The organism is Rhizobium sp. WSM409, assembly GCF_057653825.1.
In genome coordinates this window covers 277,753-335,423 of the sequence record NZ_JBYGKP010000003.1, presented here as the reverse complement: position 1 = coordinate 335,423, position 57,671 = coordinate 277,753, and the positions used below count along the sequence as shown (strand labels likewise).

At 60.0% G+C, this 57,671-nt stretch carries 46 protein-coding genes and 1 pseudogene (1 of these 47 running past the window's edge); 19 read left to right on the top strand and 28 right to left on the bottom strand.

All coding sequences use genetic code 11. The features are described 5' to 3' along the window. Positions 1-416: 416 nt before the first annotated feature. From AC25BC_RS29255 to AC25BC_RS29230, 6 genes are all read right to left on the bottom strand, one after another. Entirely contained in the window at positions 417-1,118 is a 702-nt protein-coding gene (locus AC25BC_RS29255) for a type 1 glutamine amidotransferase domain-containing protein (protein WP_128438608.1), read from the bottom strand. A gap of 148 nt (positions 1,119-1,266) precedes the next feature. After that, the gene (locus AC25BC_RS29250) at positions 1,267-1,656 is read right to left on the bottom strand and encodes a tautomerase family protein (protein ID WP_128438607.1); all 390 of its coding nucleotides are present in this window, start codon (positions 1,654-1,656) and stop codon (positions 1,267-1,269) included. A 311-nt stretch (positions 1,657-1,967) separates the two neighbouring features. Then, positions 1,968-2,204, bottom strand: coding sequence for a tautomerase family protein (locus AC25BC_RS29245; RefSeq protein ID WP_128438606.1), 237 nt, complete (start codon positions 2,202-2,204; stop codon positions 1,968-1,970). A 36-nt stretch (positions 2,205-2,240) separates the two neighbouring features. Then, positions 2,241-2,873 (bottom strand): DsbA family protein, encoded by a 633-nt coding sequence (locus AC25BC_RS29240; protein ID WP_128438716.1) that lies wholly within the window; start codon positions 2,871-2,873, stop codon positions 2,241-2,243. A gap of 69 nt (positions 2,874-2,942) precedes the next feature. Further along, the gene (locus tag AC25BC_RS29235; protein ID WP_012763344.1) at positions 2,943-3,656 is read right to left on the bottom strand and encodes an SDR family NAD(P)-dependent oxidoreductase; all 714 of its coding nucleotides are present in this window, start codon (positions 3,654-3,656) and stop codon (positions 2,943-2,945) included. A gap of 174 nt (positions 3,657-3,830) precedes the next feature. Next, positions 3,831-4,373, bottom strand: coding sequence for a VOC family protein (locus AC25BC_RS29230; protein WP_017996534.1), 543 nt, complete (start codon positions 4,371-4,373; stop codon positions 3,831-3,833). 770 nt (positions 4,374-5,143) lie between these two features. On the opposite strand from AC25BC_RS29230, the gene AC25BC_RS29225 reads away from it, so the two are divergent. Further along, positions 5,144-7,435: an FdhF/YdeP family oxidoreductase gene (locus AC25BC_RS29225; RefSeq protein ID WP_128438605.1), complete on the top strand. Its 2,292-nt coding sequence runs from the start codon at positions 5,144-5,146 to the stop codon at positions 7,433-7,435. A gap of 710 nt (positions 7,436-8,145) precedes the next feature. Here AC25BC_RS29225 and AC25BC_RS29220 read toward each other — a convergent pair. Continuing rightward, a complete protein-coding gene (locus AC25BC_RS29220) occupies positions 8,146-10,986 on the bottom strand; it encodes an ATP-binding protein (RefSeq protein ID WP_017996537.1) in 2,841 nt (946 codons plus the stop codon). 249 nt (positions 10,987-11,235) lie between these two features. Between AC25BC_RS29220 and AC25BC_RS29215 the strand changes: the two genes are divergently transcribed. The 3 genes from AC25BC_RS29215 to AC25BC_RS29205 all read left to right on the top strand — a co-directional run bounded on the left by AC25BC_RS29215 (position 11,236) and on the right by AC25BC_RS29205 (position 14,292). Continuing rightward, entirely contained in the window at positions 11,236-11,904 is a 669-nt protein-coding gene (locus AC25BC_RS29215) for a response regulator transcription factor (RefSeq protein ID WP_017996539.1), read from the top strand. A gap of 148 nt (positions 11,905-12,052) precedes the next feature. Continuing rightward, positions 12,053-13,090, top strand: a complete 1,038-nt coding sequence (locus AC25BC_RS29210) for an alpha/beta fold hydrolase (RefSeq protein WP_012763351.1) — start codon at positions 12,053-12,055, stop codon at positions 13,088-13,090. Between the two features lie 164 nt (positions 13,091-13,254). Then, the gene (locus tag AC25BC_RS29205; protein WP_128438603.1) at positions 13,255-14,292 is read left to right on the top strand and encodes an LLM class flavin-dependent oxidoreductase; all 1,038 of its coding nucleotides are present in this window, start codon (positions 13,255-13,257) and stop codon (positions 14,290-14,292) included. A gap of 48 nt (positions 14,293-14,340) precedes the next feature. Here AC25BC_RS29205 and AC25BC_RS29200 read toward each other — a convergent pair whose 3' ends face one another. From AC25BC_RS29200 to AC25BC_RS29190, 3 genes are all read right to left on the bottom strand, one after another. Beyond that, positions 14,341-14,802, bottom strand: coding sequence for a YybH family protein (locus tag AC25BC_RS29200; protein ID WP_012763353.1), 462 nt, complete (start codon positions 14,800-14,802; stop codon positions 14,341-14,343). Between the two features lie 204 nt (positions 14,803-15,006). Further along, entirely contained in the window at positions 15,007-16,233 is a 1,227-nt protein-coding gene (locus tag AC25BC_RS29195) for a YbfB/YjiJ family MFS transporter (RefSeq protein ID WP_128438602.1), read from the bottom strand. A gap of 146 nt (positions 16,234-16,379) precedes the next feature. Then, positions 16,380-17,465, bottom strand: a complete 1,086-nt coding sequence (locus AC25BC_RS29190) for an NAD(P)H-dependent flavin oxidoreductase (protein ID WP_017996544.1) — start codon at positions 17,463-17,465, stop codon at positions 16,380-16,382. Positions 17,466-17,754: 289 nt separating this feature from the next. Between AC25BC_RS29190 and AC25BC_RS29185 the strand changes: the two genes are divergently transcribed. The 6 genes from AC25BC_RS29185 to AC25BC_RS29160 all read left to right on the top strand — a co-directional run bounded on the left by AC25BC_RS29185 (position 17,755) and on the right by AC25BC_RS29160 (position 23,008). Next, positions 17,755-18,480 (top strand): SDR family NAD(P)-dependent oxidoreductase, encoded by a 726-nt coding sequence (locus tag AC25BC_RS29185; RefSeq protein WP_012763356.1) that lies wholly within the window; start codon positions 17,755-17,757, stop codon positions 18,478-18,480. Further along, entirely contained in the window at positions 18,474-18,980 is a 507-nt protein-coding gene (locus AC25BC_RS29180; RefSeq protein ID WP_128438601.1) for a RidA family protein, read from the top strand. The genes AC25BC_RS29185 and AC25BC_RS29180 overlap by 7 nt, the downstream gene beginning before the upstream one ends. Continuing rightward, positions 18,977-19,966, top strand: coding sequence for an enoyl-CoA hydratase/isomerase family protein (locus AC25BC_RS29175; RefSeq protein ID WP_017996546.1), 990 nt, complete (start codon positions 18,977-18,979; stop codon positions 19,964-19,966). The genes AC25BC_RS29180 and AC25BC_RS29175 overlap by 4 nt, the downstream gene beginning before the upstream one ends. An 85-nt stretch (positions 19,967-20,051) precedes the next feature. Next, positions 20,052-20,600 (top strand): hypothetical protein, encoded by a 549-nt coding sequence (locus tag AC25BC_RS29170; protein WP_012763359.1) that lies wholly within the window; start codon positions 20,052-20,054, stop codon positions 20,598-20,600. Positions 20,601-20,616: 16 nt separating this feature from the next. Further along, on the top strand, positions 20,617-21,252 hold the full coding sequence (locus AC25BC_RS29165; protein ID WP_012763360.1) for a cysteine hydrolase family protein: 636 nt from the start codon (positions 20,617-20,619) through the stop codon (positions 21,250-21,252). Positions 21,253-21,460: 208 nt separating this feature from the next. Then, positions 21,461-23,008 (top strand): aldehyde dehydrogenase (NADP(+)), encoded by a 1,548-nt coding sequence (locus AC25BC_RS29160; RefSeq protein ID WP_012763361.1) that lies wholly within the window; start codon positions 21,461-21,463, stop codon positions 23,006-23,008. 54 nt (positions 23,009-23,062) lie between these two features. Here AC25BC_RS29160 and AC25BC_RS29155 read toward each other — a convergent pair whose 3' ends face one another. The 4 genes from AC25BC_RS29155 to AC25BC_RS29140 are packed head-to-tail and all read right to left on the bottom strand — an operon-like array spanning position 23,063 to position 26,906. After that, positions 23,063-23,656: an NADPH-dependent FMN reductase gene (locus AC25BC_RS29155; RefSeq protein ID WP_017996547.1), complete on the bottom strand. Its 594-nt coding sequence runs from the start codon at positions 23,654-23,656 to the stop codon at positions 23,063-23,065. Positions 23,657-23,707: 51 nt separating this feature from the next. Continuing rightward, positions 23,708-24,736 carry a D-cysteine desulfhydrase family protein gene (locus AC25BC_RS29150; protein WP_128407878.1) on the bottom strand — a complete coding sequence of 343 codons (1,029 nt, stop codon included), beginning with the start codon at positions 24,734-24,736 and terminating at the stop codon, positions 23,708-23,710. A gap of 35 nt (positions 24,737-24,771) precedes the next feature. Then, positions 24,772-25,581 carry an SDR family NAD(P)-dependent oxidoreductase gene (locus AC25BC_RS29145; RefSeq protein ID WP_128438600.1) on the bottom strand — a complete coding sequence of 270 codons (810 nt, stop codon included), beginning with the start codon at positions 25,579-25,581 and terminating at the stop codon, positions 24,772-24,774. A gap of 38 nt (positions 25,582-25,619) precedes the next feature. Beyond that, positions 25,620-26,906, bottom strand: a complete 1,287-nt coding sequence (locus AC25BC_RS29140) for an epoxide hydrolase family protein (protein WP_128438599.1) — start codon at positions 26,904-26,906, stop codon at positions 25,620-25,622. Positions 26,907-27,120: 214 nt separating this feature from the next. Here AC25BC_RS29140 and AC25BC_RS29135 point away from each other — a divergent pair, with 214 nt between their 5' ends. Further along, positions 27,121-27,789 (top strand): VOC family protein, encoded by a 669-nt coding sequence (locus AC25BC_RS29135; protein ID WP_017996549.1) that lies wholly within the window; start codon positions 27,121-27,123, stop codon positions 27,787-27,789. A gap of 236 nt (positions 27,790-28,025) precedes the next feature. On the opposite strand, the gene AC25BC_RS29130 is transcribed toward AC25BC_RS29135, so the two are convergent. Continuing rightward, complete coding sequence (locus tag AC25BC_RS29130) at positions 28,026-28,958, bottom strand: LysR family transcriptional regulator (protein WP_487778581.1); 933 nt, start codon at positions 28,956-28,958, stop codon at positions 28,026-28,028. A 248-nt stretch (positions 28,959-29,206) separates the two neighbouring features. Between AC25BC_RS29130 and AC25BC_RS29125 the strand changes: the two genes are divergently transcribed. From AC25BC_RS29125 to AC25BC_RS29105, 5 genes are all read left to right on the top strand, one after another. Beyond that, positions 29,207-29,878 carry a response regulator transcription factor gene (locus tag AC25BC_RS29125; protein ID WP_012763368.1) on the top strand — a complete coding sequence of 224 codons (672 nt, stop codon included), beginning with the start codon at positions 29,207-29,209 and terminating at the stop codon, positions 29,876-29,878. A 140-nt stretch (positions 29,879-30,018) separates the two neighbouring features. Further along, on the top strand, positions 30,019-32,679 hold the full coding sequence (locus AC25BC_RS29120) for a PAS domain-containing sensor histidine kinase (protein WP_128438598.1): 2,661 nt from the start codon (positions 30,019-30,021) through the stop codon (positions 32,677-32,679). Next, positions 32,676-33,050, top strand: coding sequence for a response regulator (locus AC25BC_RS29115; protein WP_012763370.1), 375 nt, complete (start codon positions 32,676-32,678; stop codon positions 33,048-33,050). Before AC25BC_RS29120 ends, AC25BC_RS29115 begins: the two co-directional genes overlap by 4 nt. A gap of 138 nt (positions 33,051-33,188) precedes the next feature. Then, positions 33,189-36,191 carry a PAS domain-containing protein gene (locus AC25BC_RS29110; RefSeq protein WP_128438597.1) on the top strand — a complete coding sequence of 1,001 codons (3,003 nt, stop codon included), beginning with the start codon at positions 33,189-33,191 and terminating at the stop codon, positions 36,189-36,191. Between the two features lie 185 nt (positions 36,192-36,376). Next, positions 36,377-37,672, top strand: a complete 1,296-nt coding sequence (locus AC25BC_RS29105; RefSeq protein ID WP_017996554.1) for an epoxide hydrolase family protein — start codon at positions 36,377-36,379, stop codon at positions 37,670-37,672. Positions 37,673-38,441: 769 nt separating this feature from the next. Here the strand turns inward: AC25BC_RS29105 and AC25BC_RS29100 are convergent. Then, a complete protein-coding gene (locus AC25BC_RS29100) occupies positions 38,442-40,739 on the bottom strand; it encodes a PBP1A family penicillin-binding protein (protein WP_128438596.1) in 2,298 nt (765 codons plus the stop codon). Between the two features lie 324 nt (positions 40,740-41,063). Between AC25BC_RS29100 and AC25BC_RS29095 the strand changes: the two genes are divergently transcribed. Beyond that, on the top strand, positions 41,064-43,058 hold the full coding sequence (locus AC25BC_RS29095) for an AI-2E family transporter (protein ID WP_206642368.1): 1,995 nt from the start codon (positions 41,064-41,066) through the stop codon (positions 43,056-43,058). A gap of 864 nt (positions 43,059-43,922) precedes the next feature. On the opposite strand, the gene AC25BC_RS29090 is transcribed toward AC25BC_RS29095, so the two are convergent. The 5 genes from AC25BC_RS29090 to AC25BC_RS29070 form a co-directional block, all read right to left on the bottom strand. Then, the gene (locus AC25BC_RS29090; RefSeq protein WP_128438594.1) at positions 43,923-44,687 is read right to left on the bottom strand and encodes a metallophosphoesterase; all 765 of its coding nucleotides are present in this window, start codon (positions 44,685-44,687) and stop codon (positions 43,923-43,925) included. After that, positions 44,687-45,022, bottom strand: a complete 336-nt coding sequence (locus AC25BC_RS29085; RefSeq protein WP_128438593.1) for a hypothetical protein — start codon at positions 45,020-45,022, stop codon at positions 44,687-44,689. The genes AC25BC_RS29090 and AC25BC_RS29085 overlap by 1 nt, the downstream gene beginning before the upstream one ends. After that, positions 45,023-45,598, bottom strand: a complete 576-nt coding sequence (locus tag AC25BC_RS29080; RefSeq protein ID WP_003554114.1) for an alpha-ketoglutarate-dependent dioxygenase AlkB — start codon at positions 45,596-45,598, stop codon at positions 45,023-45,025. 150 nt (positions 45,599-45,748) lie between these two features. Continuing rightward, on the bottom strand, positions 45,749-46,198 hold the full coding sequence (locus AC25BC_RS29075; RefSeq protein WP_128438592.1) for a DUF2383 domain-containing protein: 450 nt from the start codon (positions 46,196-46,198) through the stop codon (positions 45,749-45,751). Between the two features lie 643 nt (positions 46,199-46,841). Next, positions 46,842-47,003, bottom strand: coding sequence for a hypothetical protein (locus AC25BC_RS29070; RefSeq protein WP_164902990.1), 162 nt, complete (start codon positions 47,001-47,003; stop codon positions 46,842-46,844). A 250-nt stretch (positions 47,004-47,253) separates the two neighbouring features. On the opposite strand from AC25BC_RS29070, the gene AC25BC_RS29065 reads away from it, so the two are divergent. Beyond that, a complete protein-coding gene (locus AC25BC_RS29065) occupies positions 47,254-49,140 on the top strand; it encodes a potassium transporter Kup (protein ID WP_432431573.1) in 1,887 nt (628 codons plus the stop codon). A gap of 425 nt (positions 49,141-49,565) precedes the next feature. Here the strand turns inward: AC25BC_RS29065 and AC25BC_RS29060 are convergent. Next, a pseudogene (locus AC25BC_RS29060) lies at positions 49,566-49,767 on the bottom strand (LysR family transcriptional regulator); the annotation flags it as partial. Positions 49,768-49,835: 68 nt separating this feature from the next. Between AC25BC_RS29060 and AC25BC_RS29055 the strand changes: the two are divergent. Beyond that, positions 49,836-50,333, top strand: coding sequence for a DUF995 domain-containing protein (locus tag AC25BC_RS29055; RefSeq protein ID WP_003554121.1), 498 nt, complete (start codon positions 49,836-49,838; stop codon positions 50,331-50,333). Positions 50,334-50,443: 110 nt separating this feature from the next. Here AC25BC_RS29055 and AC25BC_RS29050 read toward each other — a convergent pair whose 3' ends face one another. The 6 genes from AC25BC_RS29050 to AC25BC_RS29025 form a co-directional block, all read right to left on the bottom strand. Beyond that, positions 50,444-50,665, bottom strand: a complete 222-nt coding sequence (locus AC25BC_RS29050) for a hypothetical protein (RefSeq protein ID WP_128438589.1) — start codon at positions 50,663-50,665, stop codon at positions 50,444-50,446. Positions 50,666-50,919: 254 nt separating this feature from the next. Next, the gene (gene melA, locus AC25BC_RS29045) at positions 50,920-52,290 is read right to left on the bottom strand and encodes an alpha-glucosidase/alpha-galactosidase (RefSeq protein ID WP_128407992.1); all 1,371 of its coding nucleotides are present in this window, start codon (positions 52,288-52,290) and stop codon (positions 50,920-50,922) included. 22 nt (positions 52,291-52,312) lie between these two features. After that, on the bottom strand, positions 52,313-53,980 hold the full coding sequence (locus tag AC25BC_RS29040) for an ABC transporter ATP-binding protein (RefSeq protein ID WP_012763385.1): 1,668 nt from the start codon (positions 53,978-53,980) through the stop codon (positions 52,313-52,315). Between the two features lie 10 nt (positions 53,981-53,990). Further along, on the bottom strand, positions 53,991-55,124 hold the full coding sequence (locus AC25BC_RS29035; protein ID WP_017996567.1) for an ABC transporter permease: 1,134 nt from the start codon (positions 55,122-55,124) through the stop codon (positions 53,991-53,993). A gap of 1 nt (position 55,125) precedes the next feature. Continuing rightward, positions 55,126-56,133 carry an ABC transporter permease gene (locus tag AC25BC_RS29030; RefSeq protein WP_003554132.1) on the bottom strand — a complete coding sequence of 336 codons (1,008 nt, stop codon included), beginning with the start codon at positions 56,131-56,133 and terminating at the stop codon, positions 55,126-55,128. 118 nt (positions 56,134-56,251) lie between these two features. Beyond that, positions 56,252-57,671 carry the 3' portion of an ABC transporter substrate-binding protein gene (locus tag AC25BC_RS29025; protein ID WP_003554134.1) on the bottom strand. 668 nt of this gene lie beyond the right edge of the window, so 1,420 of the gene's 2,088 nt are visible here — the last part of the coding sequence; its start codon lies beyond the right edge, outside the window — the gene reads right to left on this strand; the stop codon is at positions 56,252-56,254.

Below are 57,671 nucleotides of genomic sequence, written 5' to 3'. Positions count from 1 at the left end.
CCTCCAAACAATGAGCATACCAGGCGAAGGCGCGTCCGCGCCGGCGCCAGTTCGCGCACGGCTTGACCGGTTAAAAGGGTAGCCGCAAGAGGGTTAGCAGAGCGCCGCTCGCAACGAGGACCGACTGCCCCCGGCAAGCCGTTCCGCTTGGGGCGCACCCGTGGAGCGACCTCTCAGCGCCCCCAGCAGGGTGACGACAATTCACATGCTCGGCCAGGCATTCAAGAGCTCGTCCAAACTCGTGCGCTGGCGACCAACAGGCGCAACGCAACAGGCCGGCCGCGCATTTCTCAAAACCAAAGCCGGCCACCTTGTCAGAAACCTGAATTGGCCGTTCCACTTGATCCTCCACGAGCCCACAAAGAGGCCGCAGATACACCATCTGGCGACCTCTTTTTCGCTTACCGATGATCAGCCTAGGCGACGACGGCGCCGGCTTTCAAACTGGTGAGAAGCTTGATGAGGGCCTGCGCACCCGCGGTGGAAGATGCCGGGTTCTGCCCAGTGATCAACATGCCGTCGGTGATAGCGAAGCTCTCCCAGTTCGCCTTCTTCTCATAGAGACCGCCGAGACGTTTGAGCTCGTCCTCAACAAGGAAAGGAACGACCTTCGTCAGTTGCACTTCCTCCTCCTCGCCATTGGTAAAGCCTGTCACCCGCTTTCCCTTGACGATCGGAGCGCCTCTATAGGTGACGCGGTGAAGCACGGCCGGCGCGTGGCAGACTGCCGCCACCGGCTTGCTGGAGTTGTAAAAGGACTCGATTAGCTTGATGGACTCCTGGTTGTCCACGAGATCCCACATGGGACCGTGCCCACCGGGATAAAAGACGGCGTCGAAATCTTCGGAACGGGCTTCGCTCAGCTTCTTGGTGCTCGCAAAAACCTTCTGCGCGGCCTCGTCGGCCTTGAACCGCGTCATGGCGGGCGTCTGATTTTCCGGCAGATCGCTCTTCGGATCGATCGGAGGTTGACCGCCTTTGGGGGACACGAGTGTCAAGTCGACGCCTGCATCGCGGAAGACGTAATACGGTGCGGCGCCCTCCTCCAGCCAAAAACCAGTCTTGCGCCCTGTACTTCCGAGGGTGTCGTGCGAGGTGAATACCATGAGGATCTTCATGCTTAGGCTCCTTCCACTTTTCTGAATTTGCAGCCGATCGGCTGCACGACTGGAAGCATGTCTTGGATCAGCCGGATTTGCATGTGCACGTTAGTATCGCCGATACCTTGGTATTGGTGGGCCTACCAGACCGAGACGTGTGTGCCTATCACAGCTCGCCCGTCAGGAACTGCGCGCTGCCCATGCCGAACGACCAGTCCTCGTCCGAGTTGATATGCAGAGAGACCATCACGTCAGATGGCGCCACGTCGCAGCGAGCCTGGAGCGCACGCGTGAGGCTTGAATAGAAGGCCACCTTGGCACCTCGAGACCTCGGGCGGCTGGTTATTTCGAGCAGTAGGAACTTCTCGGTCCGGGTGATGTCGAGCCCAGTGTCAAGCGCGCGAATATTCGACGCCTCGTGCTCTTGAAGGATCTGGTATCTGTCTCTCCGCGGAACGCCGAAAGTCTCCACGACGACGTCGTGAATGGTATCAAGCAGCATGTCGACCTCCTGTGGCGAACGACCTTTCAGGATATGGATTTTGACGAGAGGCATTGGTGTCTCCAAAATTGCCGAAAACAGTGTCGCTGAGAACTGTCCTCCTGCTAGGGGGCCAAGGCTATTGCACGATGGTATTTCCGACGCCTCGACGGCACGGAGAAGCGATGGCGGATCCTTGCCGCAGCACCAGGCACGCCGGCTGGCTGGGATGAACCCACTTCGCTCACGGCATGCTCCGCATCCTGTTTGCCGAACTGAGAGCTTCGGCTCCTTGCGTTCAGTTAGATCCGGCCGGCAGCGAAAAACGCACACGCCGCCGGTGATCACCGGCGGCGTGCATATTCTTCCTCTGGAATACCGTGAGGTCAGGCTTTGCCTTCAGCCTTCTTCTTCCGGTATTGGACGGTTGGAAGGCCGCCCCAGCCCCAGTTGTCCAAGTCGACTTCCTCGATCACCACGTAAGTCGACTCCAGCGGCTTGTTGAGGACGTCGAGCATGACCTGGCTGACGCCAGCGATGATTGCGGCTTTCTCCTCGGGAGTTACCGACGCGCGATCTGGGGTCGTGCCCTCATGGGTTACTTGCACGGTGACTATGGGCATTTGCTATTCTCCTTGTTCGATGGCTTCGTCGATCTGCTAGGCGGCCATTGCAGCGAGGTGCTTCTCAAGTTCGTCGACATGCGCATACCCAGCGCCGACCTTGCTGAGAGTTCCAGCCTTGTTCAAGAACAAGGTCGGGAAGCTTGAAACACCCATTCCTCGCACCGTCGCGAAGTCCGTTGCGGCTTCTTCGATCGTGCTACGCTTATTCCATTCTGCCAGGAATTCCTCCGAGCTGACGGGATGACCGAGTTCAGCGAGCGCGCGAGAACCGGTCTCAGCCAATGTGGCTCCGTCCGTCGTGTCGAGCGCGTCGACGTAGAAGGCATGCTGGAATGCCCGGAAGACGCTCAGAAGATCGGCTTCCGGTCTAAGAATGCGGGCGGCCACCACCGCACGGCACACGGGTTCGGTGTCGTAGACGAAGCCCTGTCTGGCAAGAAAGCCTTCTCGGTTGAACGGTACGCCGCTGGCATCCTCGACCTTGCCCCAGTGGTGCAGTCTGAACTGTTTGCCCGCGTCATCGAGAACGTCGGTCGCGCCCGCGCGCAATCCACCGAGGAGGATCTTCAGGGATAGGTCCGGACGCCGCTCAAGCAGCAGCCCCATCTGTTTGCCGAATCCATAGCACCACGAGCACATCGGATCGGCGGCTAGTACAAGTTCCATTGTCTTTCCTTCACTCGCATGCAGAACGCGCGGCGTATCCACGCCACGCGCCCGCGTGATATTCGAGACCTACCAGCGGCCGGCGTTCTGGCCACCGTCGACATGGAGGATCTCTCCAGTGACGAAGCTTGCGTCTTCGAGGTAGATCACAGCGTCGACAATGTCGCTGATCTCGCCCATGTGGCCGACGGGATGCAGCGCGGAGAGGAATTCGTGGGTCTCTGGAGCATGCATCGGGGTCTTGATGATGCCAGGAGACACGGCATTCACCCGGACGCCCGTCTTGGCGAACTCGATCGCCAGTTCCTTCGTGACGGCGTTAAGACCGCCCTTCGTGAGCGAAGCAAGGGCCGTGGGGACGCTCGACACCGGCTGGTTTACGAGGCTGGTCGTGATGCTGACAATGTGGCCGGAGCCCTGCTTGAGCATCTCCCTCGCAGCCCGTTGCGTAATGTGGAAGAAGCCCGAAACGTTCACGCCGAAGTTCAGATCATAATCTTCCTGAGTGAAGTCGACGAACGGCTTGGCAGTGAAGACGCCGGCATTGTTCACCAACGTGTCGATCCGACCGAAACGGTCAATCGCCTCGCGGATGACGCGCTCTGCGGTCTCGGAGTTGGAGATGTCGCCCGCCACGGCATGCACGCCATCGTCGGACCCTTGTTTGATTGAACGCGAGGTAGCGACGACGTGGTAGTTCCGCGCGCGGTAGGCGCGGACCAGACCTTCACCAATGCCCTGCGATGCACCGGTGATGACGGCGACCTTCTGCTGATTGCTCATGATATACATCCTTTCAATTGCATCGGTCCTTGTCGGGCCGCCCGTCGCCCTCGGCGTCGGTGCTATTGATTTAGATGCTATCGACCATCGGGAGAATTGCCAGGCAGCGGCAGTCACTGAACCGTTTTTCGGCATAATTGTTAGCGCGCTCGTCGGCGGCCGTGGACCAGCTCGCTATCCCCACACCGCCTTAGTTAGCTCCTTCGTAAATGCGGTATCTCCCTTGCGTCCCGGCAGGCGGGTCGTGATCTCCTGAACAGTCCACTCGTTTCCATCCGGGTCATGAAAAATGAAATACGATGCGTAGCTTTTCCGCTCCGGATTTAGTCCAGCCGTGATGCCCACGCCGTTGGAATGATGAAAAATTCCGCCGACGTCATGAAATGGCTCGCTCGTTTCGACGCCTCGAGATAGGAGATCGCTACGTGCTGCCGGCAGATCCGAAACGACCAGGTGCAATCCCCGCGATGAACCAGAGGGGGCCGTAATTATATTCTGCCCGAACATCACGGAGCATCCAGATCCAGGCGGAGTGAACTGCACGATGCGGTAGTCGTCGCCTTGAAAATCAATATCGAAACGCCATCCGAGAGCTGCATAAAAAAGTTTGCTTCGGTCGACGTCGGAGACGGCGATCACCGCAAGCTCGAGTGTCATCGCAACTCCCGAGAGGGACTGCGGGGCTTCCTTGCTGGATGGTCTCAGTTCGCTATCCATATCAGTGCTCCTTTGAGATGGTCGCCGACGGATCCTAAAGGTGGCGACACGCGTCCCAAGCTTATGAACTCGCACCACGCCTGCCATTGCACTTAGGTATCGACGGCTTGGAAGCGGCCAGGACGCCGTAGGTTGGATGTACGACACCATCGTACCGTAGCCGCGTCGAGCCGAGGGATTCATCATAAGCCTCCCTGCGTAGCGCCAAAGGGCTGCGACGAAACCCAACGCGGCACCGCAAGAACAGGCGAGACAAATGTCAAACACGAAAATAATAGCCGAACCGTCCGAGCCTCCACTCAGCACCGCAGGAGAACTGCACGAACGAGGCAGACACCTCGGCCTCGCGATCGAGGCTCTTCGCACCAAGGTCAGAAACAGGGAAGCCACAGGCTGGTTTGCTTACCAGCACGAAATGGCACGTGACCCAGAGCAACGTCCCTCGTAAAGCTGTCCGAGCATTCACGACCGTCGCTTGAGGCAGCGAACGTCCAATACCAAAGTGCACTTATGCGGGCTGCGTGAACGAGTTAGCTTTACTCATCGCCCCACCCCTCCAGGGCGAGAAGCTCTCAGGAGCACAGCGCTCCAGCACTCCTCCCCTCTGTTGGAGCGCGCGGATCCTCCAAGGCTCCGCCAAGGCCGTCTCCACCCGCCCGGAGACGGCCTTTGTTTGAAGTCGAACTTCCCAAGCAGGCGTCGCGTGCGCTCACGCGGATCTGGCGACCAATATCTATCAGACAAATGCCACCAGCGATGAAGGAACTGTCATGAAGAACAAACGTCCGGATGGAATCGAACGTTACGACCACCCGGCTGGCGGCTGGGACGCGCTTAAGGCCGTCGTGAAGACGCTGGCCCACCAGCAGATCGTCGCGCAAGGCAGCAAAACTCTACTCAAGGCCAACCAGCCGGAGGGATTCGACTGCCCAGGCTGCGCATGGCCCGACCCCAAGCACACGTCGTCATTCGAATTCTGCGAAAACGGCGCCAAGGCGATTACGTGGGAATCCACCGCGAAGCGAACCGACGCCGAGTTCTTCAGGCAGCATAGCCGGTCCGAGCTTTGGACGTGGACGGATCATGAGCTCGAAGACGCCGGCCGCCTGACTCTGCCGTTGTGGTACGACCAAGGCACCGATCACTTCGAACAGATCGCGTGGGATGCGGCATTTGCGCTGATCGCAGCCGAGTTGAACAAGCTCGACGATCCGGACCAGGCCGAGTTCTACACCTCCGGCCGTGCCTCGAACGAAGCAGCGTTCCTCTATCAGCTATTCGTCCGCGCCTATGGCACCAACAATTTTCCCGACTGTTCAAACATGTGTCACGAAGCCACCAGCGTGGGGCTTCCGAAATCCATCGGCGTCGGCAAGGGAACCGTCACGCTCGAAGACTTCGATCATGCGGACGCGATCTTCAGCTTTGGGCACAATCCGGGCACGAACCATCCGCGCATGATGACGACATTGCATGAGGCGGCGCGCCGAGGCGTTCCAATCATCGTCTTCAACCCCTTGAAGGAGCGCGCGCTTGAGCGGTTCGCCGCGCCTCAAGATCCGGTAGAGATGGTCACCATGTCCTCAACGCCGATCGCTTCGGCCTACCACCAAGTCCGTGTCGGCGGGGATTTGGCCGTTTTGAAAGGTATGATGAAGGCGGTGCTCGAACGCGACGCGGCAAGTCTCGCTGCAGGCGGCATTGGCATACTTGATCGGCCCTTCATCAAAGAACATACCTCTGGCTTCGACATCCTACGTGCCGATATCGATGCGACCAGTTGGCAAGAGATAGTCGCGATCAGTGGCCTAACCCGGCAGGCCATCGAGAGCGCTGCCGACGTCTACGCGAACGCGAGGAACGTAATTGTCTGTTATGGCATGGGCATCACACAGCACGCCAAGGGCACGTACAACGTCCAGCACATCGCGAACCTCCTGATGCTGCGAGGAAACATTGGTCGAGAGGGTGCGGGAATCGCGCCCATCCGAGGCCACTCCAATGTTCAAGGAGATCGGACGGTAGGAATAACCGAAATTCCCAACAAGGCGCTACTCGATGGCATGGAACGCGCCTTTGGTTTTCGCCCTCCGAGCGACAAAGGTCACAACGGGATCGAGGCCGTTGAGGCCGCCATCGATGGCCGAGCGAAGGCCATGATCTGTCTTGGCGGCAACCTCGCGGTCGCGATGTCCGATTCCGGGGCCACATTTTCGGGAATGCGGAACCTCGATCTGGCCGTCCATATCGCAACGAAGCTCAACCGTTCCCATCTGCTGACCGCGAAGACCACTCTCGTTCTGCCGTGTCTAGGACGGACGGACCTCGATATCCAGGCATCCGGCCGCCAGGCGGTCACTGTCGAGGATTCGATGTCCATGGTTCACGCTTCGCGAGGGTTTCTTCACCCACCTGGCGAACTTGTCCGATCCGAGCCGGCAATCATCGGAGGGATTGCAAGAGCTACGCTTGGTGACCGATATGGCATAGACTGGGAGGGCATGGTAGCGGACTACGACCACATCCGCGACAAGATCGAGGAGGTGTTTCCCGACTTCTACGAATTCAATACTCGCGTGCGCAAACCGGGCGGCTTTAGACTTGACGTCGCTGCTTCATTTCGCCGGTGGAACACGCCTGAGCGAAAGGCGAAGTTCCTCCCGTCTCCCGGTCTCTCCGAGGATACGCCCGCCGAGAGCGAAGGCGCCTTGATGCTGACGACTATTCGAAGTCACGATCAATATAACACCACCATCTACGGATTGGACGATCGTTATCGCGGCGTATTCGGTCGGCGCGACGTGGTTTTTATGAATGCGGAAGATCTCGCGGGTCGAGGCCTTAAGGACGGCGATCGCATCGAGGTCCGAGGGCTCATTGGCGAGGTTGATGAAAACCATCTCGTTAGCGGTTTCACGGCGGTAGCCTACGACATTCCGAAGGGTTCCATCGCGGGCTACTATCCAGAGATGAACGTCGTCATCTCGCTCCGACACTTCGATCGCCAGTCCGGTACGCCGTCCTACAAGGGAGTGCCAGTCAGGGTGAAACTCGCAGATTGACAAACACCGAGACGGCTAGAGGCGTCAGTTTGTCATGTAGGTCTGCCTCAAGACCCGCGAACCACGCTGATCGCGAGTAGGTGCCTGAGCCTCTCTTGCTCGGTCACTCCGTTCTGGTACCACCAAAGAAGGCCCCTCGCCGCATCCTCGGCTTCGGCGCTTTGTCTATCGTACTGTCGGTTCTCGCAATGCTCCTTGAGCAGACCACGCATCATGGACACGTGCTCCGAGCTTAGCACTGCCCCGCACATGCTGTAATGCAGCTTCATCATATCGGCGCCCTTGATACTATAGGTTATACAGGATTCGACGGATTGCAGCCGGCCCACACTGGTGAGCACGTAGAGAGCGATTTTGCCCCGCCTAAACGGGATTCACCGGACTGGGCAGGTACCCAGACGCGGATCGGAGCCGCTGGCCGCTGTATCGACACCAGGGCGCCAACCAGAGCTGCCATTGCGAATAAGATTGCGACGCCTGGGAAGATACTGCCCGACGGCTTGCGGTACCTGTGAGACATAGTGTTCTCCTGACACCCGCCGACAAACGGCCTGGCTAGGAGCCCACTATGGCAACCAGCAGAGAGGGAAGCTGTTGCACATAGGTATTGCCAATACTTTCGTATTCCTAGGCTTCGTCAGCGAGCGGGCAACAACGTGGCCGTGCAGTTTCGAAGCCGCGTCGAAGCATCAGTCAAAGATCTACGAAGCTCATTGCTTCGCGCCGAGCAACCTCTTCGCCTGCAAAAGTCGAGGGGTAGACAGTCCTTCGCGGAACCGCTCGTAGACGGGACGAAGGATTTCTTGTGCCGCTCGAAGATCACCGCGGCTGGCCAGATATTCCGCGTAGCTCATGCCCGCTGTAAGTTCCCAATACAAACCGCCTTGAGCGGATGCTCTTAGGCCAGCCTCCCGAAAGAGGTCTACGGCTAAGCTCTCGTTCGCACCTTGTGCTGCGATGATCTCGCCTTTCTTTCGTAGAAGTTCGGGCATTATCCAGCGGTAGCTTTTTTCCACTGAAAATTTCTGTGCTCTGTCGATCTCCAAGAGCGCCTCGTCCAGACGTCCGGCCGCCTGCAACGCGGCTGCGAGTTCACACATGAAAAACGGATAGAACAGTAGATACGAGGATTCTTGCATGTCTCGAATGCCGGCTTGAAGAGCGTCGATCCCCTCCGCGGGCGAGCCTGAACGCGACGCCAGGCTGCCTCGGACGCATATGCCAACTGCGTAGAACGGTTTTAGACCATGCTGTAGTGCATGTGCAGTGAGTTCTTCGCCCCAGTGTCGTGCTCGCGCTTCGTTGTCCAGACTGAGTGACACGAAGGCGGACGCCCAGGCCAACGCGACGCAAAATACGAATGGTTGCTTGGTTGCACGGGCTTCATCGACTGAGTCTTCGGATGCTTGAGAAGCCACCTCCAATCGGCCCAACGAGATCAAGTTGACGGTGTCATGAGCCATTGAGGACGTCCGAATGTCCGCCCCGAGCCTGAGCATATCCGTACGACGATTGTTGGGCGGCGAATTCCTCGCCGCCCAATCAAGTCGGTCATGAGCTTCCACGTGGTGAGCCTGATAGGTCTGCGGGATGCCCGACAGCCAAGCTGCCGTGGCGCGTGACCTCGCATCGCCTCCGCCAGCGCCTTTCCCGTATTCTTGCGCGTAAACAAGCGCATCATCCAACTCCACCGATCGAGCGCTAAAAAGCCAGAGGGCGCAAGTAACGCGTTGCCGGTAGTCCTGGTCATCCAACGTTTCAGCGAGTGTTAGGGCGCGTGCGAGCACCGCTCTACCTTGCTCGCTCATACCCTGCGTATAAATCATCGCGAAGCCCAGGGCGCACTGTAGGACCAGTTCCGTACGTCCCCCCTCCTCTCCTTCGAGGCAGGAGAGCGCCTTTTTAGCCCATTCGCCTGACTCGGACACGAGCGAGGTCGCGGTCCAGAAATCGGAGGCAATTGCGGCGAGGCCTGCTCCGAGCTTTCCATCGCCCTCTGGAGAAAGCGCCCAAGTCAAAGCGGCTCGGAGATTATCGATCTCTCGGCGATACGGCCCCAGACCATCGATTGCCGACTGCAGCGAGTCTTCACTCGAAAATGGCTGAAATAACGAATGGAAGAAGGCCGTGGTCCGCCTCATCGTCATTCGATAGTCGGTGCCCCCTCCAAGCTTTTCCAGCGAATAGACCCGCACCGTCTCCAGAAGACGCCACCGCGGGGCTGCCTCCGTTCCGTCGAAGGTCACCAACGATTTCGTGACGAGGTTCGAGAGCCCGAGTGCGGTCTCTTCCTCGTCCTCCCCGCTGGCGGCCATCGCGGCCTCCAAGGTAAACCCTGCGGGATATACGGAGAGACTGTGCAGAAGGCGACGCTCTCCTTCGGGCAATAGTTCATAGCTCCAATCGAGCGCGGCCCGAAGCGTGCGGTGTCGAGGCAAGGCAGTACGGCGTCCGCCGGTCAGAAGAACGAAACGGTCATCCAATCGGCCGGCGATCTGTTGAAGCCCCAACGTGGCAGCACGGGCGGCGGCGAACTCTATGGCCAGGGGAATTCCATCCAGATGCCGGCAAATACCCGCGATAATCGAGACCCTGTCCCTGCTCGTCGTAAAGTCGGACTGCAACGCCCTCGTTCGGGCGACAAACAACTGAACCGCACTGTGCGTTAACGGATCACCAACCTTTTCGTTCGCGGGCACATCAAGCGGGGGAACACGATATGTAAACTCCCCCTCGATCCTGAGAAGTTCCCGACTCGTTGCGAGAACCGAAACGTTCGGGCAGGCGCGCAGCATCGCCTCGACCATCTCGGCAGCTGCATCGACAACATGTTCGCAATTGTCGATTAGAAGCAACATTTTCCGGTTACCAATTGCCCGCGCAACGAGCTCGGCAGAGACGTCGTCGCCTTGAAGGCGCAGATCGAGAGCCTGTGCAAGTGTAGTGGGAACAAGATTTGGATCCGAGAGGGAAACCAGCTCCACAAAAAATGCATCCCCATCGATCGTCGGCTGCAGGCGGCGGGCGACTTCGGACGCGAGCACGGTTTTCCCTATCCCACCGGGTCCCGTCAGGGTTACAATTCGATAGGCCGACATGAGCGTCACGATATGAGAAATTGCAGCCTGACGGCCGATCAGCTCGGACGCTGCCGAGGGGATGTTAGTAACAAAATCCTCTCGTTCGCTCGACCGCACGAGCGTGGCGGACGTCGGATCGGCAAACCGCTTTTCGGGTTCCGTCCACTCGCCGAGTAGTCGATATCCGCGACCGGACACGGTACGCAGCAAGTCTCGGTCCTTTCCAAGCGCGCGCCTTATTGCAGAGATATGAACCTGGAGGGTGTTGTCCTCGACGACCATTCCAGGCCAGACGCGCTTCATCAGCTCGTCTTTCGTAACGATCCTACCCGAAGAAACTGCAAGTGTTTCGAGGATTTCGAACGCGCGACTGCCGAGCGGTACCGGAGCGCCCATCGCACGCAGCTCTCGCTTTTCGAGATCAAGCTCCCATCCGGAGTGCTCGAAGAGGCCTATCTCAATCTGTCCCAAAGCGACCCGAATCTATCTGGTTCAACCGCATCGATAAAATCACAGAGGGGCAGATTGCGCCAAGGGCACTTCAACAACTGGTAAGGGAATACTTCAGCTTTTTTCAGGATCTCTCACACCACTTAAGTCGCGAACGCATGCGTGCCGGTTTAAAAATCGCGGAGCACCTTCATTACGAGCAGCGTGAAGCATTCATAACAATCTCCCAGCCGCAGCACGTCGCGTGCACGATCGATGAGGACGAATGGCATGTTCCCCACAAAAAAACCGACTGATCTCTCGACAATGGCGACAACACTCTACAGCGATGCTTTGGTCGCCGTATTGGATAACGGGACCGAATTCGATCCCAATTTGCATCTACATATTTCGGGCATGGGCCGGCGACTACAACGGTTCACCTCAGCGCACGACTTGCTCAGCGGTGCCCAATCTGGACGCTTCAACTGCATCCTTGTTGACGCAAGCATGGCCGATCTGCCGGTTTCAGATCTAGCGCGATTGATTTGTTCTTACGCCGTGCACTGCCCAATCATCGTCGTCACCCCTAGCGGCAGTCCGGCCACGTCTGTTGCCACAACCAGATTCCGGGTGACCTTCCTCCCCAAGCAGGATGATCCCGCCGTAATTGCGGAGGAGGTAAACGCATCTATTCGTGCGTTCAACGAGGCGAACCGTTTGGAAGCCTATTTTCTCACGCTGACACCGCGAGAACGGCAAGTCATGAAGTTCGTGGTGGAAGGCTTGCTGAACAAGCAGGTGGCCTTCAAGTTGAACATTAGCGAGATCACCGTCAAAGCTCATCGTGGCCGGCTAATGAGAAAGATGAACGCGAGAACACTTCCTGACCTTTTGTATATGGCCGCAAGGCTCGGCCCCGCGTCAGGCTCCGTCGCGAACGAACTTTCGGCGTTCTGAGGCGCCGCAGCGCCTCCATGTTTAAGCACGAGCCGTAGCTGACCCGACACCATTGGACAGTAGCGCGTTTCTGCCACCTGTCTGAAATGGACTCGCAAGGGCCTGTCGTGCGGCAGGCATTCAACAAGCGATCTTTGGAGACACAGCCATGAGCAACTCAAACAACGCGACCTGGACACGCCGCTCCTTTGGCGGAGTGGCACTCGGGCTGACGGCCGCAGGAATCCTCGCAGGGCGCGTCGAAGGTGCCGAGCAGATCAAAGGGCCGGTACGGCACAAGGGTATGGGCCTGGTTGCCGACAAGCGTATCGACGCCGGAGACCTGAATGTCGGATACGCCGAGCTCGGTCCTGAAGACGGCTCGCCCGTTATGCTGTTCCACGGCTGGCCCTACGACATCAACGCCTTCGCCGAGGTGGCGCCTTTGCTCGCGGAGCGTGGTCATCGTGTGATCGTGCCGCATCTGCGCGGATACGGCAGCACTAGATTCCTGTCCGATGACACTATGCGGAACGGCCAACAGTCGGCGCTTGCTGTCGACGCCCTCAAGCTGATGGACGCCTTGAAGATTGAAAAGGCGACGGTCGCCGGGTTCGACTGGGGTGCGCGGACCGCCGACATCGTCGCAGCGCTCTGGCCAGAACGATGCAGGGGTTTAGTATCCGTCAGCGGCTATCTCATAGGGAACCAAGCTGCTGGAAAGGCGCCCCTGCCCCCAGCCGCGGAGGTTCAGTGGTGGTATCAGTTCTACTTCGCCACGGACCGCGGTCGCGACGGCTATGAAAAATATACGAACGACTTCGCCAAGCTGATCTGGCGTCTCGCCTCGCCGCAGTGGAAGTTCGACGACACGACCTTCGATCGGAGTGCAGAAGCATTTACCAATCCCGATCACGTCTCGATCGTCGTTCATAACTACCGCTGGCGGCTGGGCCTGACGGAAGGTGAAAAACGGTTCGACGAATTCGAGACCAGGCTTGCGGCCGGTCCCGAGATCCATGTGCCGACGATCACGATGGAGGGCGACGCCAACGGAGCGCCTCATCCGGATCCCAACGCCTACGCCGCAAAGTTCAAGGCGAAATACGAACACCGTCTCGCGGCGGGCGGGATCGGCCACAATTTGCCGCAGGAGGCGCCCGAGGCGTTCGCCAAGGCGGTAAGAGATGTCGATTCCTGGGCGTGAGCAACCGGGGTCCCGACGCGCTCAATTATCGAAAAAATCGATGATCTCCATCCGAAAAACCACACTGGCGAGGCATCGCCTAGTCGTGAGATGGGAAGCGCTTCCGCCGGGAAGGCGTCAGAACGCCGTGGCTCCGGGTGCGAGCTCCTTGAAAGGATTCAACTTTGGAAATCGGTATCGATAGTTTTGCGATGCTCCTGCCCGACTCTGACACGGGTCGCCTGCAGTCGGCCGTCGATCGAATGGAGAGCGTACTTTCCGAGGTGGAGCTGGCGGACCAGGTCGGTCTGGACGTCTTCGGAATGGGCGAACACCACAGGGAAAACGCGCTTGATTCCGCGCCCGCCGTGATACTTGCCGCAGCGGCGGCGCGCACCAAGTCGATAAGGCTGACGAGCGCCGTCGCCGTCCTTAGCGCCTCCGATCCCGTCCGGCTTTTCCAGGAGTTCGCAACGCTGGACCTGATATCCCGCGGACGAGCGGAGATCGTGGTCGGTCGTGGCTCTTCCGTGGAGGCCTATCCCCTGTTTGGCTTCGACCTGAGGGACTACGATGCGCTGTTTGCGGAAAAGCTGGACCTACTGCTCAAGATCAGGGAGCAGCCCAACATCAAGTGGCAGGGCCGGTTTCGTCCTGCGATGAATGGCGAGGGTGTCTTCCCTCGTCCGCATCAGCCCAAATTGCCAATCTGGCTTGGCGCTGGCGGCACGCCCGAATCCTTCGTCCGCGCAGGGACTCTCGGCCTCCCGCTGATGGTGGCCATCATCGGAGGGAGCTTCGAGCGCTTTCTGCCCCTGGTCGAGCTCTATCGTCGAGCATGGCTCGTCGCCGGGCATCCCGCTGAAAACCAGCGGATAGGCGTCCACGCTCTTGGCTTTGTCGGAGAGACCGACGTGGCCGCAAAGAAAGCGTTTTTCCCCGGCTGGTTCCAAATGTTCACGGACGCCGGAAGAGAGCGCGGCTGGCCGCCGCCGACGCAGGCTCAGTTCGAGCATATGTGCGGGCCGGGTGGCGCGTTCCTCGTCGGCAGCCCCCAGACGGTGGCTGCCAAGATATCCCATGTTAACAGAACGTTGGGAGGAATTGCTCGCATCACCTTTCAGATGAGCACCGCCGCGCTCGACGCGGAAGCGATGCGTCGTTCGATCGAGCTGCTGGGAACCGACGTCGCGCCTTTGGTGCGTGGACAGCTTCGCGACTAGCGGGTACGCGTCGCGCGGAGCGCCGACGTTTGCCGGCGCACCATCTCTTCAACCGAAGATCAGTTTCCGATAGGCAGCCAGCATCTGCGGATCTTCGACGGACCCATGATGGTGAAGCTGTCGCCAACCGCCGTCCTTGCGTACAAACCACCGGGTCGTCCGGAAGGCGACATCAAGCGTCTCTGTCGCCGTCTGACATACTCCGCGTTCGCGGCCGACGAACAGGTGCCACTCGTCGCCGCCCTGGCTCGTAAAGTCGTGGAAGGTCACCTGAACCTTCGTTTTTCCCTTGAAGAGCTTTGAATACCCGTCGGCGATCTGGTCCCAACCGCGGCGGATGCCGCCGATCGGATTGTCCATGCTGGGATCCGAGCCGCCGAGCCAGACCTGTTCCAGCCCTTTGAGATCGCCAGCGTTAAAGGCTCGATAGAATTGTATCAAAGCATCCAAGGCGGTTCCATCGTCCTGCGCCGTCTCGCCGCCGTTAACTTCTGTGAGATGCCGGTCCATTGATTTTCTCCGTACTTCCTCAAAGGTGGCTGACGCACTCTTGGAAAGCATGTAGCTCTCCTCGTACTGGCCAACTTGGTTTACCCGTCTCTACGTCAGGGCAGCATGCGCAATCGATACCAACCCTTCTATTGTACGATGGTGTCGAGCATAAATTTGGAGATACGCGACGATCGCATCGGAGAAGATAGAAGCGCGTGATTTTCAAGTGGGACGGACCGAGCGCCCTGCGGTCCTCGCATTCCGCTCGCTTGGAAACAGCAGGATCATCGCAACATAGATCGCGGCGCCGACTACGAGCGCGATGCTGGCGACGGCAAGCGCGAGATCGAACCAGGCGTCTACGTTCACCACATGCCTCATGATCACTCCTACGGCAGGCGGCCCCATGATCTGTCCGATCGCGAACACCGCCGTCAGCAGTCCCATGTAACGCGCGTGGTGGCTCGATCTGATCCGCCTAACTTCGTTCATGGCGAAGAAGCTGATCGCAGTGAACGGCAGGCCTACGAGAACGCTGATGAGTGCAAGGCCGAAAGCGTCCTGCCAGATAACCGACAGCCCCACCCCGACCGCCTGCACGAGGTATGCGGCAATCAGATGGAGCCGCACGTCGGCGCTATGCGGAACGCGCGCCGCCAGCAGCGATCCGACGACTGCCGCGACCCCGAAAAGCGGCCAGAAGACGGTGAGCAAGGGTGAACCAGGAATGCTGTTCTTCGCGATCACCGGAAGATAGGTCGCCGTGACGATGTAGCCGAAGCCGGCCAGCCCGTATGCGATCGCAAATAGAGGCATTTCCGATTTCGGCACCTTGCCGGAGGCGCGCGTCGGCGCCCCCACCGAATAGGCGTCGGATGGCTTCGCGCTCTCGCCGAAGGTCTTCCAGATGATCCCGCTGATCGTGGCGGAGATCGCGGCGAATATCAGCCAGGCGGTGTGGCCGGACAGCCCGAGAATGGTCATCCCGCTGGCGGCCAGCCCGGACACGGCGATGCCTGCGCCGGGTCCCGTGAATATGGCGCTTCCTATCGAGCTGCCGGTTCCCGAAAGCTGGGCGAGACACCAACCGGAGGTGAAGACGAATCCGATCGCCGAAGCGACGCCCGCCAAGAACCGAAGAGCGACCCAGGCCTCGGCATAGGGCACTGACATCAGAGCCGTAAGCAGAACCGTGGCCACCAGTGTCAGGCGTATGACGAAGGTATGGTCCCACCTCTTGGGTACTGCCATCGCTGCCAATGCACCGACCAGGTAGCCGACGTAGTTGGCAGTCGCGAGTCCTCCGGCTCGCGAAAGATCAACGACGCCGTCGTGTAGCATCATCGGCAGAATTGGAGTGAATGCGAACCGACCGACGCCCATGGCGATGGCGAGGGACGCCGATCCCGCGAGCACGACCACATATGGGCTGGGGCTGTGTTTAGACATGACGCTGTCCTTTGTTCGATTGGAGATATGTCGCCACGAATTCGCGCGACGGCTGCTCCCCTTCAGGTAGATTGGTCGAGGTCTGCGTGAACCGTCAGTCTGCGGCAGGCTGTCTGCCGGGATCCGGAAGGATCTGCGGGATGCCGTCAGGTAGGACTGCGGCGTGCGATAACGTCCAACGCGGATTGGTAGAGCTCTCGCGTCAATTCCTCGGCACCAACTTTCAAAGCAAGACGGGAGGCCTGCCCCGACCAGAGGTTCGTAAAATCGTTCCTCGACTCCGCCTCGGCTTTTGCTCTGATGGGAACGAGAGCTCCTCCGGCAGTTGGAAATGCGGGCACGGCATCTGAGATTGGACCTAAATCGCGCATCAGACGGTTTACGATGCCTCTCGCTGGACGGCCGGTAAAAACGTTCGTTATCGCGGTGCTGTCGTCTCGGGCCGAAGCCAGCGCCTCTGCCTGAACTGCGGGAATCCTCGCCTCAGGGCAGAACAGGTAGGCTGTCCCGACCTGGACGGCGGAAGCTCCGAGCATCAGGGCGGCGGCGACACCTCTCCCGTCGGCGATCCCGCCGGCGGCGATGACCGGCACCCGCACCGCGTCGACCACCTGGGGCAGGAGCGCCATGATTCCAACCTGTGTCGTCATGTCCTGGCTCAAAAAATTCCCGCGATGTCCGCCGGCCTCGAAACCCATGGCGATGACCGCGTCGACGCCGTTTTTTTCGAGCCAGACGGCCTCGGCCACGGTCGTGGCGGATGATATGATCTTCGCGCCTGTCGCCTTCACACGCTGCACCAGTGACTTTTCGGGCAGCCCGAAATGAAAGCTCACGACCTCCGGTTTCAACTCCTCGACCACCTCGCAAAACGAAGAGTCGAATGGTGCACGGCCCGCCGCGGCGATCGGCGCGGCGGGGTCAAGTCCTGCGTCTACGAAGTAGGGCGCGAGCAGGGCTCTCCATCGCATCTGCGCTGCCACATCTTCGGCGGGGGAAACATGTGAGAAGAAGTTCACGTTCACAGGCGCGTGGGTAGCGCCGCGGATCTCATGGAGGGCCTGACGCAGCCCCTCGACGTTTAACTGAGCGCTTGGGAGAGATCCCAGACCGCCGGCCTTGGCCGCGGCGACGACCATTTCGACCGTCGTGGCTCCGGCCATCGGCGCCTGGATGATGGGAAGCTCGATTCCAAACAGGTCGAGAATTCGGCGATCCGGCCAGCGGGTCATGTGGACTCCTTGTCATGCGTGACGTTGCAACGCTGATACCTCCGGCCACTGACCCGCGTCTATTGGACCTTGGTGTCCTGAAGAGCGACCCAATCCGAAGGTATCGGGAACACCTTGGTACAATATCGGGGCCCGATTTTCGGCGCGATTGTCGTGGCAGAGCGGACGACGGCGCGACCGCCGGGAAGCTCCCGGCCGATGGCTGGATCAACGCATCACACGAGGAACAAAGCGACCGACCGCCACCTGGCGGACGAAGGGTACCCGCGTCGCCACAACGGAGGCAGGCATGAGCGTGCATAAGACTGTTATCATCACGGGCGCGTCGCAAGGGATCGGAGCCGGACTCGTCAAGACGTTCCTGGACAAGGGCTGGAACGTCGTCGGAACCTCTCGGAACATCAGCGAGAGCACGCTTTTCGACCGTGCGGGGCGATTGGAACTGATCAGCGGCGACGTCGCGGATCCGAAAACCGCCGAGCGGGCGGCGGCGGCAGCGATTGAGCAGTTCGGCTCGATCGACGCACTCGTGAACAATGCCGGAGTGTTCTTCACCAAACCGTTCCTCGAATACACCATCGACGATTTCCGGCGCCTGTGCGCGACGAACGTCGAGGGATTCCTCCATTTCACGCAGCGCGCGATCGGACAAATGCTGCGCCAGAAGTCCGGCGGGAGCGTCGTGACGATCACGTCGTCGCTGACGGACCATCCGATTGCCGGCGTGACCGCGTCGCTTCCAATGGTCACCAAGGGCGGCCTCAACGCCGTCACCAAGAGCCTGGCGCTGGAGTTCGCCAAGGACAACATCCGCGTCAACGCCCTGTCTCCGGGGGTGGTCGACACTCCTCTCCATGCGAAAAACCCGCGGTCCTTCCTCGAATCCTTGTCGCCGATGGGGACTATCACGGCGGTTCAGGAGATCGTCGACGGCGTCGTCTATCTGACGGAATCCTCCAACATCACCGGGGAGGTGCTGCACGTCGACAACGGCGCACATCTGGGCAAATGGTAGTCGCGAGCGCTGAGGCGCGCATCAAGGAACTGGCGATATGCCTCCCGAAGGCGCCCACGCCATTCGGCGCGTATGTCGAAGCGTTCCAAAGCGGCTCGCTGCTTTTCCTAAGCGGCATGCTACCGGTCGCCGGACATTTGCCACTCTATACGGGCCTCGTCGGCCGCGAGCTGTCCGTCGCCGAAGGCTACGACGCGGCGCGGGCGGCCTGCCTTAGTGGTCTAGCCGCCGCGCAGTCGCAGCTAGGAACGCTGGACAGGATCCGATCGGTCGCCAAGCTGGGAGTTTACATCGCCTGCCCCGCCGATTTCCATGAACACCCCAAAGTCGCCGATGGAGCGTCAGAGCTGTTGCTCGATGTGTTCGGTCCCGCCCGGCTCCCTCCCCGTGTCGTCCTCGGCGTTTCCAGCATACCGCTTGGAATGCCCGTCGAGGTCGAACTGGTCTTCGAGATCGGGCCAGCATTCGTCTCACAAACTCAAGAACGGAGCCAACCATGAAGGTCAGACAACCAACCAGGACAAGCGCCATCGCGATGTCGTCGAAAGCCCTTACCGCCGCGGCGCTACTGCTGCTTCCAGCGCTCGCCCTTTCCGGTCAGACGAAGGTCGCCGAGAAAGTGGATCGTGCTGCAGAGGTCAAGGCCGACCCAGGTCGGGAACATGCACAGATCAAGGTGGATAAGCGGACGCCCGCCTACTGGCGCGTCACCTTCGACAACCCGCCCTTCAACATCTTCGGACCGGAGACGATCCCTCAGATGGAGAAAGTGGTGGCCGAAATCGAGAGCGATCCTAATCTTCGAGTCGTCGTCTTCGACAGCGCTGTGCCGGGGTTCTTCCTCACCCACTACAACTTTACGCCGCCTCTCGCCGAATCCACCAGCCTCCCTTCTGGCCCGACCGGTTTGCACCCCCTGCCCGACATGCTGGTCCGTATCAGCAAGTCGCCAGTCGTCTCGATCGCGCTGATCCGCGGCCGCGCGACGGGGGTCGGAAGCGAGCTTGCTCTCGCCAGCGACATGCGCTTCGCGAGCCGTCAGAAAGCAATTCTCTCTCAGTGGGAGGTCGGCGCGGCACTCGTCCCCGGCGGCGGCCCGATGGCGCGGCTACCGCGGCTGATGGGGCGCGGTCGAGCGCTGGAGGTCCTGCTTGGCTCCGACGACATCAATGGCGATCTCGCTGAGAAGTACGGATACGTTAATCGCGCCTTCGACGACGACAAGCTCGATCCGTTCGTCGACGCTCTCGCTACCCGGATCTCTGGCTTTGATCGCCAGGCGATCGCCGACACCAAACGCCTGGTCGACTTCGCGAGCCTTCCGAGCGACCCCGAGATCGCCGCAGGCTGGGACGCCTTCATTACGTCGGTCCAGCGTCCGGCGGCGCAGAAGAACATCGGACGCCTGATGGACATGGGCCTGCAGAAGGACCCGGACATCGAGGCCAGGCTCGGACACTACACGCAAACTCTGGCCGACGAGTAGGCCGAGGCGGTGCCCGCGCAAGGACTCGGCAGGTCGCGCGGGCATCAACGTCCTTCAACGCACTCAACCACAAAGGAGAAGTCTCATGCACAGCCTTGAAAACCAGATCGTCGATTCCAGCTTTTCGGCCATCATCAACGCCCCGATCGAGACGATCGATATTCCGACATGGTGTTTTAACCTGCCGGAAGAGGAATACCAGGGATGCTCGCCTGCCCACATCGCAGCGGGCTTCACGACAGCGGACGACGGCACGCGGATGTCGATAAATGTCGAGACAATCGGCGGCAGTCTGATGGTCCAGCATTACCACGAAACACTCGGCGAAAAGGATCATCTCATCCTCGACTCCGATTCCGACGTCTTTACGCCGAACGGCCGGGTCACCATCCACGTCACCTGGGAACTGAGTGTGAAGAAGCTCGATGCGAACCGCTGCGAATTCACCAACCGCGTCCAATCCTACGCGACCGACGAGATGATGGCCTTCCTTGATCGCCAGGGCATCCCGTTCGAACTCTTCCGCACGCAGCGACAGCCGATGTCGATTGCTCACAACAAGGGCGAGACGCCGCTGTTCGCGGCGAGCATTGAGCGCGCGGCCCTGAAGAATTCGGCCACGAAAGCGGCTTGAGCCGAAGGAAAACATCATGACAGAACTTTCCTTTGATCGGAATAACACTGGCCTGCTGGTGGTTGACCCCTACAACGACTTCATCTCGGAGGGCGGCAAGATCTGGCCCCGGATCAAGGAGGTCGCCGAGGCGAACAACTGCGTGCCGCACATGCTCGAAGTGCTAACCGCCGCCCGCGAAGCCAAGCTCCGGGTCTTTTTCGCGATGCATCATCGCTATCGGGCCGGAGACTACGAGAATTGGAAGTATGTGGCGCCGATCCAGCGTGCGGCCTGGCACCGCAAGAGCTTCGAGTTCGGCACGTGGGGCGGTGAGTTTAGAGCCGAGTTCGTGCCCGTGGCCGGCGAGGTCGTCGCATCCGAGCATTGGTGCTCGAGCGGCTTTGCCAACACCGATCTCGATCTCGAGCTGAAGCGGCATGGCATCCAGCGTGTCATCGTGATCGGATTGGTGGCCCACACCTGCATCGAAGCAACCGTCCGGTACGCCGCCGAACTTGGCTACGACGTGACCGTCGTTAAGGATGCGGTCGCCGACTATTCGCCGGAAATGATGCATGCGGCACTGGAGGTCAATCTGCCCAGCTATGCCAGCGCCATCATCGACACCAAGGAAACCGTGGCGGCGATCGCCCTCACCCAGGAGGCGTAGGCAGCCATTTTACGGGCTACTTGCATTCGGGGGGCATCAAGCTTGCCGGATGCAGCTCCATTTGAAAAGTAATACTATTTGCATGTCGAGGGTTGGCAGGCCTCGCGTCGACGCCTATTTGAGGTCAAAGCCAACTGCCAACGGTTAGCGTCGAGCCTCCCACATGAGTGGAGGACAGTATCGGCTCTTCGTTTCGAAAGGATCCACGATGACACTCTCCGGCGACCTCCTCATCGGCGGCGCGAGCATGCGCGGCGCGGCCGCGACATTCTCCGCGATCAACCCAGCCAGCGGCAGCTCCATGGAGCCGAGCTTTGCGGGCGCGACCAGGGAGCAGGTCGAGCAAGCCGCGTCTTTGGCTTGGGACGCCTTCCCGGTCTACAAGGAAACATCGCTCGAGGATCGGGCCCGCTTCCTGGAAGCGATCGCGGAAGGAATTCTGGCCATCGGGGACGAACTCGTCCTGCGAGCAATCGACGAGACGGGACTGCCGCGCGGCCGCATCGAAGGAGAGCGCGCCCGAACGGTCGGACAGCTTCGGCTCTTCGCCAAGGAAGTCCGCGACGGCGTTTTCCAGGAACTGCGTTTCGATCCCGCCGACGCCGACCGCAAGCCGGTGGCGAAGCCTGATCTTCGGCTCCGCAACATCGCTCTCGGACCGGTCGTAGTGTTCGGGGCGTCGAACTTCCCCCTAGCCTTTTCCGTCGCTGGCGGCGACACTGCCTCCGCCCTCGCGGCCGGCTGTCCGGTGATCGTCAAGGCGCACTCCGCCCATCCCGGAACCTCTGCACTGGTTGGCAAGGCCGTCGTCGACGCCGTCGCTGCATGCGGGCTCCCGTCGGGGACTTTCGCGCTGTTGTTCGACGCAGGCTTCGAGGTCGGCCAGACCCTGGTCGCCGACCACCGGGTACGCGCAGTTGGCTTCACCGGCTCGCGCCGCGGCGGCACCGCGTTGATGAAGATCGCGTCGGAGCGGAAGCAGCCGATACCCGTCTACGCCGAAATGAGCAGCATCAACCCCGTAATCCTCTATCCAAACGCACTGCTGGGCCGGGGCGCGGAAATCGGGAGATCGTTCGCGGCTTCGCTGACCCTCGGCGCCGGTCAATTCTGCACGAATCCTGGTTTGATCATCGCCATCGAGGGAGCGGGCCTCGACGCTTTCATCGAGAGCGCAGCGGCGGCGTTGGCCGAAGCGCCGGCTCAGACCATGCTGACAGGCGGCATCTGCGAGGCGTATCGAAAGGGCGTGGCAAGGCTGTCGTCTTCACCGCCCGTCTCGCAGGTCTCTGCGGGGAAAAACGGAACGGCTCATCAAGCGTCTGCCGCGCTTTTCGAGACGACGGCGGCTGACTTTCTCGCCAATCCAGAGCTCCAGGAAGAGGTGTTCGGCGCGGCGGGGCTGATCGTTCGTTGCCACGACGACGACGACCTCCGTAAAGTGGTCGAATCCTTGGAAGGACAGTTGACGATCGCGCTACACGTGGATGCCAAGGACGTCGATGCGGCCTCGCAGATGATCCCGCAGTTGGAACTTCTCGCCGGCCGGCTCCTCGTCAACGGCTTCGGGACGGGCGTCGAAGTCTCCCCGGCGATGGTCCATGGCGGACCTTATCCGGCGACGTCGGACGGAAGATCGACGTCGGTCGGCACATTGGCGATCTATCGTTTCCTGCGCCCAGTCTCCTACCAGGACTTTCCGGTCGGCCTGCTTCCAGCCCCACTCAAGGATGTTAAGGCCGCCCCTCGCGCGTAGAAGATAAAAACTGGAGGGGGGCGGCTCACGCCCCCGCTCCTTGTCTTGCAGAGGTTAGACCTCTGAAGCCTTCGCAGCCATCGTGGCCTTCGCCCACCAGACCAGCTCGTCCAGCGCAGTCTTCGCCGATGGCAGGAGGTTTGCTTCGATCTCTTCGATCGGCTTGTTGCCGCCCATCGAGAAAACGGTGAAGAAGTCGCTGCCGCCGATATGAACGGCCGCATGCGTGGAAACCATCTGCAGCTCGACGCCGATTCCGCGAAGATGCTCAAGTGCGCGCGACCCGCCCGCGGTGCCGTAGGCGATCGCAGTGAACGGCTTGCGCGCCCATTCCACATAGGACTGGTCGAGGGCGTTCTTCAGCACGCCGGTGATCGAGCGATTGTATTCCGCGACAACGAAGATGTACCCGTCGTAGCGGGCGACGGTGTGCTGCCAACGAACGGCTTCGGCACTCTGGCTGGGTGCGTAGGCGTTCGACGCCACCTCGTCGAAGAACGGCAGGGGATGGTCACGCAGATCGACGATTTCGACGTCGATGTCGTCGCGGGCCTGAGCCTGCTTCAGTATCCACTGTGCGGGCTTGTCGGCGAAACGGGTCGGTCGGGTGGAGCCGATGATGATGGCGATCTTAGGTTTCGTAGGCATGGCATTCCTAATTTTATGTCGGGTTGATGATAATGACCCTCTGGGAGAGGATCAGTCGCTACTCAGGGCGTCTGCATAGGCATAAAGCCCAGGAGAACCTCCTGTCATGACGAACAGGACGTTCGATCCTGGCGCGATGACTTCGTTTTCGATATCGGACAGCAGGCCGGCAAAGGCTTTCCCTCCGTAGACGGGATCCAGAAGCAGGCCTTCAGAGCGGCCGACGAGCCTGATCGCTTCAATCATTTCGCACGTCGGCACGCCGTAGCCGCCACCGAGCTTCGCGCCGTCTATCGCCAGCTCCTCAGCTCGAATTCGGTCCTTCTTCCCGAGGAGGTCGAAGACCGCATTGACCTTCTCCACCGTCGCGGCGACGCATGTCTCCGCTGGCGAGAGCACGGTGTATGCTCTGATCCTGGAAGGATTTTTTCCGACCAGGGCATCTCCCACGGCCAGACCGGCGTGCATGCCGCCACTACCGTTCGGGATGACGACGTGGTCGAACGCGATGCCGATCTCAGTCGATTGCGCTGCGATTTCGAATGCGCAGTCGACGTAGCCCAGAGCTCCGACCGGCGTCGAACCGCCAAGCGTGCCCACGAAAGCCTTCCCTCCGGCCGCGGCGATCTCCGACGCGCGGGCCGTGGCGAACGCGCTCGCATCGTCGCCGGTGCCGAGGAGGTGGACGCGGGCGCCAAAGACCCGGTCCAACAAGACGTTGCCGTTGGCCTGGTAGATCTCGGTCCCGCGGGGCACCATTTGAGTCAGAACGACCTCGCATGCCAGTCCGGTTCTGGCGCAGGCGGCCGCGGCCAGACGGGCGAAATTTGACTGCACGCCGCCGGTTACGACGAGGGTATCGCAGCCTTTCGACCGGGCGTGGCCGATGAGGAATTCAAGCTTGCGGAGCTTGTTGCCCCCGCCCCCGAGTTCCATCAGATCGTCTCTCTTCGCCCAGATCGAGACGCCTCGTCGGCTCTCGCCGAGCACTTGCTCCAGACGATCCAGCCGCTGGATCGGCGTCGGTCCGTTCACCAGGCGTACGCGCGGAAACCGGTTCAAAAGATCCCAGTCGGACATCTCTGCCTCGCTTCTTGAGTGTTGTCGTACCGGTGTCAGGACGCTAGCGCCGGCGTCCGGTAGCGCGGGGCAGGAACGTTGCGAGAAAGGTTCGGCATCAGCTTCTGACGAGCCGCCTCGTATGCGTTCCAGTCGTCGATGTTGGGTACCGAAGGAAGGGTCATCAGTTCGCCCATGTCGAGACCGGCGAGTGCAGCATCGACCGCATCTTCGGCCTTCATGACGATCTGGTCGGGCAGGCGGTCGAGCGAGCCGCCCGATGCCTCCCAGAAAGGCGTCTCCACCGCGCCGGGAAGTACGGCCTGAATCCGGATGTTCTTTTCCGCCAGCTCCTTCTGCAGAGAGAACGTCAAAGCGATGACGAACGCCTTCGTTGCGCCGTAGACCCCGTTGAGGATTTCGGGGGCCACGCCCAACGCGGAGGCCATGTTGACGATCGTGCCGTGCTCACGTGCGACGAAGGACGGCGCGACGGCATAGACGAGACGAGTCAGAGCCGTCACGTTGATCGCAATCATTTTTTCCATCGCCTCGACGTCGGACATGAGCAACGGTTCGACCGCGCCGACCCCGGCATTGTTGACGAGTATGGTGATCGACGGGTCGCTCCGAAGGATTCCTTCAACCTTCAGCAGGTCGTCCCGTTGGCCAAGGTCGGCCCGGACGGTCTTTACGTTCCGACCGGTCGAACTTGCGATATCCTTGCTGATCCGGGCGAGCGCATCCTGGCTGCGCGCCACCAGTATCAGGTCGTAGCCGCGGCGGGCTAGCCTGTCGGCGTAGAGCGCGCCGATACCCGACGATCCACCGGTGATCAGCGCAGTGCCTCTTGGAAAGTTTGTCATTGTGGTTCTCCTTGATTGAGGTGAATTCGGAATGCTTGTCAGCGAAGCGTTCTGAACGCCGCACGCAGCTCCGATGCGAAAAGCTCCGGTTGCTCCCAGGCGGCGAAGTGCCCGCCCTTGTCGACTTTGCTGTAGTAGATGAGGTTGTGGTACGCCTTCTCGGCCCAGCTTTTCGGCGCCTGGTAGATCTCGCCGGGAAAGACGGTGATCGCGGCCGGAATCTTGATGTCGACGGCGTTGAAGTTGTTGGCGTTGTTCTCCCAGTAGAGCCGCGCGCCAGACGTGGCCGTCCCGGTGAACCAGTAGAGAGAGATGTCGTCGAGCATCTCGTCCTTGCTCAGCGACTTCTCCGGATCGCCGCCGCTATAGGTCCAGTCGGCGAACTTGTCGTAGTACCAGGCGGCGAGACCGACCGGTGAATCGGTCAACGCATAGCCCAGCGTCTGCGGCCGCGTGACCATCATCAAAGCGTAGCCCGCGCCCTTCGTGTACAGCGCGTTCATCTGCTCGTAGGCGGCCTTCTCGTCTTCGGAAAGCCCGGCCGGCGCGGGTTCGCCATCGGCGAGCGCCTTTGCAATGTCGGGCGGAACGGTCGCCGGCATGTTCGTGTGAATGCCGAGCAGTCCGTCCGGTGCCTGCGCCGCCATCTTGTCGGATACGACAGCGCCCCAGTCCCCGCCCTGCGACACATAACGGTCGTAGCCGAGCCGCTTCATCAGCACGTGCCACGCCCGCCCGATGCGGTCCGGGCCCCATCCGGTTTCGCTTGGGACTTCCGAGAAGCCGTAGCCGGGCATCGACGGTATGACGACGTGGAAGGCGTCCTCCGCGGCGCCGCCGTGCGCGGTCGGATCGGTGAGCGGCCCGATCGTCTTGACGAGTTCGAGCACCGATCCAGGCCAGCCGTGCGTCATGATCAGCGGCAGGGCGTCCGCGTGCTTGGACTTGACGTGAATGAAGTGAATGTCGAGGCCGTCGATCCTGGTCATGAACTGCGTATGCGCGTTTAGCTTCTTCTCGCCGCGCCGCCAGTCGTATTCCTTGCCCCAGTACTCCACGAGCGGCTTTAGCTTTTGAAGCTGCGCGCCTTGCGAACGGTCGGAAACCGTCTCCTTGCCAGGCCAACGTGTCGCACGGACACGGCGGCGCAGCTCATCGACCTCCTCCTGCGGGATTGCGCACTTGAAGGGGCGGATAGCATCGCCCTCCGTCGCCGCCCTGACGGGCTTGGGGAGAATGCTGAGTGCGGCGGTCGCGGCTGTGACTGCAAGCAGTTGGCGCCGCGTCGTCGATAGTGCGGTTCTCGTTTCTACTCTTGCTGACATGACGTCCTCCGTTGAAACTGAATGGTTGGAATGCGTCTTAGGGATCGTCCGGCAGGGCTGGCGAGGATATTGTTCGAAGGTATCGGCGATACCAATGGATCGGTTACCGACGTTGCTCGACGCATCGACACCTTGGGACAATGGACATCGGGGACAGCGACGGCGCATCGTGCCGATCGCGGTGAAAGTGACCGCGATTAACAGGGAGATCGAGATGGCTATCCAAGAACCCACCCCAACCAAATCCGCGCGCGCGGATCACATCGACATGAAGCTCGAAGTCGTCGTCATTCCCGTGTCCGACGTCGATCGCGCCAAGTCCTTCTACACCGGCCTTGGCTGGAGGCTCGACGCCGACGTCTCTGGCAAGGACGGTTTTCGCGTCGTGCAGGTGACCCCTCCAGGATCGCCTTGCTCCATGATTTTCGGATCGAATGTGGCGGCCGCCTCACCCGGTTCCGCTCAAGGCCTCCACTTGGTCGTTACCGACATCGAGATGGCGCACGCGGCTCTTGCCTCCCGCGGCGCCGAGATGAGCGGCGTCTTTCACGACGCCGGCGGCGTCTTCCATCACAAGGGTGCCGACCAGCGGCTGCCAGGACCACATCCCTCCCGGTCGAGCTACGGTTCTTTCGCCTCCTTCTCCGACCCGGACGGAAACGGCTGGCTCCTACAGGAAGTCACGGCGAGACTTCCTGGTCGCATCGACACCAAAGGTGCAGCGTTCACATCCGCGGGCGACCTCGCAGAGGCGCTGCGCAGGGCCGCGGCCGCCCATGGCGAGCATGAGAAGCGCGACGGCGGCAAGCACGACGAGGCGTGGCCAGAATGGTACGCCGACTATCTGGTCAAAGAGCAGTCTGGCCAAACCCTGCCGACGTGACCTCCTGAACGAAAGCCTGCGCCCCAGGCAACCATCTCCGCCCCGACCATTGCGCAAGAACGCCGGTCCTCTCGTGCCGGCGTTCCCGCTGGCTACCGGCGACACTCGTCCGTCGGCCTCGGTTGACGAGCACCGAGCCGGTACCGAGCTCATCACCGTGACTGGGAGGTTAGCTGGGAAGCGCGTCGCGGAGAACCGTCGCTTGCCTGCAGACAGCCAACCGCGTTTCGGCACAATTATTCGAGGCTTCCGGATTCGGCGGCGATGCGTCCAAGTTCCGAACGTAGACGCGGCACTGCAAAGTCGATGAAGGTTCGAACTTTCGGAACGGCTGCGCGTCCTTGAGGGGCCAGGATGTGAACTGGCAGCGCAGGTGGCTCCGCCTGATGAAGAACGACCCTGAGGCGACCGTCGCGGACATATTCTGCGACGTGATACGAATAGAGCCGGGTCACGCCCATTCCTTCGGCGGCCGATGCCGCAGCCGCTCGGACGCTGTTGACCAGATAGCGTGGGGTGAAGTGAACGGTTCTTGGGACGGAAGTGCCTTTGGCCGGCGCGAAGCTCCAGGATTCGAGGCCGAAGTTCGAGAAGGCGATCAAGTCGTGGCGGGAGAGATCGGACGGCTCAGTGATTGCGGCTCGACTGTCGAGATATTGCGGCGCGGCGACCACGACGCGGCGAACATCTCCGCCAATGCGCGTGGACATGTGGGTCGAGTTGGCGAGATTTCCGATCCTCAGGGCGACGTCCACTCCCTCGTCGACCAGGTTCACGAAGCGATCGAGCATCAAAAGCCGAACGGAGACGTTGGCGTTCTCAAGAAGGAAGCTGTCGAGGATCGGCCGGAGCACCTCTTCGCCCAGGATGGGCGGCGCCGAAATTGTCAGCGTTCCTCGCGGAGAGGATCGCTCTGAGCCGGCGATCATGTCCGCCTCCTCGAGATCGACAAGCACCCTGCGACATGCTTCGACATATCTCTGGCCCGCTTCGCTGAGCTTTAGACTCCTTGTCGTTCGGTGAAGGAGTTCCACGCCAACATGTTGCTCAAGCAGACCCAATGCCCGACTGATCGCAGTCGGGGACCGCTTCAGCCTACGAGCGGCGCCCGCCAGGCTTCCTTCTTCAACCGCAGTGACGAAGACCTTCATTGCATCGATACGATCCATTATCTGCTCCTGACCGCTTTAGGCGCCGGCGAGCCGCGCGAAGTTGCCGGTGACGGGCCATCTACCCAACAAGCAGGTGACGCGCGACCCTTCAGGCCCGATACCATCGTACAATGGACTTCCCCGCTGGACCGATCATTCTGTCCAGGCTTGCTAAGCGAGTTGATGATTTTATCGCCAAGCGCACATTTTGTGATACCATTTTTCGGGAAGTTGGCGACGACCTGGACAGCTCTTTGGGAGAGCACATGTACCGGATGACCTCCACGGTGACGACTTCGAACCTAGGCGATCAGGATCGACCGACAGTCTTCGTCGTTGATGACGACATCTCAGTGCGAGAATCGCTGGAGCTGCTGATTGGCTCCGCCGGGTGGCGACCCCTGCTTTTTGACTCCGCGCATAGTTTTCTCGAAGCACCGGTTCTGGCCTCTCCCTGCTGCCTGGTTCTTGACGTGAATATGCCAGGACTGAACGGCCTCGATCTCCAGAGCATGATTACGATAAGCCGGAGCAGGATGCCGATCATATTCGTGTCCGGTTTCGGCGACGTCCCGACGACCGTGAAAGCTCTCAAAGGAGGCGCGTTGGATTTCCTTACCAAACCGATCGAGACGGTTGCGTTCCTGGAGGCCGTGAGCTCGGCGTTGGAACAGAGCGCGGCCATGTTGCGTGACGAGAGCAACCTGCTTGCGCTGCAAGGGTGTTACGAGGCGCTTACCAAGCGCGAACGAGAGGTCATGGTGCGCGTGGTCAAAGGACTTCTCAACAAGCAAGTGGCATACGAGTTGGATATCAGCGAGATCACCGTCAAGGCGCATCGCGGCCAAGTCATGCGGAAGATGTGCGCCCGAACTCTTCCCGACCTCGTGAACATGGCCGCGCGCCTTCGGCTGGAGGAGCCACCCGAAATTCACTGAAGCGTAAAGCCTCGATCGGCGCGCGGCACAACTTGCTAGAACCCGGCGACAACGGCACAACCGATACCATAGGATAATATACGGCAGGTTGATTAAAACGCACGATATCCTGAGGGTGCAATCCCGCGAAAAGGATAGATATGAGCGTGGAACTCGTTCGGGTTCTGGAAGCGTTGCCAGGAATGGCTTTTACCGCCCTACCGGACGGCAGCATCGATTTCATGAACGCCAATTTGGTTGATTTCCTCGGGCTTGGCGAAGCGGTGACGGTTTGGCCATTAGCCGGCTCTCCCGCAGACCTGCGGAACACGAGACAGCAGTGGGACGCGCTGCTGTCCGGACGCGAGCCTTTCGAAATCACATTGCCTATAGGTCACCCCACCGCCGCGTTGCAGGAATTGCATGTTCGCTGCAAGCCATTGATCGAAAACGACCGGGTGGAGAGGTGGTACGGCTTGGCGACCGAGGGGGCGCACATTGCATCGCGACCAGAGATACGAGAGGGCGCCGCCGCGAAGGCATTGGATAATCAGACTATCTTGGAAAGTATTCCGGCCGGCATAGGAGTTCTCGATTCGAACGGAAACGTCGAGGCGATCAACGGCCACCTCCTGCAATACTATGGTCGGTCGCTTGATGAACTACGCTCCTGGGGTCGAAGTGATGTCGTCCATCCCGATGACATGCAGGGGTTAACCAAAGCCATTCAACAGGCGGTCGACAAAGGCACGGCCTACGAGGCCGAGGTACGGCTCCGGCGCGCCGACGGCGAATATCGATGGTTCCAAATCGTCGGTTATCCCCTCGCGGATGAAAACGGCGGCATCGCCCGCTGGTACGCGCTCCATATAGATGTCGATGATCGGCGGAAGGCCGAGGACGCGCTACGATCCAACGAACTGGAGCTTCGGAACATCGTCAACGCGATGCCACTCACCGTGTGGACGAGCCGCCCCGATGGCTACTGCGACTTCGTCAACGATAGATGGCTGGAGTATGCAGGATTGAATGCCGAACAAGCAGAAGGTTCCGGTTGGGAATCCGTCGTTCACCCGGAGGATGCGAGCCATCTCGCAAAGTCCTGGAACGCTTCTCTTGCTTCGGGTCGTCCTGCTGATTTCGAAGCAAGAATGCGTGGAGCCGATGGCGGATACAGGTGGTTTCTCTTTCGCGCGACGCCGCTCCTGGGTGAAGACGGCAAGATCATCAAGTGGTACGGCACCCACATCGACATCGAAGACCGGAAGCGCGCGGAACGAGCGCTGGCCGAACGAGAGCGTGAGTCTCGTTTGATCGTCGACGGCATCGCAGGAATGATAGCAATCTTCTCGCCAGACGCCCAGTTGATCGACGGCAATCAGCAGATCCTCGACTATTTCGAGCGTCCGCTGTCGGAATTGAATGACTGGTCGAGCAACGGTATCACGCACCCCGACGATCTGCAGACCTGCATCGATAGCTTCATGGGCTCCATCGCCACGGGAGAACCATACGATTACGAAACCCGCTTTCTCCGGCACGACGGCACGTGGAGATGGTTCCAGCTTCGGGGGCTCCCCCTTCGCGACGCCGAAGGCGAGATCGTCCGGTGGTATGGACTATTGACGGATATTGACGACCGAAAGCGAGCCGAGGAGAAGCTGCGCAGAAGCGAGGCGTTTCTAGCGGACGCCCAACGCCTCAGCAAGACAGGGAGCTTCTTGCTTAATCTTGGCACAAGCGAAGTCACCTGGTCAGCGGAAACCTATCGTATCTTCGAAGTCGATCCGACGACGCCGGTGACGCTCGACATCGTCCTGTCCCGTCTGGATCCCGATAGTCTAGCTACCGTGGAGCAGGTTATCGATCAAGCCAACAGAGGGGCCGGCGACTTCGACTACGACATAACCCTGATAACGCCGAGCCACTCGCCAAAATACGTACGGGTGCTTGCGCATAGTGAGCGGAACAGGGATGGGGATCAGGAATTGATCGGCGCCGTGCAGGACGTTACCGAGAGCCGGAAGGCGGAAGATGCGCTCAATCGGGCGCGATCAGAACTGTCCTACGTAACTCGCGTTACGAGCCTCGGCGTGTTGACCGCGTCAATTGCTCACGAGGTGAATCAACCGCTAGCTGGCCTGGTGACCAATGCGGAGACTTGTCTGCGAGTTCTGGCTTCGAATCCTCCAAATCTCGATATCGCGAAGGACACGGCACGGCGAACGATCCGCGACGCCAACCGCGCTGCCGACGTGATCGCCCGTCTTTGGGAATTGTTTAGCCGCAAACCGCCGAACCTCGAGGCAGTCGACGTTAATGAGATTGCCGAGGAAGTCATCGCACTGATATCGAGCGATCTGCAGCATGCGAAAACGTCATTGACGGCCGACTTCGCAAACGATTTGCCGCGCGTGACCGGCGCTCGGGTGCAGCTTCAGCAAGTTATCATGAACCTCCTTCGAAATTCGATCGAGGCGATGCCGGCCGCGGGAGATCGGCCGCGACGAATTCGTTTGAAGACAGAGGGAGGCCTTCGAGAAATCCGGCTCTACATCGAGGATACCGGCGTAGGCTTTGACCCCCAGGGGGTGGACCGAATTTACGACGCTTTTTACACGACGAAGCCAGACGGCATGGGAATCGGCCTCTCTGTCAGTCGTTCGATTATTGAGAATCATCATGGCCGGCTGTGGGCCGAACCAAACGCTGACCATGGTGCTACCGTAGGATTTTCGGTCCCGACGTCTGCGAGCGGCGATGGGGAAAGTATCGGTCCGTCAGCGGTCCAGACGGCAAGTGACATGCAGAGGAATTTATGACTAGCCGCAAAAGACATGTCTCGGTCGTCGACGACGACGAATCCGTCCGAGAAGCCCTCCCAGATCTTCTCCGCTCGTTCGGTTTGTCCGTGGAAGCTTTTTCGTCCGCTGAGGCGTTTTTGAATTCTAAGTCGTTACAAACCAGCGACGGCATGATTCTTGACGTGGCAATGCCTGGCATGACCGGGCCGGAGCTTCAGCAGGAACTCGACCGGAGAGGCCGACGGATTTCAATCATTTTCATAACGGCGATCAAGGATGAGGACGTGCGGTCGAGGTTGATACGTGAGGGGGCTTGCGACTGTCTGTTCAAGCCCTTCAGCGCCGACGACCTTCAGGATGCGTTGCGGCTCGCATCATTGATAGACTGATATAGAGGGGCTGGCGCGGACGTAGGATGCCCCGCAATCCGGCATACGCGTAGGTACTAAAGTGTCTAGTGCCGCGCAGTAGCCGTCAAAGGATCGATATTGTAGGCTCTCGCCCGGAAAGTGGGCTTTGAGTGGGCGATGGGGATAAACGTCTTTCAATTCTTCGATGCGCTGCCCGGCATGGCATGGACCATGCTGGAGGATGGCCAAGTCGATTTCGTCAACCGAAGCTGGGTAGAGTTCACGGGGCTGCGACCGGCGTCCGGAGAGTCTTGGCGCTGGGAGGATGCGGTGCACCCGGCCGACGTTGGCGCGGTCACCGCCCATCTGCAGAGCGTTAGGCACGCAGAGACACAGGGAACGATCGAAGCGCGGCTTCGGAACGCTGCAGGCGAATTTCACCATTTCCTTATCCAGTGGGCACCTTTGGAAGACGCTCCTGGCGGCGTCGTGAAGTGGTGCGGGGTCGCGACCGATATTGAACCCGTCGTTCAAAAACGGGAAAGGTCACAGGCCGCACTCGATTTCCAGCTCGTCGTCGATAGCATCCCGATACCCGTGGCCGTGACAACACCGACTGGGGAAGTCGAAGGCCTCAACCAACTGACCCTCTCCTATTTTGGGCTAAGCCTCTCGGATCTAAAGGACTGGAAGGCTTCGGAGGTCGTGCACCCGGATGACCTGAAGGAAACCATCGAAGCCCAGATCGCCGCTCACATGGCGGGCACGTCTTATAACGTTGAGAGCCGCCATCTTCGCGCCGACGGAATTTATCGGTGGCACAATGTACTTGGTCTACCGCTGCGGGACCAGTCGGGTGCGATTCAGCGGTGGCTGCATCTTTTGATAGACATCGATGACCGAAAACGTGCCGAGGTAGCTCTTGCAAACAGTGAACGAGAGTCTCGCTTGATTGTCGGCACTATCGCAGGAATGGTCGCGCTCTTTACGCCCGAAGGTCAGTTGAACGGCGCAAATCAACAGCTTCTCGACTACTTCCAACTGCCCCTGGAGGAGGTTGTGAACTGGGCGACCAACGGTATTACGCACCCCGACGACCTGCAGCACTGTGTCGAGACATTTACGGCGTCGCTCAAAACGGGAGAGCCGTATGACTTCGAGACGCGCTTCCGTCGCCATGATGGCGAATTTCGCTGGTTCCAGGTCCGCGGCCACCCGGTCAAAGACGATAATGGCGGGATCGTCCGCTGGTATGGTCTGCTGACTGATATCGATGATGGGCGCAGGGCGGTGGAGGCGTTGCGCGAGCGCGAGATCGAGCTGCAATTGATCGTAAACTCGATCCCAGGCCTCATCATTGTGCTCCGGCCCGACGGGGCTGTGGAGAGCGTAAACGATCAGTCCTTGCGATATTTCGGCTATGATTTCAACGAGCATCAAAAGTGGAAGACCAACGATATCATTCATCCTGACGATCGTGACCGGGGCGTGGCTAGATTCGCCGAGGCAGTCGCCGCTGGTCAATCGTACGAGGTAGTGGAAAGGCTCCGTCGGCACGACGGCGTCTATCGTTGGTTCCAGGTGCGGGGAACTCCCGTGCGCGACTACGAGGGCCTCGTTGTGCGATGGTACTTCCTGCTGAATGATATCGACGACCGGAAGCACGCCGAAGTGGCGCTTGCTAACAGCGAGAGGGAATTCCGCCATATCGTCAACATGGTTCCGGGCATGATCATACTTTCGCAGCCTGATGGAACGCTCGACGGGAGCAACCAACAGCTACTGGACTACTTCGGAATCTCTCTCGACGAGGTGCAAGACTGGTCAACGAACGGCATAACTCACCCCGATGACGTGCAAGTCAATATCGATACCTTCCTGGGCGCACTCAAGAGCGGCAATCCTTACGACTACCAAAGCCGTTATCGAAGACACGACGGCGTGTTCCGATGGTTCCAGGTGCGAGGACAGCCACTTCGTGACGCAGAGGGCAAGATCGTCCGATGGTATGGACTACTGACTGACATCGACGATCGCAAGCAGGCCGAGGATGAACTGCGTAGAAGTCAGGCCCTTCTCGTTGCAGGCCAGCGCTTGATCAGGACGGGTACGTTCTCCTGGCATGTCGAAACCGACGAGCTGATCTTGTCCGACGAATGGCTTCGAATCCTCGAATTCGAAAAAGACGAAGTCGTGACGTTTGACCGGATAACGGAGCGGATACACCCGGACGACGTTGCGCTCTTTGCCGGGAAGATCGGCGCCGTACGCGAAGGCGACGAGGACTCGGAATACGAGGTCCGCGTTCTCGCCCGCAACGGCGACATAAAGTACGTTCGCGTCATCGGCGAGGTTATAATTCACCGGAATGGAAATCGGGAATGCCTTGGAGCGATCCAGGACGTGACACAAAGGCGCTTGACGGAGGAAGCGCGCGATCGGTTGCGCACAGAGCTTGCGCGAGTGACCAGCATCCTCAGCCTCGGCCAGATGTCGGCGGCGATCGCGCACGAGGTGAACCAGCCACTGTCAGGCATCATCACGAACGCGAACACCTGTCTGCGGATGCTTGCAGCCACACCGCCCGACATAGAAACGGCCCTTCAGACGGCGCGGCGCACGATCAGGGACGGCAATCGTGCCACCGAGGTAATCGCCAGACTGCGGGCGTTATTCAGTAAGCGCAACATCGAATTCGAAGACGTCGATATAAACGAGGCGGTGAGTGAGGTAGTCGCCTTGTCTGCAGGTGATCAGAGACGCAACGGCGTCGCTATTCGAACGCACTTCGCCACCTCCCTTCCCCCCGTCAACGGCGACCGAGTCCAACTTCAACAAGTGATCAACAACTTGCTTCGCAACGCCATTGACGCGGTATCTGGCGTGAAGGATCGGCTGAGATTAGTCGAGATCCGAACCCAGCTCGGCGGTGATGGGCAGATAAGCGTCGCGGTTAGCGACAATGGAATTGGTCTCGACCCAGACGGAGGGACGCGGATCTTCGAAGCCTTCTACACGACGAAGAACAATGGGATGGGGATCGGTCTTTCAGTCTGTCGTTCCATCATCGAGAGTCATGGTGGTCGCCTTTGGGCTGAGCCTAACCAGGGGCCGGGCGTCACCATGCACTTCTCCGTACCGTCGGCCGAAGAGGCAAGCATCACGGCAGCCTCGCACTGAAAACCTGGCCCGTTGCTCAGCTCAGGCACTAGCTGTGATCCTGTCCATCGCCGCACGGCAGTCGAGCGGTCGGAGGAACCACCCGATACCAAGGTGTCGGCCATACCTTGGTCCAATTGTTGCAGAACTCCTTCACTGCGAATTTCCTCCTCGTCAAATAACAGCTCACGAGCAAGGAGGACGCCATGTCCCGAGTAGAGCCAAAAGTCACCCGTCGAACACTGCTTACGATCGCCGCGTCCGCCAGCGCCATCGGAGTCTTTCCCAAAGCGTTCGCAGCGACCGGTACCGAATCCGGGCTGCGACCCTTCAAGTTCACCGCGTCCAAGGATCAGCTCGCCGATCTCAATCGACGCGTTGCCGCCACCCGCTGGCCGGACGAGGAAAACGTCACAGACGACGGCCAGGGCGTCAGGCTCGACACGATTAAGAAGCTCGCCAACCATTGGAAGACCCACGACTGGCGAAAGGTCGAGGATCGGATCAATTCCCTCCCGCAGTTCCTCACGGAGATCGACGGCCTCGACATCCACTTCATCCATGTCAGATCGAAGCACGACAATGCGCTGCCGATCATCATCACCCATGGCTGGCCCGGATCAGTTATCGAACAGATGAAAATCATAAAACCCCTCACCGATCCGACCGCCTTCGGTGGCACCGAAGCTGACGCCTTTCATGTGGTCATTCCTTCCCTGCCGGGCTATGGATTCTCCGCCAAACCTAGGGATGCCAAGTGGACGCCGCCCCGAATTGCCAAAGCATGGGCTGTACTGATGCAGCGCCTCGGTTATGCCAAGTATGTGGCCCAAGGTGGCGATTGGGGGAATGCCGTCACAGAACTGATGGCGGTGCAGGAGCCCGCGGGGCTCCTCGGTATCCATACCAACATGGCGGCTACCGTCCCTGCCGAAATAACCAAGGCGCTTGCCGCCGGCACTCCACCTTCCACTCTCACAGCAGACGAGAAGCGGGCCTACGACCAGCTCGACGATTTCAACAAGAATGGGCTTGGCTACGCGATTGAGATGAACAACCGCCCACAGACCCTCTACGGAATCGTAGACTCGCCGATTGGGCTCGCGGCTTGGATGCTGGATCATGATATCCGGAGCTACCGAATGATCGCAAGGTCTTTCGATGGCGAACATGAAGGCCTTACGCCGGACGACGTCCTCGACAATATCACCCTTTATTGGCTTACCAACACTGCGATTTCGTCAGCGCGCCTCTATTGGGCCAACGCGCATTTCCCGTCTGGCGGTTTCTTTGATCCGCGTGGCATCAAAATTCCGGTCGCCGTGAGTGCTTTTCCGGACGAGATCTACCAGGCGCCGCAAAGCTGGGCCGAAAAAGCATATCCAAAGCTGATCCACTACAATCGACTGCCTAAGGGTGGGCACTTCGCAGCCTGGGAACAGCCGGAGCTGTTTACCTCGGAGCTGCGGGCAGCTTTCAAGCCTTTGCGCGACCAAATCTAGGTCGAGCGGTCAAATAGTCGAACCCACACCTCGCGCCATCTTAATCTGCGGCGCCCAATCATCGGGCGCCGTGCGGAAAATATCCGCCGGTGTGTTCTGGAAAGTCATTATGTTTCAGCTTCCTGCACTTCTGCTCCGGGGCATGACCATCGTCGTCAGTCCATTGAAGACACTAATGAGCGACCAGGTTTTCGGTCTTCTCCGAAAGAAAATGCCAGCGACCTTCGTCAAACAGCGCCCTCGCCCCGCAGGAAAAGGATATCCAATGCCGCGGGCTAGCACGTGCATTGCTCGATGCCGTATTCAGTTCGAAGCCACCGGTCCGGCGGTTCCGCTACTGCTGTGACGAGTTTACAAGTGTGAACCATCGGTTCAAAAGCTTGTCGGAGCACGTCAACACGGTGTTCGCGAAGCGTCGTTGACGTCCCCTTCCTCCCCCGATCCACCGTGACGTTTTTCGCCGAACTGGAGAATATCCGCAGCGGCAGCGCGGAAATGCGGTGGCTCGGACCTCTCCATCGTGGTTCCTCTAAGCTTCTCACACAGAAGCTGCTCCAGCCGAAGGGCGACGTGGCGTCGGTCGACGCCGCTCGGGTGATATCGGTCAATCTCATGCTCGGTCATCGTCATTCCCCAGATCCATCCCATGTTGGGGCGGGACAGCTTTCAACCGCAAGCGGCCGAGTGTACCGCCGACAGGGTGATATTCGTGGAATCGGCCAACGACCTCGGCGTCCAGGAATCTTTCGAGGAAGCGCTTCGCTATGCATCACTTTTCGCAAAGCCGTCGGCCTCCGGAATATGGCTGGTAGGTACAATCGGACGGCCGAAAGGAGCGGTAGGCGCGCGAGCAGGCGGTGATGTTGCAGGACGGCGGCGCACCTTGACCATTGTTTGCGTCTTCCGTCGATTGCACTCCACTCAGCGCGGATTCGGCCGTCGCCTCGCGCATGAAGTCCCGCCAAACATGCGCTGGCAGGGTGCCGCCCGTCACGCCCTTCATCGGCGTGTCATCATCATTGCCAACCCAGACCCCAACGACCAGCGCTTGCGTGAAGCCGACGAACCAGGCATCACGGTTGTTCTGGCTCGTGCCGGTCTTGCCGGCCGCGAACGTGCCAGGATCCGCTCCACGTCCAGTACCGCGCTCGACCACCAACTGCAGGAGGCCGATGAGATCCGACTGGTAGGGCGAAAGATCGACATTCGGCTTTGCTTGTGAGCCAACTCGAAACGCCTTGGGCTGCCCTGCCGCTTGAAAGTCGATGATGCCCCAGGGCCTGACAGGTGCCCTGCCGAGTTGGACGGACGCATAGGCGCTGGTGAGGTTGAGCAGATTGACCTCGGACGTGCCAAGCGCCAGAGACGGTGTGTTGGGCAGCGGCGCATCGATGCCGAGTTCGCGCGCCGCGGCAATCACATTGTCCAGACCGACCTCTTCGGCAAGCGCCACCGACGCGGCATTGAGCGATCGCGCGAACGCCTCGGCAAGCGTTACCCAGCCGCGATAGTTGCCACCGGAATTTTCCGGTGCCCAGCCGTCGATGTCGATTGGCGCGTCAAGAACCCGGTCGGACAAGGTGAGCCCGGCCTTCAATGCCGCGTAATAGACGAATAGCTTGAAGGTGGAACCCGGCTGGCGCATCGCGGTGACGGCGCGGTTGAACTGACTCGCCTTGTAGTCGTGGCCGCCAACCATCGCGACGACCGCGCCGTCGGGCGTCATCGCGACCAAAGCGGCCTGCGATGCTCCGACCGTCTTTCCTTCACTGTCGAGGGCTCGTTTCACGACCTTTTCGGCGATTTGCTGCAACCGGGGCACCAGCGTTGTGCGCACCGCAGTCGAACCGGGCGAGGAGCCGGCGATTTCGCTTGCTTGGGGTGAGATCCAATCGGCAAACCAGCTTCCGGAGCGTGGCGTGGGCGTCGTGGGTTGCAGCCTGGCGAAGCTCGTCTTGGCCTCCTCCAATTGTGGCGTGGTGATCTTGCCATTGGCCGCCATCGCGTGGAGAACGACCATGCTGCGTTGCCGGGCGCCTTCGAAATTGTCGATGGGATTCCATTGGCTCGGCGCCCGCAGCAAGCCAGCCAGCATGGCCGACTCCGACAGGGTGAGGCCCCCAATATCCTTGTTGAAATAGATGCGCGCGGCGGCGGGCATTCCGGTGGCGCCGGCGCCAAGATAGACGCTGTTGAGATAGCGCGTCAGGATTTCCCGCTTGCCGAGCTTCCACTCCAGCCAGACCGCGATCACAACCTCCTGTACCTTGCGCTTTATTGTTCGATCACTGTCGAGGTATTGCAGCTTGATGAGTTGCTGGGTGATCGTGCTGCCCCCCTCCACCACCGAGCCAGCCTCCAGGTTGCGCAGAAGCGCCCTCCCGATGCCCATGGGATCGATGCCAAAATGATCCATGAATCGGCGATCCTCGATGGAAAGGACCGCATCGATCAGATTGGGCGGAAACTGGTCGTATCGGGCATAAGGCCCTTGGTAAGGCCCCTGCCTCACCAACGGCGCGCCGTCGGCGGTTTCCAGCACCACGATCGGCTTCAACGTTCCATCCCGGATTTCGCTCCAGGGCACGTCCTTGAGGGCCCACAACAGCACGCTGCATACGAGGAGGCAGACAAGCAAGGCCGACGCCATAGCGAATTTCCACCAGTTCGCCGGAAGCCATCGGCGTCGGCGACTTTCGCGCGGCTTGGAACCCCGATCGCGAATGCCGCGTCCGGCTTTGGCCAGAGCAGTCGTCATCCATTTGGCGGGAGCTGATATGGTTTCCAGACGCATCGACCGCCTTAGCTTCGTTGTCAAAAACGAAGCCATCGTCTTGGTCTTCGCCAAAGCAGAACTTGCCGCCAAATCGTGACGTAGCGCGCGTAATAGATTGCTCGCAGCCCGTCGAGTTTGCACGAAGGTTCCGTGGGGGAATTGCGGGTTGTCGCCTTGGGTGATTCCTGGCGGATCCGAGGCGTCCGCTTGCGTCGCTGAATCTGCTGGCTGAATGCGACCCGTGCTGGAGTTGCCAAGGCTTTCGCCGGAAGATTCGGGAGGATTTGGCATCGGTTACCGCTAAAAGGCCAACGTGGCTTGAACCTTATAGCCGGGCGATGCCGAGTGTTCTACCGTAAAAGGTCCCAATGGCTCGGAGCGGGATTGCACGAACGGTGCTGTGCCCATTGCCTGCGGCGGTAGAAGCGCACGCAACAGCACGAGTGGCTGAAAGGAACTGGCCCGCAGCAAGGTGCGATCAGCAACCCCTAACGACGCGGGGCTGTTTTTCGGAGCGTATGCCCTAAAGCCCGTCGAGGGAGGTCCGTCACACCATTGCCGAGGCCGATCTGCGCCCTAATTTCCAAAGTCTTGGCGAGAGCGACCGACACATCGATGTCTTCGAGCGACGCCAAGATCACGGAGGCGGAATTGGAAAATGACCTCGGTCCCCGCCGCGTCTATTCGACCTCGCCATCCGCCCCTTCACGCATGCCTGCCTTCGCGAGTGTACTCGCTGTTATTGCCATTCTGTATTTCGGCAAGGAAGTACTTCTTCCTCTAGCAATCGCAGTCCTGTTGACGTTCGCGTTGGCTCCCATCTCCTCTCGTCTTCGAAAACTTGGGATGCCGCGTATTCCGGCGGTAATCGTCACCGTCGTGATCGCTTTTCTTGTTCTCGTCCTGTTCGGGCTTGTCGTAGCGGGACACGTAGCCGAAGTCGCCCAGAACCTTCCTGCCTACCAAGGCAACATCATAGCAAAAATTCGGTCTCTCCAGGAAAGTGGAACGGATAGCGGTATTGTGCGGCGCCTGACATCCGTCGTTGAGAGCGTCGGTCGTGAGCTCAGCAACGCTGAGCAGCGCCCAGGTGCTCCAGGTACCGGATCAAGACCAAGGGAGCCCGTGCTCGTTGAGATATTCGCGCCTAGTAGACCAATTGAAACGCTTACTAGCCTGATTGGTCCTCTGCTCGGCCCCATCGCTTCATTGGGCTTGATCATCGTCGTCGTAATATTCATGCTTTTAGAGCGGGAAGAGCTTCGCGATCGCTTTATCCGGCTCGTTGGCTATGGCGATCTGCATCGCACAACAGAAGCCATCCAGGAGGCAGGTAGCCGCGTCGCGCGGTATCTTCTTATGCAGCTGGTGGTCAACTGCGCCTACGGTGTCCCATTGGCGCTCGGACTATGGGCGGTTGGCATTCCAAATCCAGCGCTCTGGGGGATGCTAGCCATCGTCCTTCGATTTGTCCCTTATATCGGGCCTGTAATCGCGACGGTTCTGCCGCTGTTCCTGGCCTTTGCAGTTGACCCTGGCTGGAGCCTTGTTCTCTGGGTTGGAGCCATCTTCCTTGTGCTGGAATTGACCAGCAACAACGTCATCGAGCCCTGGCTCTATGGTTCTCGTACCGGCCTCTCTCCGCTGGCAATCATCGTCGCGGCGATTTTTTGGGCATGGCTGTGGGGACCAGTCGGTCTTGTGCTGTCCACGCCGCTGACCGTGTGTCTCGCAGTGTTGGGCCGGTATGTCCCGCAGTTCGAGTTCCTTGAGGTCGTTTTTGGTAGTGACCCTGTGCTCGATCCCAAGGAGCGGCTATACCAGCGGCTTCTTGCCGGCGATCCCGATGAGGCGACCGATTACGCTGAGGAATTCCTCGAGGAGGACTATCTGGAGGATTACTATGGCAAGGTTGCCATTCCCGCCCTTCTACTCGCGGAGAAGGATAGGCGTCGAGGCGTCTTGACCGCGGAGCAGATGGAACAGGTGTTCGGGACCGCCATCACGCTGGTCTCGAATCTCGCGGAAATCGCGCAGGAAGAAGAGCAGGAAGAGGAAGAGGAAGAGGAAGAGGAACAGAAGGAAGCGGCAGGTCGACCCAGCCCCCCCAAGGAAGGGAATGGCGATGAAAGCGAACTACCTGACGGACGGGGCAAGACCGTCTTTTGCGTCGGAGGCAGGGGCCCGCTCGACGACGCGTCGGCTGCGATGCTTGCCCAGATACTTCAGGTACAGGGAGCCGAGGTGGTCGCAGCGAGGCATTCCGACATCCCTAATCGCCGCGCCATGAGCCTCGTTCCGAAACAATCGAACGCCATCGTAGTTTGTTTCCTCAATGAGGACTCGACAAGGCACGCCACCATACTTGTTCGTCGGTTCAAGCGCATATACCCAGCCATTCGCGTCGGCGCGGTCCTTTGGGTGGAAAACCAGAAGGAAAGGCAACCGCCCGCGCTTGGGGAGGCAGATTTCGTTGCCACAACCTTGACCTCGGCTGCCCGCGAGGCACTCGCCGATGCACCACCGTCATTGGTGACGACCGCGCGCAAGATTCGTACCCGGCGGTCCTCGAACAAGACAGGCATAGCCGCCGCGCGCTCCGGGATTTAGCGGCAAACGGTGTTCAGGGGCCGGTCAGAGCCATGGAGCATCACATGAATTGCACATTCGCGGGTTGGAGCCTTTTGCAGGGAGACGCTTGAAGAGGCAGCGACGCTACTTACCGCCAGTTGACCAGCGCGCTTGCCATTGTAGATGATTTAAAGGAGAGTCCTCGGCGTGGCCCTCGAGGCCTGAGCAGCCTGCCATGATCGGAGAACGCCGTGCCTCTGAAAAATATTTTGGCCGCAGCAGCAATCGTCTTCATGACACTCTCGGGATGCGCGACGAGTGGATCGGACAACACGACCTATGCACAGCCGCAGGGGATTGGCCCAGTTCGCGGCGATATTGGCGGTTACTAGCCCATCGACGCCACCGAGCTCCGCACTTTTCCCGGCAAAATCAGTTCATCGTTCATTCTGATTTTGATTGTCGCCCCTTTGACGTGGAGCTTCCTTCCGCGACCTGGGTGCCGTGATCGCTCTCCTGGCATGTCCAGGATCGCTCAGACCATCAGGTATCGGCTCGTCCCGCTGCGAAAAGATGGTGAGGTTCCTGCTCGCTCATGAGCCCGCAATCAACGGCGGCTCGCCCTGTCGAAGCGTCGTAGTGCCCGGCATGCTTGGCGACGGCGGATGATGCCGTTGGAGACAAAGAGCGGAATTCTTTACGGATGAGCCGTACTGGTCCGCTCATGTGGCATCCAGGATGACGGACTCCAAAGACGTTCAGGTCGAGCTCTCCTTCGGCGGCTCACGTATGCCATTTGGACCGTGTTTGCTCAGCGGCCCAGACGTCGGTTTCAGCGTCTCGAGTTGACCTCTCGATTGCTTGGCCGCATTGGAGACATCGACAGTCGACCTCCTACTCTTGTCAATTAGATGGGCGCCACTCGCCAACTCGGATGGCGCCGCTCTCGGTCAGCTCGGTGCATAGGAAGTGTGAAAGCTCATCGTGCCTGATTACGGCGGCGCTTAGCCGACCAGTCCGATACGCTCCGGTATCCAAAGCTATGCGATTCGAATAGACTTCAGGTCGAAGAGACTTTGTGATCGTGTGACCGTGTAAAACGACGTGATCATGAACATCAATGTGGTCTAGAAAACCCGCCCTGATCCACCGCAAGTCGTATTCGCTTTGATTTGCGAGCTGAACGCCGGGACGTATTCCAGCGTGAACAAAGCAGAAGCGCCCGATCTCCTTGAATGACAGCGCATTTTCCAGCAAGTCCACATGGTGTGGGAAAACGCTGCGGATATCTGCAGCGATATTCTCGAACGCAGGGATTGGCCGAGTGGAATACGCGCTCAATGTCGCGACGCCTCCCCAATCCATCCAGTTGACAGCGTCCTCATATGCGAGAGCACCACGAAGGAGCTCACGCAGGTAAAAATCATGGTTGCCAAGGATTAGTCGAGAACCCGGATAAAGGTTGAGTGTCGAACAGACCTGATCCAGGACCTTTGGACTGTGAGGGCCACGATCGATCAGATCGCCCAGGAACATCACGACCGGCTTCGTATCATGATCATTCGAGCCAGCGGCGATGTATTCAAGCATGGCCTCGAGAAGATCGGCGCGTCCATGGACGTCGGCAATGGCATAGACAATGGACGGCAAGCTCTCGGTGATGATCACTATTTTTTCCTGCAGGCGAACATGGTGCCTTCATAGTCCAGTCTTCCCCCGATTCGATATAGTGCCCGGATCACCGCATCAAACGCGGCTGCATCAGCCTCGAAAGCCGAGAGCTCGCGGCCAGGCGTCGACCTGCCCGAAAGAACGCTCATGGCGCCATAGCCTTCAGGCACATCGAATTTGCTGGCGATATGCTTATAGCCTTCAGTGCAAAGTTCATCGGCTACGACCAATCGGCACTCCCGCTTCTGGATAAAGACTACGAAGAGATTTGGATATTGCTTGACCTTGCTGTCGTATCGGTCGCCGTTTGTCGGCCGCCAACTCAACATCAATCAGTCTATTTCCCGGAATGTGATCGAATAGCGAAGTGTGTCGACCGGCGGAATGGAGTGCTCCCACTCGTTTCGGGCCGGCCCCGACAGGAGATATGCCGACCCGGGCTCTACCCTGAGCGAGAAGCGCTCCCACTTGGCGCCAGCCCGCCGTCTCAATCTGAAGGTGCATGCGGCCAAGAGCGACACACCGACAACCCGGCCAAATACCTTTTTGTCCCTATGCCATCCAATCGGGGCGCCTTGGGCATATTCGGTGACCAGCGCTTGCTGCAGCTGGTTGGCCTCGATCCCGGCAAAGCCGGCGGCGAGCGCACGGACGGGAAGAAGGATATCGGGGATATTCTCAGCCGGCGTCATCCGTTCCGTCTCGAAGTCGTACTTCCAGCCGAAGGAGACGACCCTTCTTTTCCCCTCGAAGCCGTGGAAATCGAAAGGCTTAAGCGGCAATGAAGAAACGTATTCGAGAAGGCGAGACTGTTCGAAGTCCGGAACAACGGCAGCGTCGTAGCGGAAGCCTTCAGGAAGCTCCTCTTCCGATGCGGCAAACAGGTCTCCTTGCTGCGATGGTTTCATGACAAACTTCGGCAATTCGTATAGAAAGGAGATTGAACTCGTGGAGCGCGGAGGAAATTCCCCGCGCCCTCATCTCAATATAGAGCCCACGGTGGTACATGGCGATGCTGGTCGTGGCACCGGTTTTCATCGCGCTGAAGCCTTGCAGTGTCACAACGCCTTCGCGGTCGTGTCCATCCAGGCACGATGCCGTTCCTCGTCCTGGTGCGCCTTCATGAAAAACGCTTTCGAGGCGGGGATGGCGTCTTCGTGACGTGATGCTCGCTGGTAGGCGGTCACGGTATCATCTTCATTCGTTTTCATTGCCTTGAGAATGGCGGCATCCCCCATCAGATCGGCGAGGGCGATCTTGCCGGTCGTCAGCATCTCCTTCATGTCGCCCCGCGTCGGTGCCTCGATCCCAAGCTCGCGCGCCATCTCGTTGAGTACTTCGAGATGCTGCAAGTGGTCCTGCTTGAAGCTGGTGATCTTTGTCGTGAACTGCTTGTCGTCGAGACGCTCGATGCAGGAATCATACGCGGCGATCGCATCATACTCGAGATAGATCAGATCCTTGACCAAACCCTTGATGTCGGATTCATTGCCTACCATCGTTACCATGTCGTCCTCCATTTGCTGTTGAGAAGGAGCAAACCCTCTGCGCGGACTGTTGTTCCTTTGACGCGATGGATGAGACGCGTTCTTGCCATGGCGGGAGGCTCGACCGAGCTTCACGCGATATCACGATGGAACGCCCCAGACGAAATGAGGGTGACCTTTGGGCCATCTAAGGCCGATCAAGTCGTTTATATCGATGCGCGCTTTCTTGAAGCCTTCTCCGTGGAGGGCGTCCCCAGAAGTCGACGTTTCCCAGCGGATCCGACCGCGCAGGCGAAGATCGTCTTTGGGCTGCAGACACAACGGCCAGGTCTGCGCTCCTACCTCGCCCGCATCGGCGATGATGTCGCGGAGCACTCGACTTTTATCTTTCCCTAGGAGAACCAATGGACGCCGTTGTTCGCGGGGTCGCGATCTACTTCACCCTGCTCATCATCCGCTTCTCTGGTCGCCGCTTGGTGCGGTGGCGGCGACGGTAGCGGTCGCGCTCGGTCTTGTCACTCTTGCAAATACCTACAGCCGAAACAGCCGTCGTCTATCGTCGCGCCAAACAGCGCGCACTGGAGTTCGTGAAAGACTGGAAGGGACGCGTCACTGAAGCCTCGCCTGCGCAGCGCAGCGTCGCCAAGCCAAGAAGGCGCGTATTTCATGGCACGGCGATCTTGGCGACGCATCCAGAGCTCCCTGGACGGCGGATATCGATCAAATCGAGGTGCCAGGCATGGGTGGGCTCCGCGAAGTTTGCTTCTTTTACCGGAAAAACCAGACACTGGTGGTTACCGACCTGATCCAAAACCTCGATGATCACCAGCAATCCTCAGGGACGCGGCTGTTCTCATCGCTTGTCGGCGCGCAGGAGAGAGCACCCGTCTCCTATCGCCTTCCACTGACACGGGATAACCTCCAGGGTCTGGATGCGCGCATCCCGCCGGCGTGTTAAGCGTTGGCCTGCCGACCAGTGCCATTCCGATATCGATCATCGTAGGGATGGAATTGAATCGCCGAGGCTCGCGAAGTGCCGGCAACCAAACAGGACATGACTTTTGACCTCCACCCAGATGCGATCCGAGGATCCGGAACTCGGAGAGGAAACCAGAGGCGGCCTACCTTCGCTCGTCCTCGCCGCGCTGGGCGTCGTCTATGGCGACATCGGGACGAGCCCGCTCTACGCGTTCAGGGAGGCTCTCCACGCCACGGGCGGGTCGGGAGCCCACCAAGAGAACGTCCTCGGCATCCTTTCATTGATCATCTGGGCTCTCACCATCGTCGTCACGCTGAAATACGTGACCTTCGTGCTGAAGGCGGATAACCGGGGCGAAGGCGGAACGCTGTCTTTGATGAGCCTCGCGCGGGAGAGCCTAAGAGGACGACCCAAATGGGTGCTTGTCCTCGGCGTGACGGGCGCGTCGCTGTTTCTCGGCGACGCCATCATCACGCCGGCGATTTCCGTTCTCTCGGCGGTCGAGGGCATTCAGGTGGTGGCGCCCGCTCTTGCGAACTGGGTGGTGCCGATCACGCTGACGATCATCGCCGCGCTGTTCTTCGTCCAGCGTTTCGGCACGGGTGGCGTGGCGGCCGTCTTCGGGCCGATAACGGCGCTGTGGTTCGTCGTCCTGGGCGTCAGCGGGGCGATCCACATCCTCGACGATCCATCGGTCCTCGGCGCGATCAACCCGGTCCACGCCGTTTGGTACGTCGCCAACAACATCGCTTCCGCCGTCGCGGTCTTCGGCGCGGTCTTCCTCGCGGTGACGGGCGCCGAGGCGCTTTATGTCGACCTTGGACACTTTGGCCGGCGGCCGATCGTCGTGGCGTGGTTCGCGCTCGTCTTCCCGAGCCTGCTCCTGAACTACTTCGGACAGGGAGCCTTCGTGCTCGCAAATCCCACGATGGCCGCCCATCCGTTCTTCAACATGCATCCAGAATGGGCCAGGATCCCCATGGTCTGCCTCGCGACGGCGGCGACGGTTATCGCCAGCCAGGCGGTGATATCGGGAGCATACTCGCTCGTGCGCCAGGCGATCCATCTCAACCTGCTTCCCCGCCTGCAGATCCTGCATACGTCCGAGACCCATTCGGGGCAGATCTACATGCCGCGGGTGAACACGCTGCTCTTCGTCTTCGTGGCGGCCCTGGTCCTGTTTTTCCGCAGTTCCAGCGGACTGTCGGCCGCCTATGGCATCGCCGTCACCGGCGAGATGCTGATCACCTCCGTACTGCTGTTCGTCGTCATGCGGCGGATCTGGAGTTGGAAACTGGCAACGACCCTCGCCGTCATCATCCCGATATCCCTGATCGACGCCGGTTTCCTCGCGGCCAACATCGCCAAGTTCGCCGACGGCGGCTGGGTCCCAGTGGCCGTCGCCGCCACCATGGCGCTCATCATGCAGACATGGACGGCAGGGCGACGGCTCCTCATCAGTCGCACCAAGGCCGACGAAATTCCGCTCGCGACGATCATCGACAACCTGGCCCGCAAGAAGCCACCCACGGTGCCAGGAACCGCGATCTTCCTGACCAGCGACGTCGAGGGCGCGCCGACGGCGCTCCTTCACAGTCTGAAGCACTACAAGGTGCTTCACGAGCGGAACGTCATCCTGAGCGTCGTCACCGCCACCACGCCGTTCGTTCCCGACACCGAGAAGATCTTTCTCGAAAGTTTCAATCCGCTGTTCAGCCGGATCGTCGTCACCTTCGGCTACATGGAGACGCCCAACATCCCGCGCGCGCTTGTCCTGGTGCGAAAGCTCGGCCTGAAATTCGACATCATGTCGACGTCGTTCTTCCTCTCTCGCCGGACGATCCTTCCATCGAGGAAGGGCGGCCTGCCGTTCTGGCAGGATCGGCTGTTCATCGCCCTTTCGCGCAACGCCAGCAACGCCACGGACTATTTCGGGCTGCCCACCGGGCGGGTGGTGGAACTCGGCCTGCAAACCACCATCTAGCCGGCCGCTTCCGAAACCAGGTCTTCGACGTCACGCCATGGGGAATGGTTGAAAGCGCTCGGCAACCAGGAATCTAGGCTTCGCGAAAACTCGCCACGCGACGCGTGTGGAATAGACGTCCATGAATGACAGCTCGATATTTATGGCGTGCACGTCGTGAACCAAATGCCGAACTTGCGACCGTCAGCCCTTCTTGTTCTTGAGATCGTGCCTGCCACGGCAGGCACGCCTCCTCCAAACAATGAGCATACCAGGCAAAGGCGCGTCCGCGCCGGCGCCAGTTCGCGCAGGGCTTGACCGGTTAAAAGGGCAGCCGCAGGAGGGTTAGCGGAGCGCCGCTCGGGAACGAGCGGAACCCGGGACCGACTGCCCCCGGCAAGCCGTTCTGCTTTGGGTGTACCCGTGGTGCCCCTCGCCTCGCCTCGCCTGCCCGGCCGCGCCAACGATCTCGCGATATCGACGATGTCGTCACGCGAGGCAGTCGGATCCTCCTTGTTCCAGGCGACGCCAGCCCAATCCGGAAATCGATGCCCCTCACCGCCTTCAGCTCGAAAAGGCCCGGTTCGGCAGTCCCTCGGTCCATTCCGGCGCAAAGCCGATGCCAAGGCCTGCCGAGACGCCGCTAACTCCGTTGGGCGAATTTACACGGGGGCAAAATGGGCGCAGTTTTCAATCACAAGCAAGGAGGATCAGCCGTGAAAAAGTTCGCTACTGCTGTTGTGATCTCAATGGCGTTGGTCTTTTCAGCGCCGGCTTTTGCGAAGAATGAAGGGAAATTGCCGAAGAGCGCGGTCGAATTGTCCGAGCAGGAAGTCAAGGATCTATACCTCGGCCATACCGTCAAGTACGACGTCGGCGACGGCTTGGTCTATTACACCTGGTTTGCCGATGGGACGCTCAAAGGCGTCAAAGTTGGCAAAAAGAAAGGTGAGTATGGCTATGCGGAAGGCACGTGGACAGGCACCGGCAACACCTTTTGCTTTACTTCGAATTGGAAAGACAAGAGTGGCGAGACCAAATTCGTCTACAGCCCGTGCAAGGGTTGGTGGCGGGTCGGCAAGCAGATTTGGACTAAGAACATTTCCGGCGATGACCAGTACGACGGAGACATCTACAACGGCGAAGTGAAAAAGATGTCAAAAGGTGACAAGGTCACGCCGATGTTCGACAAGGCCAAAGCCGCAGCGAAATGACAGAGAATGGTTCTCCTCGACGGCTTGGAGAATCTCCTGTCTCTATCGCGGCACTGTCCTTTGCAACTGCACCGGGGCAGATTTATCTGCGACGGCTGGGGCTCTAGGTCTCAATATTGTCGAGCATCGAATTCTTCAATCGTTTCGGGGTCCTGCTTATATTCCCATTGCACACCGTTCAGCCGGCGCCATATTTGTCCCGACGGGTTTCGGGAGGCGGCGTCGACGAGTCGCACCGGCAGGAGTGTCTCGTGCTTGTGCCAGAGTGTGACGTCTGTGACGTTGGCCTGCCTGGGCTTCCGGAACATGTTGAAAAGGAGTGCGAAGTCCATTGGCCGATTTTCTCCATGGACTCAACTATAGGGACATTTTAAGTACTTTCAAGTACCATAATTTGCAGAACCCGACGCGCGGATAATGTCGGCGCCACTGGCTTACGCTTCGGGCTCAAGACGTTGGGGAAAGTGCATTCTGGAATGCAGCAGAAGCCTGACAAACGAGTGACCCGTTAACGCCTGATCCCACGAAAAAGCCCCGCGGTTGTTGCGACCGCGGGGCTTCTTGACGCCTCACCCGGGAGAGGGGCTCAGGCGGCCTGTACCTTGCGGGCGGTGCGTGCCCATTCGGGCAGCCAGTCGCCGTGGGTGGCGAGCAGATCGTCGACCAGCGACCAGATCTGGTCGAGGTCGAGTTCGGCTGCCGTATGCGGGTCCATCATCGCGGCGTGATAGATATGCTCGCGGTTTTCCGTCATCAGCGCCTGCACCGTCAGTTCCTGCACGTTGATATTGGTGCGGATCAGCGCCGTCAGCTGCGGCGGCAGGTCGCCGATGAAGGTCGGCTGGATGCCGGAGGCATCGACGAGGCAGGGCACCTCGGCGGCGCAATTGGCGGGCAGCGAGGTGATGCAGCCATTGTTGCGGACATTGCCGTAGATCACCGAGGGCTCGCCGGTCCAGACCGAGTTGATGATCGAGGAGGCATATTCCTTCGACGGCTTGACCTCGATCTTGTCGGCCGAACGATAGGCCTCCGCCTGGCCTTTCCAGCGCTCGATCTGCTCGATGCAGCGTTTCGGATATTCATCGAGCGGAATGCCGAATTTCTCGATCAGGTCGTCGCGGCCCTCCTTGATGAAATAGGGCGTGTATTCGGCGAAATGCTCCGAGCTCTCGGTGACGAAATAGCCGAGCCGCGTCAGCATCTCGTAGCGCACCTTGTTCGGGCAGCGCGGGTTCCAGCCTGGCTTCGGCGCCCTGCCCTCGCGATAGGCGCGCACGAGATCGGGATAGAGGTCGCGGTAAGAACCGTCGGCCTGGCGATGCTCGAATTTGAGATAGAAGGCCATGTGGTTGATGCCGGCCGCCCGGTAACGGATTTCCTCGTAGGGAATATCGAGGTCGTGGGCCAGTTCCATCGCCGTGCCCTGCACCGAATGGCAAAGGCCGACTTGGCGAATAGTCGGATACTTCTCCGATATCGCCCAGGTGTTGATCGCCATCGGGTTGACATATTGCAACATGATCGCCTCGGGGCAGACGGCGAGCATGTCCTCGCAGACCTTCCAGAGATGCGGCACGGTGCGAAGCCCGCGCATGATGCCGCCGACGCCGAGCGTATCGGCGATCGTCTGGCGAAGGCCATATTTCTTCGGCACTTCGAAATCGGTGACCGTGCAGGGTTCATAGCCGCCGATCTGGAAGGCGACGACGACGAAATCGGCGCCCGAAAGCGCCTTGCGCTGGTCCGAATAGGTCTCGGCCTTCGCCTTGACGCCGAGCGTCGAGATCAGCTTGTTGACGACGATGGCGCTTTCTTCCAGCCGCTGCGGGTTGAGATCCATCAAGGCGATCGTCGCGCCTGACAGGGCCGGACGCTGCAGCACGTCACCGACGATGTTCTTCATGAAGACGGTGGAGCCAGCTCCGATGAAAGTGATTTTGGGATTTCTTGCCATTATAACCTCCGGCATTCGGCAATCATGCTACCTCGAAAGCGGCCTTGACGAGCCGTTCGGTGTAAGCGGTCTTGGGATGGGACAAAACTTCGTTGACGGGACCCTCTTCGACGATCTTGCCATGCTGCATGACGATGACGCGATGGCAGAGCGCGCGCACGACCTTGAGGTCGTGGGAGATGAAGAGGTAGCTCAGGCCACGTTCGTCCTGCAGCTTGCGCAAGAGTTCGATGATCTGCGCCTGGACGGAAAGGTCGAGCGCCGATGTCGGCTCGTCGAGCAGGATAAATTCCGGCTCCAGCGCAATGGCGCGGGCAATGGCGATGCGCTGGCGCTGGCCCCCGGAAAATTCGTGCGGGAAGCGCGACAGGATATTGCCGGGCATGCCGGCGGCGACAAGCGCTTCACGCACCCGATCCTGCCGTTCGGCCTTGGTCGCGCCCAGCCGGTTGACGACCAGCCCCTCCTCGATGATCTGGCCGATCGTCATGCGCGGATTGAGCGATGAGAACGGGTCCTGGAACACCACCTGCATGCGGGCGCGCAAGGGCCGCATCTCGGCCCGGGATAGGCCATGGATCGGCTGATTGTCGAAGCGGATCTCGCCGCTGTCGGGCGTGTTCAGTCGCAGGATCGCCTGGCCGAACGTCGTCTTGCCGGAACCGGATTCGCCCACCAGCCCCAGCGTCTCGTGACGGCGAAGCGTCAGGTCGAGGCTGTCGACGGCGACAAGCTCACGCATCGCCGGCTTGAGAAAGGTACCGTGACGCATCATGAAGGAGACCCGCACGCCCTTGGCATCGAGGATGACATCCGACCCTTCGGGCAGTGGATTGGCCTCGCCCCGCGGCTCGGAGGCAAGCAGATGTTTGGTATAGGCGTCCTGCGGGTTGGCAAACAGGGCTTCGGTGGTGTTGTGCTCGCGCACTTCGCCGTACTGCATCACATAGACGTAATCGGAAAACTGCCGCACCACGGTCAGGTCGTGGGTGATGAGGATGACGGCCATCCCCAGTTCCTTCTGCAGGTTGCGGATCAGGTTCAGGATCTGCGCCTGCACGGTGACGTCGAGCGCCGTCGTCGGCTCGTCGGCGATCAGCACGTCAGGATCGTTGGCAAGCGCCATGGCGATCATCACGCGCTGGCGCTGGCCGCCCGAAAGCTGATGCGGATATTGCATCAGCCGCGCGGCGGGATCGGGGATCTGCACATGTTCCAGCAGTTCGAGCGCCCGCTTTTGCGCATCCCGCTTGCTGATCCGGCGATGCACGCGGATCGCTTCGACGATCTGGCTGCCGATCGTATAGATCGGGTTCAGCGAGCTCATCGGTTCCTGGAAGATCATCGAAATGCGGTCGCCGCGCAGCTTGCGGCGCTCCCGCTCGGAAAATTTCAGGATGTTGCTGCCGTCATAGGCGACCGTCGATTTCTCGGAGACGACGGCGCGCTTCGACAACAGCCCCATCACTGTTCGCGCCGTCACCGATTTGCCGGAACCGGATTCGCCGACGATCGCGATCGTCTCGCCGCGATAGAGCTGGAAGGAGACGTCCTTGACGGCTTCGACCATGCCGTCTTCGACCTTGAAATTCACCGCCACGTTGCGGGCGTCGATAACAGGCGTGTCCGAGCGGCCATCATGATCGTGGCGGACGGGCGGGGCGAAGGAATTGACCAGTGCGAGAGCCATATCAATCACCTCAATAAGGATCGACCGCGTCGCGCAATCCGTCGCCGAGCGCGTTGAACGCGAAGACGGTGACGAGCACGAAGCCGACGGGAGCGAGAATCCAGGGATAGGAGCCGATGACCGAATAGGTCGCCGTATCCTGCAGCATCAGCCCCCAGGAGATCAGCGGCGGCTTGACGGCGAAACCGAGGAAACCGAGGAAGGATTCCAACAGCACGACGCTCGGTATATGCAGCGTCACCGCGACGATGACGTGGCTCATCACATTCGGGAAGATGTGCTGCATGATGATGCGCGTGTCGGTGGCGCCAACGGCCATGGCCGCCCTGACATAATCGATGCGGGCGAGTGCCAAGGTCTTGCCACGCACCTCGCGCGACATCTGCGCCCAGCCGAGCGCCGACATGACGACGATGACGAAGGCAAGGAAGACATTGGTCGGCGCCGTCACCGGGATCAACGAGGTCAGCGCCAGATAGAGCGGCAATTGCGGGAAGGCGAGCACCAGGTCGACGAAACGCTGCAGCCAGACGTCGAAGGTCCCGCCGAAGTAACCCGACACCATGCCGACGGTCGTGCCGATGATGGTGACGATGAAGACAACGGTCAGGGCAATCGTCAGCGAAATGCGCGAGCCGATGATGGCGCGCGACAGCACGTCGCGGCCGAACTTGTCGGTGCCGAGGAAATGCACCGGCTGGCCGTCGGTCGAGCCGAAGAAGTGCCGGCTGGCCGGGATCAGGCCGAAAAGCCGGTATTCGGCGCCCTTGACGAAGAAGCTGAGCAGCCGCGGATTGTCGTAGTCGATGCCGACGATCGGCTGGAAGGTGACCGGATCGAGCTCTTCGGAATCCGACAGCGCGTAGACGCGCGGCTGGAAGACGAAATTGCCGTCCTTGTCGTGGAAGCTCATCACCTGTGGCGGCGCGAAGCCGACATCGGTCGCCTTCGGATCCATCGGCGCGAAGAAATCGGCAAAGATCGCCATGAGGATCAAGAGCACGACGAGCACAAGCCCGGCCATGCCGGTCCAGGAGCGCCTCAACCGACGCCAGACAAGGGCGATATAGCTTTCATGCCCACGCGATGGCTTGGTCACGATGTCGGTTGTCGGTGGCGTCGCGGAAGAGTCGAAAGCAAGCATCTCAGGCTCCTCCATATTGGCGGACACGCGGATCGAGAAGCGCGAGCAGCATGTCGGCGATGATATTGCCGATGATCAGGGTGGCCGACAGCACCATCATGAAGGTGGCGGTGACATAGACGTCGCCGACCGCCATCGAGCCGACGATGGCCGGACCGACGGTCGGCAATGCGAAGATGATGGCGGTTTCGATCTCGCCGGTCAGCATGTAAGGCAGCACGACGCCCTGGTACATCACCAGCGGGTGCAGCGCGTTCGGCACCGCATGGCGCATCACCACGGCTGCGCCGGAAAGCCCCTTGGCCTTGGCCGTCTCGACATATTGGGCGTTCAGCGTATCGAGCAGATTACCGCGCATCACCCGCATATTGTAGGCGAGCCCGCCGAAGGTGGCGATCGCCACGACCGGCCAGACGTGGTGGACGAGATCGACGAATTTCGCCCAGGACCATGGCGCGCCGCCATATTGCGGCGAAAAGAAGCTACCGATCTCGGAAACATTGAGCTGGAAGACCAGGAGATAGACGATGATCAGCGCCATCAAGAAGCGCGGCACCGTCATGCCGAGGAAGGAAATCCCAGATAGCAGGCTGTCGATCCAGCTGTACTGTCGGGTCGCCGCCCAGATGCCAAAACCGATGCCGAGCACCGAGGCGAAGATGTGGCAGACGAGCGCCAGGAGTAGGGTCCTCGGCAGGCGTTCGCCAACGACATCGGCGACCGGCTTGTTATAGAACATGCTGTATCCGAAATCGCCGCGCGTCACGATGCCGCCGATCCAGTTGACGTATTGGACGACCAGCGGCTTATCGAGGCCGTGTTCGACGCGGTAAGCCTGCGCCTGCTCTTCGGCCTGCGCATAGGACGCGCCGCCCTGGTTGATCAGCTGGGAGCGGATGTAGTCGGCGTAGTCGCCAGGCGGGGCCTGGATGATCGCGAAAGTCACCACGCTCAGAATGAAGAGAACGGGGATCGCGGAGGCTATGCGCACGAGCAGGAATCGTAACATTAGACGGTTCGCTTCTCCTTGCCGCCAGTCGCTCCTCGTCAGCGCGGCCGGCTTGTTGGTCTTGCCCGGCCGCGCGCTGCACGCGCGGCCGGAAGCTCACTTCAGCTGGGAGGGAGCTCTAGTTTATGGGACCCTTGTCGCCGGGCTTGCCAGGCAGCTGTTCGGGGAACAGCTCGTATTTGCCCTGCTTGTCGGCGGCCACCCACAGGCGTTCGCGGATAACCGAATCTTCAGCCCAGTTGAACATCATGATCGGCGTACCCTGGGGCACGTTAGAGAACCGCTTGTTGACGATCAGGGCGCCCGGATATTCCGTCAGGCCAACGGTGTTGACGTGCTCCGTCGAGATCTTCTGATACTGCTTCATCAGATCGACGCGCTCGTCGTTGCTTTGGCTCGTCCTGAACTTGTTGACGACATCGACAAGCTCCTTCTCGAACGGCATCAGATCAAGCTGATCATCCTTGCCGGCGCGATGGTGCCAGCTGGTGCGCGGACCGACAGGGGCAAGCTGTTCGGTGTTCTGCACCACCGACGACAGTTCCGTCGTGTTGCGCTGGATCAGCCAGTCGAAGCGGCCGGCATAGTGGGCGTCGTCACGCTTGGCGCCGTCGAGCGCGTTGATGACGATCTTCAGACCAAGCTTCTCCATCTGGCCGACGACACCTTCGGCGAGGCTCTTGTCGGTCGTGTACTGATTGTTGATCAGCATGACGATTTCGACATCCTTGCCGCCGAGCGTCCCGGCCGGGAAGTTCACGACGCCGTTGCCGTCGGTGTCCTTGAGGCCGGCCTTGGCGAGTTCCTCCTTGGCGCCCTTAAGATCGAAGGGATAGTAGACGGTCGAGTTGCGGTCGTAGAAGCTGGTGCCCGAGGAGAGCCCGCCGGGATAGATCGCGGTGAACGGCCCCTTGACCAGCGAGTCGCCGATCGCCTTGCGGTCGAGCGCCATGGTGACGGCCTTGCGGAAATCTTCGTTGCGGTTGAGCTCGCGGATCGCCTCACCGCGCTCGTCCGGGTTGCCCCAGCCGTTGGCGGAGAAGTTCATGCGAAGATTGTAGCCGATCAGGCGCGGGCCGAAGGCAAGACGGGCGGGTGCGGTCTTTTCCGCGGCACGCTTCAGCGAGGCAACGAAATTCTCGGGCTGCTCGAGGTTGGAGAAATCGGCGGATCCCGCCACGGCCTGAACGTCGCGGTCGGCCCAGGTCGAGAGCTTGTAGTGCAGCTCATTCAGATAGGGCAACTGATCGCCCTTCTCGTCCACCTTCCAGTAGTAAGGGTTGCGGCGCATGACGATGATATCGTCGGAGCGATATTCCACCGGCACCCAGGCGCCCATGACCGGCATGTTCATGAACTCCGGCGGGAAAGCGTTCTTGAACTGGTCGTAGGTGTTCTTCGAATATTTCGGATGCTTCGGCTTCAAGATATGCGACGGACCCGGGCAGAAGTTCGGGTAGGACATCGTATAGAGATATTGCTTCGGGAACGCCTCCTTGAAGGTCCATTCGACGGTGTAATCGTCGACCTTCTTCAGC

Coding starts and splice junctions, on each gene's coding strand:
- AC25BC_RS29255 (WP_128438608.1), bottom strand. CDS start 1,118: ATGAAGATCCTCATGGTATTCACCTCGCACGACACCCTCGGAAGTACA.
- AC25BC_RS29250 (WP_128438607.1), bottom strand. CDS start 1,656: ATGCCTCTCGTCAAAATCCATATCCTGAAAGGTCGTTCGCCACAGGAG.
- AC25BC_RS29245 (WP_128438606.1), bottom strand. CDS start 2,204: ATGCCCATAGTCACCGTGCAAGTAACCCATGAGGGCACGACCCCAGAT.
- AC25BC_RS29240 (WP_128438716.1), bottom strand. CDS start 2,873: ATGGAACTTGTACTAGCCGCCGATCCGATGTGCTCGTGGTGCTATGGA.
- AC25BC_RS29235 (WP_012763344.1), bottom strand. CDS start 3,656: ATGAGCAATCAGCAGAAGGTCGCCGTCATCACCGGTGCATCGCAGGGC.
- AC25BC_RS29230 (WP_017996534.1), bottom strand. CDS start 4,373: ATGGATAGCGAACTGAGACCATCCAGCAAGGAAGCCCCGCAGTCCCTC.
- AC25BC_RS29225 (WP_128438605.1), top strand. CDS start 5,144: ATGAAGAACAAACGTCCGGATGGAATCGAACGTTACGACCACCCGGCT.
- AC25BC_RS29215 (WP_017996539.1), top strand. CDS start 11,236: ATGTTCCCCACAAAAAAACCGACTGATCTCTCGACAATGGCGACAACA.
- AC25BC_RS29210 (WP_012763351.1), top strand. CDS start 12,053: ATGAGCAACTCAAACAACGCGACCTGGACACGCCGCTCCTTTGGCGGA.
- AC25BC_RS29200 (WP_012763353.1), bottom strand. CDS start 14,802: ATGGACCGGCATCTCACAGAAGTTAACGGCGGCGAGACGGCGCAGGAC.
- AC25BC_RS29195 (WP_128438602.1), bottom strand. CDS start 16,233: ATGTCTAAACACAGCCCCAGCCCATATGTGGTCGTGCTCGCGGGATCG.
- AC25BC_RS29190 (WP_017996544.1), bottom strand. CDS start 17,465: ATGACCCGCTGGCCGGATCGCCGAATTCTCGACCTGTTTGGAATCGAG.
- AC25BC_RS29185 (WP_012763356.1), top strand. CDS start 17,755: ATGAGCGTGCATAAGACTGTTATCATCACGGGCGCGTCGCAAGGGATC.
- AC25BC_RS29180 (WP_128438601.1), top strand. CDS start 18,474: ATGGTAGTCGCGAGCGCTGAGGCGCGCATCAAGGAACTGGCGATATGC.
- AC25BC_RS29175 (WP_017996546.1), top strand. CDS start 18,977: ATGAAGGTCAGACAACCAACCAGGACAAGCGCCATCGCGATGTCGTCG.
- AC25BC_RS29170 (WP_012763359.1), top strand. CDS start 20,052: ATGCACAGCCTTGAAAACCAGATCGTCGATTCCAGCTTTTCGGCCATC.
- AC25BC_RS29165 (WP_012763360.1), top strand. CDS start 20,617: ATGACAGAACTTTCCTTTGATCGGAATAACACTGGCCTGCTGGTGGTT.
- AC25BC_RS29160 (WP_012763361.1), top strand. CDS start 21,461: ATGACACTCTCCGGCGACCTCCTCATCGGCGGCGCGAGCATGCGCGGC.
- AC25BC_RS29155 (WP_017996547.1), bottom strand. CDS start 23,656: ATGCCTACGAAACCTAAGATCGCCATCATCATCGGCTCCACCCGACCG.
- AC25BC_RS29150 (WP_128407878.1), bottom strand. CDS start 24,736: ATGTCCGACTGGGATCTTTTGAACCGGTTTCCGCGCGTACGCCTGGTG.
- AC25BC_RS29145 (WP_128438600.1), bottom strand. CDS start 25,581: ATGACAAACTTTCCAAGAGGCACTGCGCTGATCACCGGTGGATCGTCG.
- AC25BC_RS29140 (WP_128438599.1), bottom strand. CDS start 26,906: ATGTCAGCAAGAGTAGAAACGAGAACCGCACTATCGACGACGCGGCGC.
- AC25BC_RS29135 (WP_017996549.1), top strand. CDS start 27,121: ATGGCTATCCAAGAACCCACCCCAACCAAATCCGCGCGCGCGGATCAC.
- AC25BC_RS29130 (WP_487778581.1), bottom strand. CDS start 28,958: ATGGATCGTATCGATGCAATGAAGGTCTTCGTCACTGCGGTTGAAGAA.
- AC25BC_RS29125 (WP_012763368.1), top strand. CDS start 29,207: ATGTACCGGATGACCTCCACGGTGACGACTTCGAACCTAGGCGATCAG.
- AC25BC_RS29120 (WP_128438598.1), top strand. CDS start 30,019: ATGAGCGTGGAACTCGTTCGGGTTCTGGAAGCGTTGCCAGGAATGGCT.
- AC25BC_RS29115 (WP_012763370.1), top strand. CDS start 32,676: ATGACTAGCCGCAAAAGACATGTCTCGGTCGTCGACGACGACGAATCC.
- AC25BC_RS29110 (WP_128438597.1), top strand. CDS start 33,189: ATGGGGATAAACGTCTTTCAATTCTTCGATGCGCTGCCCGGCATGGCA.
- AC25BC_RS29105 (WP_017996554.1), top strand. CDS start 36,377: ATGTCCCGAGTAGAGCCAAAAGTCACCCGTCGAACACTGCTTACGATC.
- AC25BC_RS29100 (WP_128438596.1), bottom strand. CDS start 40,739: ATGCCAAATCCTCCCGAATCTTCCGGCGAAAGCCTTGGCAACTCCAGC.
- AC25BC_RS29095 (WP_206642368.1), top strand. CDS start 41,064: ATGTCTTCGAGCGACGCCAAGATCACGGAGGCGGAATTGGAAAATGAC.
- AC25BC_RS29080 (WP_003554114.1), bottom strand. CDS start 45,598: ATGAAACCATCGCAGCAAGGAGACCTGTTTGCCGCATCGGAAGAGGAG.
- AC25BC_RS29075 (WP_128438592.1), bottom strand. CDS start 46,198: ATGGTAACGATGGTAGGCAATGAATCCGACATCAAGGGTTTGGTCAAG.
- AC25BC_RS29065 (WP_432431573.1), top strand. CDS start 47,254: ATGCGATCCGAGGATCCGGAACTCGGAGAGGAAACCAGAGGCGGCCTA.
- AC25BC_RS29050 (WP_128438589.1), bottom strand. CDS start 50,665: ATGGACTTCGCACTCCTTTTCAACATGTTCCGGAAGCCCAGGCAGGCC.
- melA (WP_128407992.1), bottom strand. CDS start 52,290: ATGGCAAGAAATCCCAAAATCACTTTCATCGGAGCTGGCTCCACCGTC.
- AC25BC_RS29040 (WP_012763385.1), bottom strand. CDS start 53,980: ATGGCTCTCGCACTGGTCAATTCCTTCGCCCCGCCCGTCCGCCACGAT.
- AC25BC_RS29035 (WP_017996567.1), bottom strand. CDS start 55,124: ATGCTTGCTTTCGACTCTTCCGCGACGCCACCGACAACCGACATCGTG.
- AC25BC_RS29030 (WP_003554132.1), bottom strand. CDS start 56,133: ATGTTACGATTCCTGCTCGTGCGCATAGCCTCCGCGATCCCCGTTCTC.